Source organism: Selenomonas sputigena, from assembly GCF_026015965.1.
Taxonomy (GTDB): Bacteria; Bacillota; Negativicutes; order Selenomonadales; family Selenomonadaceae; genus Selenomonas.
Genome location: NZ_CP110383.1, coordinates 2,149,396 through 2,207,066 on the forward strand (window position 1 = coordinate 2,149,396; position 57,671 = coordinate 2,207,066).

The window sequence follows — 57,671 nt, forward strand, 5'->3', positions numbered from 1 at the left end:
TGATCCCGTCGTCATCGGGCGCGTTCTCAACGGCAAGGCCGTCGCTTACGAGCTTCGCGCCCGCCGTGCGCACGCGCTCCGCCCACGATTCCATGAAGGCGCCGCCGCCCCAGCCATACGAGCCGAAGAGTCCGACCGGCGCGCCCGAGAGCTTCGACTCCGCTTCCACGAAGAACGGCTCAACATAGTCCTCCTGCAGCTCCTCCGAACCCGTCGCCGGGCAGCCAAAGAGGAATCCGTCATAGCCCGCCAGATCGGCGACCTTGAAATCCTCGAAGCGCTTGAGCTCCGCATCCGCACCGCCCTTCTTCGCGCCCTCAAGGACGGCCTTCGCCATCTCTTCCGTATTGCCACTGCCGCTCCAATATACCACCGCAACTTTTTTCATGAAAAAACCTCCCATGTTCTCTTTGTCAAAGATTTTACAAATAATCATTCTCATATCAATATAGCATTTTTATCTGCTATCGTCAACTTCGCCCAGCCCTTTTAGATTTATATATAGGAGTTTCGATGTCGTTCATATACATATATAGTCAGAAAAAAATAGCGTATCCAACAAGACAAAAGACCCCGAAGCCATCGCGTGATAGCTTCGGGGCTTTTCCCTGCGAGCGTCTCAATCCTGCGTCTCGTCCTTTTCCACATGCTCTTTCCAGCTGCCGCGCTCGGCGCTCGGATCGGCTACAGCTTCCGCCACATAGGCGCTGACGGCGTCGAAGTTCCTGCGCACGCCCGACTTCGTGTTGCGGTAGGTCACAGCGTTCTTCTGGTTGACGCCGATGCTCGCCGCTTCCTTCTCCGCGTCGATGTTCGCGCCGAGGTAGATGAAATCCCAGCCTGCCTTCTCCTGCTTGTCGGAAATCATCTGTTTGACCTTCTCGCGCGTGAACTCCTCGCTGGCGTTCTCCAGACCATCCGTGATGATGACGAAGACGACCTTCGTATCCTCGTTCTCGACGCCCTCCGTGCGTGCGACCTTGAGGATTGTCGAGCCTACGGCGTCCAAAAGCGCTGTCGTGCCGCCGACCTCGTACTCCTTATCCGTCAGCGGCTTGATGCGCCGGATATCTTCGCGGTTATAGATCGTATCGATCTTGTCGTTGAAGAGCACCGTCGTGACATTGACCTTCGCATCGAGCTTCTTCTCCTTCTCGATCATGGAATTGAAGCCGCCGATCGTATCCGACTCCAGCCCCGACATCGAGCCGCTCTTGTCAAGCACCATCACGAGTTCCACGCGCGCGGGCTTCTCCTTGGCCGCCGCTTCGGCGGGTACGGCAGATCCCAAGAATACACAGAGTGCAAGCGCGAGAAAGGAAAGCGTCCACTTTTTCCACATGTTCAAGACCTCCTCTTTTCTTGTAGTCTTCACTGTTTTTATTATAGCGCATTTTTCTTTGCGGCGGTACTGGCAAGTATGACAGGATGATGAAAATTCGAGAAGGCAACCAACCGTACGTCGGGGTCTTCTTCCGCGATGTGTTCGAATGTGATGACGGCCGGTGTAAGGTTATGCGGCGGATTTGTCGACGCAGAGAGGGCGAAAAGATGCACCAAGATGGCGGTACTGCATGTATCAACGCCTCCTTGATTCTTGCGCACACCCAGGACACAAAAAAGGCGTGCCGTACAGAACCATAAGCCTTTGTACAACACGCCCTTTGATACCGTTTTGCAGAGCCGCCCTGCTTTCGATGCAGGGGGACACTCAGAATTTCCAATCCATACGGGCACTTCCCATCCAGCCGCTCCGATGACCCTGCCAGCCGGACAGGTTGACCTCGCAGGTGACACGCCCGCGCTTTGGCGTACTGCGCCAGCCGAGTTCCATGAGAACGCTCGCGCCGGTTGCACTGGAGGCAGGCATATCGTAGCTCTGGAAGTGTGCCGTCGCACCACCCGCCATCTCGTATTCAAGCGCGAGCCCCGCATACAGTGCAGAGGCGGAGCCAAAGCGCGTGTAGCGTGCCCCTGCACGCAGGCGATGCGAGTCCGTCGCGTGGAAGTCGTACGTCTCCCCCGTATTCAACTGCGCGGATACGCCATTCGTATGCGACCAGAAGTAGCGTGCATAGTAGTCGAGCTGCGCCGCACTGCCCACCGGCTGCGTCTTGCCGACACCGAGCTGCACCGCCCAGTACGGCGCGGTATAGCGATAGGTGGTGAGCTGTGAGGCGTGGACTTGCCCGTGATAGTTTGCCTTGGTGCTGCCGCCGTGCAGGACTGCCTCCATCCACACGCCGTTCGTGCGATCCATCCGCGCCAGGACTCCCGCGCCGAGATAGCTGAGATCCCCGCTGCCATGCGTACCGTCGCCCATGTAGCTGTCATATTTCCCCGTTGCATACTCAACGAAAGGGCTGAACAGGAGTTCTCCGCCCTTTCGTGCAAAGATGCGGGAGACACCGACCGCCATGTTGGACGCATGCAGGTCGATGTCCGAGTCGGTCTTCGTGCGCATACTGCTCTTTTGCACGTCGGCCCAGATTCCATACTGCCGCCTGCGCTCGCGGTCATCGTCCGCAGCCCCCATGCTGGCGGAGGCGAGGAGATCTGCACCGCGGTTAATCAACTCATTCGTCGCGGTGCGCGTCTCGATGAGGGAGCGAGTACGCGGGTTGACGGTGCTTGCCCGCAGCGTCGCAACCAGCTCCTCGTTGCCGCGCCGCCAGACATCGAAGGCATAGCTGAGAGAGACGCCTTGCATGGTCTCAGTCGCCCGCTCCATTCCAGTGATATTGAGTGTGCCGCCCGGCGCGACGCGCAGCAGGCTGACGGTGTCACCGGGACGCAGGACGAGCGCGTGCCCCTTCACGCCGACACCGACGGAGACACCCGAGAGGCTCTGCGTCATCGTACGGAGCTGCAAGCGCGTCGGGCTGGCGGGGCTCGCCATCGGGTCGAGGTAGAAGTCCAGATGCTGTACATAGACGAGCTTCTCCGCCTTTGCCGTTCCAACGCCATGGATCGCGAGAAGGTTATTGTTCTCACGGTTGCCGCCGGAGAGGCCGCCAAAGATCACACCGTCCACCTCCGCGCCGTTCTTGAGGTTGACGATGTTCTTCGACCCGCGTGCCCCGTAGCCGCCGTAGACGTTACCCTGCATGATGTGAACGCCGTCGAGCGTGACGACGTTCCCCTCGGCGTTGCCGAGCAGACTGCGTCCGCCGTAGACGTTGCCGCGTACCGAGCCACCCGTGATCGCGACACTGTTGTTGTTCGCGGAGCCGATGCCGGAAAAACCGCCGATTACGGTCCCACGAATGTCGCCCCCAGAGATGGCAACGCGGTTGCCATCGGTCTGCCGACCGCTGCCGCCATAGACGACGCGCAGCGTTCCGCCGGTGATCTCGACAGTATTGCGCAGTGCCTTGCCCCGCAGTGAGACACCACCGACTGCGGTGCGGACGGTACCGCCCGAGACGACGAGATGATTGTCCTCTGCATTTCCTCCGCGTCCGCCGTGCTCCTGCGGAGCAATGCCGCCGCCTGCAATGTTCGCCCAACCGCCGGAGATGTGCACGGTATTGTGCCGCACATTTCCACTCTTGCGCACGCGCCCGCCATAGATCCCCTCCTCGGCACGACCGCCGCTCATCTCCACAGTGTTCCACTCCGCGTCGCCAACGCGCAGGCCGTCCGTCCCCGTGACATTCCCGCCGTAGATCTCATCCGTCACAGTGCCGCCCCGCATGATGACCGTGTTGTGATGTGTTCGGCCGGACAGTGCCACCCCGTTCAGATGTCCGCCGGAGACACGCCCCGTCAGATGTGCGCCGGGCAGGATGACGAGGCGGTTGCCGTAGGTGTCGCCCCCGCCCTCCGTGTATCCTGCCGCGATGTAGCCTTGATTCAGTGCGTGCGGCGGGTGGTGCATACTGTCAACAGTCAGCGTGTTGCCATAGACGTTGCCGTTGTCGCTCTCAGAGCCGATGTATCCCGCTGCACGCGGATTCGTATCCGGCCCTGACCAGTCGCGTGAGGATACGATGTCATGTCCCGTAACATCCGCCGCAGCAGCGTACTGCGGAAACAACGCCGCCCCTGCTGAGACGGCGAGCCCAATCATCAGCGCCAAACCTCGTCCTTCCCTTTTCCCCATGTAAAATTCTCCTTTCTCTGTGAAAAGATCGCTGATAAAATCTATCCCCATTCCACGCGCTTTGCCATATTGTTATAGTTCTTTCATCCTATCGAAGAGGTAAGCCAGACGCACAGATATTGTGCTATATAGAGGATTTGCCGACAATGAAAGGGAAAAAACGATGTGCTAGGATGGTGGCAATGAATTCGTTGTTAAGTCTTTAATCCTATTTCTTGCAGTATAGTAGACTTTTTGTATTTTGTCAACAAACCCCCCTGCGCTAGGCCAAAAGGGGGGATTTTTAAAATAAATTGACGAAAAAAGTTTCATTTTGGAAACCGTTCGGTTAAATTTAGTTAAGATTCAAAAGCAACTGAAAGGGAAACCAATAAATTTGCAATCTTCCGTTTGCGCGTGTAGTTTATTCTATCGCAATCCCTGGGTAAAAGGCTTTTGCCATCATCTTTATGCCATCGATGGTATGGCAGAGCGGGCCGTAGGTATAGCTGAGTGGGATGCTGTAGATACGACGATTTTGCACGCATTTCGTATGCTGCAGGCCTGGATGCTCATAGATCTGCTGCAGGCAGACACCGTACTCGGCGTGGCTGCAGATGACCATCAGTACGTCGGGATCTTCCTTCGCGATGTGCTCAAATGTGATGACGGCAGGTGTCTCAATCGCTTCGGCACCGATCTGTTCCGCCATGTTGCCCGCGAGCTTGCTTTTGTCATACGAAACGAACGTGCTCATAAGCTCGATCAGCATGACGCGCGGCTGGGGATATCCTTGTGCTTTTTCGTTGATTTCATCAATACAGTCGTAGGTTTCTTGCACGATGTGCTCGGCGGCGGATTCTGCGTGGAAAATACGTCCGTAGTCTCGGATGCTTTCCATCTCCTGTGCCACAGTTTCCTTGATGTAGTGTCGCCTCGGCTGTGAACTGCTCAGATTGACAAGCGTTTTTACACCGTGTGCGTTCCAGTAGTCTGTGCTGCCCAAACTGTTCCGCGTAAAGCAGTATTGATTCCCGATGATGAGATCGGGGCGTGCCTGCATGACATATTCCATATGAAGCTGTTGATTCATGGCGCGTGGCAGGGTTTCTAAAATGCGGGCATTCTCCTCCTTCATGGGAAAAGGACCGTCGTTGTTTGCTGCAGCCAGAAGGATCGAGGAAGCCGCGCCAAGCTCGATCAACGTCTCCGTCTCATTGTCGCCAACGACGAGGACGCGCTTGGGCACTTCGGTGAATATCTGCACATTCTTTCCTTGTACGAAGTAATTGTCGATGCGCAAGTTCTCCACGCGCACAGGAACGCCCTCCGTTGGAGCGCTTTCTTCCCCTGCAAAGGAGCAGCCGAGGAAGAAAGCGCAGACTGCGTTCAGGATGACAGCATACCATGATGTTTTCTTCATGAGTCAGACGCGCTTTCTCTTCAATAGAAGATGCAGAAAAATCGGGCTGCCGAGCAGGCTGACGATGATGCCGATCGGCATATCGCCGTTCTCCAACGCCAAACGGCTGAAAACATCTGCCCACGCGAGGAAGCCTGCGCCCAAGGCGACGCATACCGGCAAAAGCCGCTCGTAGCTGCTGCCCACGAGCAATCGCGCGATGTGAGGCACTGCCAGGCCGACGAAGCCGATGATTCCGGCGTTGTAGACGACCATGGCCACCGCCATGGCGCATAGGAAGATATACCGGCTGCGGCTCTTCTCCAAGCGATAGCCAAGCGTGCTCGCTTCGATATCGCCGAGGAGCATCAGATTCAGTATGCGTGTGCGTAACAGGAAAAAGACGATGATCGGCAAGGCAATGCTGGCGAGATAGAGGTTCTTATCCCAGCCGCTGCGCTCCAGACTGCCGAGCAGCCAGTAGGAGATGTTCGCCACCGTGCGCGAATTGGGTGCAAGAGAGATGATGAGGCTGATGGCGGCACTGCAAACGGCATGGATGCCCAGTCCTGCAATCAAGGTCATGAAGGACTTGCCCTCTCCATAGCGGTGTGTGAGCCACAGCACGAGGAAAGTCGAGAGCCCCGCGCCGATAAAGGCGCCCAGCGGTACGGCGGAGAATCCTGCAAGCACTGTGATGTTCGCGCTCATCATCAGGACAGCGCCCAGTGCTGCGCCAGAAGAGATGCCCAAGAAATACGGATCTGCCAGCGGATTGCGAAAGAGCGCTTGCATGACGGCGCCTGTGACGGCGAGCGTACCGCCTGCCAAAAGCGCCAGGACGAAGCGCGGTGCACGCATGTACGCCAAGACATCTGCATGAATGGGGGCGATCTGTGGATTCGTCGGATCGACGAGAAACAGCACAACCTCATGGAAGTCCACATTGACGATGCCGCGCGTCATGGCCGCCAATGGCAGGAGCAGAAGCAGGACGGCGATCGTCGCATACAATATGATGTTTTTGTTTTGTTCTTTCATAGAGGAGGCCATCCTATACGGCAGTCGGTCATAGTCCCCACGCAGTTCAGATTCACTCGTCTTACATGAAGACGTTATATCTCTGCCGGAATACGAGATAGATGAAGAGCGGTGCGCCGACGAGCGCAAACATCACGCCCAAGGGGATTTCCACGCCGGGAATCGGAATGAGCGAGCGTGAAAGGAGATCCAGAAGGACGGCGGTCATGCCGCCGAGCATGACCGCTGCGGGCAGCAGTACGCGATGGTCGGCGCCCAAAAGGCTGCGTACGATATGCGGAAGTACGAGGCCGATGAAGCCGATCATGCCTGCGTTGTAGACGATGAGGCCGACCAAAAGGCCGTTGCAGAGCAAGTACTTCGTCAAGTGATCCTTGGCATTGACGCCCAAGGTGATCGCCGTGTCGCGTCCCAAGAGGAGGATATTCAGTACGCGGCTCTGCGTCATGAAATAAAGGAATATCGCGACGACGACGACGCATAGGATGAGCGATTGAGTCAAGGAGGCGTTTGCCACACTGCCCATGAGCCAGAAGGTTATGGACTCCATGCCCTCCGTGTCGCTGGCCTTGTAGACGAGAAAGCCTGCGAGCGATGAGAAGACGAGTCCCATCGCCAAGCCTCCCAGGAGAAGATTGGACAAATCGCCATTCTCTCGACGGGCAAAACCGATGACGAGGACGGAGACAAAAAGCGCACCGGCAAATGAGCACGCACCGATGCCGATCGCACCGAACAGAGAGCCCAGTCCGAGGAAGAGGCCCGCCGCCGTGCCGAAATATGCGCCTGACGATACGCCCAAGACATAAGGATCGGCCAATGGATTCTGCACGATCGCCTGCATGATGAGCCCGGACAAGGTCAGTCCCATGCCCACGCAAAGTGCGAGGAGCACGCGCGGCAGACGAAGCTCATAGAGGATGCTCGCAGTGAGCGCATCGTCGCCATTTCCTGTGAGCATCTCGAAAATGGCGGACATGGAAATATCCGTAAGTCCGGACGAGACCCCCCACCATACGACGAGCAATTGCAGCGGCAGGCACAGCAGAAGAAGCTGCATCGTCCCCATCGTCTTGAGCTTTTCCAGCATCATGGTCTCATCCCTCCATCAGCCTTCAAAACTGCACAACGAAGACAGGCAAACGCAGAAGTCCGTTTGCCTGTCCTACTATCAGATTTCGAAATTCGCTGCGAACGACACCGAGCGCGGCGCACTCAATTGCAAGCTATCCGCTCCCGCGACGGGAATCCAGTAGTCCTTGCCGGTCACGTTGTAGCACATCAAAGTCAGTGTGACGGGGGTCGTTCCCATCTTCGTTTCATAAGAAGCGCCGAGATCGACCTTCCAGGAAGCGGGCACGCTGAGAGTCTCGTTCTTGATGTCGGCTCTTCCGAGATACGAAACTCGGCCGATCAAAGACCATGCCGGATCGACATGATAGACGGCGCCGATCGTACCGGAGAATTTCGACGTACCGCCGACGGCTTTGCCGTCGTTCGCGCCGTCCTTCGTTTTTGACTGCTTGGCGTCGAGATACATCATGCCGCCGACCAGATCGAGGCGCTTGCTGATCTTCCCTGTGAACACCCATTCAAATCCTGTGTTTTCCTGCTCGCCATCGTTGAGACGATACTTTCCGTCGGGACGCATGACGTCGATCGTATTCGCTTTGCGAATCTTGAAGAGGCTCAGCGTGTTGACGAAATCTCCCTTCTTGATCTTCACGCCGATCTCATCCTGTTTCGTCTTTGCAGGCGGCAAGACTTCGCCCTTATTCTTGTAAGAAGCACCAGAGACGAGCGTCCCGGCGTTGAATGACTCACTGTGGCTGACGTAACCCATGATTTCCGGTGTGAATTTGTAGCTCAAGGCGAAGGTCGGGCACGTCGCGTCGGAATCCTGGCGCTTCTGACCGACTCTCGTATAGCTCGATTTATGCCCGTGCAGACCCAGCGTAAGCTGCAGGCGATCATCCATGAACTTCATCGTATCTACGAGATGATAGCCTGTCATCTGCTGCTTGAACTGCAGCGGCGGCTGATAATCGGGCAGTGGCACGCTTGCCCACGAGTTGTTGCGGTAGAGATTGCCTGTGCCGCTCCAAAGATCGCCGCCGCCCGAGAAACGGTTGACCCAATTCTTGTCGAAGCCGATGATGTATTCGTGCTTGACATCTCCTGTCTGAAAATCGCCGCGCAGGCCTGTGCCGAAATAGATACGCGTATGACCGAGCGGCCAATATTCAGCATTGATCGTGAAATCACCATCGTTCGAGGTCAGTTTAGGCGTGCCTTCATAGTACTTGTCATAATCGAACTTATGGTGTCCGAAATTGATATATGCCGTTACATGATCGTTGAGCTTTTGCTCGTGGTTGAGGATGATCCATGTGTCCTTGTATGTATGATAGAGCCAAGACGGCGTGTAGCTCTTCCTTGCATCGGGCGCCTTGGGCAGTACTGTCAGATTGCCCACACTGAAGCCGTCACCGCCGCCCTCGTACTTGATGCGGCTGTATCCGAGCATCAAATTCGTCGTTGAGCGTTTTCCCTGATGATCGAAGTTCACGAAGATGTTGTTCTGTTTGAGATTCTTGTCCTCCTGCACCGTTTCGCCGCCGATGTGGTTGGCCGCGACGCGCAGTCCGAACGCCTTGTCCGCACCGAAGCGCCGGCCGATATCGACGCCCTGCTCGAACGATTTGCCGCCGTTGTAGGAGAGGTGTACATCCGTATTGTCCTTGGTTTGCGCCCTCTTCGACTGGAAGTTGATCGAGCCGCCGATCGTATCGGAGATGTTCGTCCCGTTGACGCCGAGATTGGGTCCCGCGACTACGGTAGCGTTTTCAATCCAGTAGTAAGGCAGGTTGCCTGAACTCATCGCACCAGGAATGCCATTGATGTACATGGAATAGCCGTTTTGCTGGAAGCCGCGAATCGTCACGGAATGAACGCTCTTGCTCGAAGACGCACGCACGGAAGGGACGAGCGAGAGTGTGTCCATCACGCCGCTCTGCGGTGTGGAAAATGTCTCAATCGCTTTCTGGCTGACGGTTGTGACACTGAAGGGCAGTTCCAAGGAATCCTTCTCTCCTAGAATGCCCGTCGTACTCTTCCTCTCGATCATGCCGCCGCGGAAAGTCTTGCGATCTCCTAGAACTGTGAGATCGGGCAGATGATATTCGCTGTCGGCGTTTTCTTGCGCTGTACGCTGTGAATCTTCCGCCTCGACTGGCGTTTTTGCTGCTTCCTCTGCGAAGGCGTCATGCGCTGCGCCGAAGGAACATCCCATCATCAAGGCTGTCAATAAGAGTCGTTTGCTTGCTTTTTTCACGGTGATCCATGCTCCTCTCCCCATCGCTCGTGGGTCCATCGATGAGCGTCAAACAGGCAGTTCTCCTGGCTCGGCGTCATAACTCCTCTGCCTGCCTTCCCAAAGCTTGCGCCCCAGTGGCAATCGCGGCAAAGTTGCTCGTCCTTACAGTGGCGGGACCGCGTCGGCTTCTACCGACTTCCCTATTAAGCCTCGAGGGCACCTGTTCCACTTATCGTACTACTAGAACTTTTAGTTATACCGCAAATATCGTAATATGTTTCTTATCTTTTGTCAACAGAAAAATCCCCCGCCGCAGGCATTCTGCCTGCAGCGGGGGATTTTTGCTGCCGATGAATCACGTCAGTCGAAGTCGGTGTCTCTCTTTAAGATCGTGCCGTCGGCGGCGCGCAGGTCGTATTCGTACTCTTTGGTGCCGCGTTTCAGCTCGATGGAGTAGACAAGCTCGCCCCGCTTCGTGTGCAGTTCCAGCTCGTAGCGGTCGAGGTCGTCCATGGAAAGATCGGCGTCTTCCAGCGCGATTCCCATCGCCTCTACGTCTTCAATCACATCATAGTCGCTGATGACGAGTTTCGTGCGCGTGTGCATCCACGATTTTTCCCGCACATCGATGATCTCGCCCGTCTTGGCGTCGAAGTCGATGTCCACGCCGCCCGCGTTCGTCTCAAGCTCCACGCGGTAGGTCGGCATGTAGCCGCGCCCGTCGAATTTGATCTCGTAGTTCGTGAGATCGCCCTCATCGAGTCCCGATTCGGCAATCGCCTGAACCTTAATCGTGTCGTAGCCCACGAAGTCGGCTGTCGCCGCCTCAGCGACGGAAAGGAACGGCGAATCGCTTCCCTTCGCGGCGGGAGCTGCGACTGCGGCAGTCCGCAGTGCAGGTGCGTGAAGCGTCGTCTGTCCTTGGAAGATTCCCACGCCGAGCGCGGCGAGCGCGCCGAAGCTCAGAGCGCCCGCCACGGGAGCTGCCATCTGCCATTTCTTCATTTTATCTTCTCCTCTCATTGCATTTGCTTGCTTTCCTGCTTCAACACGTTCAGTATACCATGCTGCGCTAAAAGGACGATAACAAACAGATAAACAAAAGATAAACTATTTTCGTACGAGCCGCTTCATAAGCATCGTGCATTTTCCCTGCAGGAAAATATCCGGCTGCAGGCTCAATGGTTCGCCGCCGTGTAGATTTTCAAGGCGAGCGCACGGTCGACGGGATGGAATGTGCCGACTGCCTTCGTGCCATTGGCCGTCACGTTGTCGGCGAGCGCTTCCAAGGCGCCGTGCGTCAAGATGCCCGTCGGAAGTTCTCCGAGCGAGGTCGGCAGCTTCAGCGAGCGGAAGAAATTCTCCGTCTTGCGGATGCCCGCACGCGCCCGCTCTTCGGCAGAGCCAGCATCTACGCCCCAGACCTTCTCGGCAAAGCGCGCGAAGCGCTCGGGGCGATCTTCGTAGACGGCACGCGCCCACGCGCCCCAGAGCGCCGTCAGGGACTCGCCGTGATTCGTGTCGTAGCGTGCCGACAGCGCATGACCGAGCTTGTGCACGGAGAAGTCCTTGTCCCTGCCGAGTCCCGTGAGTCCGCAGTGCGAGATCGTGCCGCACCACATGATCTCGCTCATCGCCTCGTAGTTTTTGTGATGTGCGAGGACGATGGGCGCATACTTCGCGACATTCTGCAGGAGCGCTTCGGCGAGGAGATCGGTGAATTCGTTGCCTTCCGTATGCGTCATGTAGCGCTCAAGCGTGTGCATGACGATGTCGGCGATGCCCGCTGCAAGCTGCGGCGAGGACAGGGAAAAGGCGAGCTCGGGGTTCAAAATGGCGAAGGCGGGGCGGTTGAACGGCGACGGCAGTCCCGCTTTCTCGCCCGTTTCCTCATTCGTCAGCACGGAGGAATCGCTCGTCTCGCTGCCCGCCGCAGGAAGCGTCAAGATGACGCCGACAGGCAGGCTCTTTTTGAGTTCTTTCTTGCCCGACCAGAAATCCCATAGATCGGTTTCGGGATTCGCCGTGCCATGCGCGATGGCCTTCGCCGTGTCGATGACGCTGCCGCCGCCGACGGCTAGAAGGAAGTCCGCCTCGAAGTCAAGCGCTTCGCGCACGGCCTCACGCGCAAACGAAAGGCGCGGATTCGGCCGCACGCCTCCCCGGACGGAGAACGCAAGGCCCGCCGCCGTGATGACGCGCTCGACGCGCGCGAGCAGCCCGCTCTTGATGACACTGCCGCCGCCGTAAACGATAAAGACGCGATGTGCGCCGTACTTTCGAAGAAGCTCCGCCGTGCGCTCCTCGACGCCGCGGCCAAATACGATCTCTGTCGGACAATGAAAAGAAAACTCCTGCATGTTCGTACCTCCCCATCTTCAATGCTGCAAAATTCCTGCACGGTGCAGGCGGTCAGAGATAAAAGCTGCACACCTCTGACCTCGAATCAGATCCAGCTCGGCTCTCGGCGCGAGGGAGCGATGGGCGGCGTGAGGAATTCCGGGCGGTCGCTGTCTTCATCGCCCCAATCATCCCAGCCATCCCAGTCGCTCCAATCATCCCAGTCGCCCCAGTCGTCCCAGTCGTCCCAAGGCGTTCGGTCATCGGGCGAGCCGAGAGCGCCTGAATCACCCGGGCTGCCCCCGCCCATGCCGATGCCGTCCGCAGCCTTCTTTTTCGCCCGCCAGGTCTTGTCCTGCCAGCCGCCCTTCAAGCGGAGCAGGAAAGGCTCTGCCTCGCTCTTGCTGTTTGAGATGATATACTCCGAGATGCCGTTCGCGTCGTAGATGTCCCGCTTGCTGCGCAGATACAGCATGCAGACGAGCTGTGTCTTCTTGAGATCCGTCTCACCCGGCGGCAGATAGCAAAAAGCGATGTCGCGTCCGACGCTATGCTCGCCGAAACGCGCCACATCGTAGATCTGCGCGATTTCGAGGAAGAGCTCCGCTGCATCCGCGAGCTGCTTTTCATCTGTCAGGAAAACGGTATCGACACCACCGTGGTAGCCGAGATGCGCCGCCTTCTCCTCGGGCGTGATGAAACGCAGACCGCGCTTTTTCGCGCACTCCTGCACCTTGTCGTTGAGCCGGTCGAGGCAGCGCGCGGGATAGTCGGTATAGTAGGAGCGTCCGCCCGGCAGGATGATGAAGGGAATCGACGCATTGATGGGCGCAACCTTCGCATGCGCGGTGAACGTGAAGTCGCGCTCCTTGTCACGGAAGGCATAGTCGACCCTTTTCCACGGCTTCTCCTGCGTGACCGTCTCGCCCAGATATTCAAGCTCGACGGGAAAATCGTACTCCGCCTCGATTTTTTCGCGCACCTCATAGGCGGAATAAGGCTCGCTGTTTTCATCGCAGCCGCCCGTGAAGAAATAATATATGCCGTAGACTCCCAAGCCCACAAAGAGGAAAAACGCCGCAAAGCCGATCGCGATCGCCAGCTGTGCGTCCTTTGGCACCTTCATTGGATTCCTCCTCTCCATCGTTTGCTGAATTGTTTTCTCCATTATACGTTTTCTTATGGTGCAGCGTCAATATACGGCTTGTCCGCTGAGGGCACTCGTGCTGTGTGCAGGGCGGCAAACGGCGACTTTTATATAAGCAGCAGGTATATCCGTTGGCGGCAAAGACGATGAACGGCAAACTGATATGCAAAAAGCCCCCGACTTTGCATGTGGGGGCTTTTTCGCTTTGCTGTCTCAGAATATCATGTTTACACCGCCGCGCCAGATTCTGCCGTCGTAGGCGAGGACGTCGCTCTCTGTGCCGAGGATGTTGTCAATGCCGAAGTAAGCACTGAAATGATCGTTGATCTTTTTATTGACGACGAGATTCAGAATGCTTATGGCAGCGTTTTTATAGATGGTTCTCCTTCCAACAGCCTCCGCATAACAATAGCCTGCAATCCAATCATTCCATAGCGTCGCATCCCAGCCGTTCTTCTGATCTTCGTAGCTGAGCTGCAGGCTTGCCTTGTGATACGGGCGGCCGGTGAGCCTTATATCTTTGCCGTCACGCGCATCGAGATAGGTGTAGAGGCCGCGCATGTTGAAGCCGCTCCCGAGATCTCGTTTGACCTCAAACTCAAGACCTTGGAGCGTCGCCTCCGTTTCATTGACATAGAAGATGTGATTGATTGACCTCATTGGTGGTGGCATATACTGAAATTGGAAATGCCCGTTGATCAAATCACGGACTTTGTTGTGAAAGTAGGTGATCTTGCCAAAAGTTTTATCCTTCTCCATCTCAAGACCGACATCGAAGTTCAGCGAGGTCTCCGGCTTGAGGTTGGGGTTTCCATGAAACCATAGCTTCACCTTTTCGCCGCCTGGCATACCATCCCAGTCGAAATAAAGCTCGCTTGCCGTTGGTGCGCGATATGCTGTTCCGATATTTGCTTTGAACCGCAGATCCTTGTTGATTTTGTATGTCGTGCCAAGTTTTCCTGTCACTTTGCTGCCGAAGGAAGTACTGTGATCCAAGCGCATGGACGGAATCAGCAGCCAATCAGGATTGAGGAGCCACTCATCCTGCACATAGAATGCCGCGTAGTTCACCGAGCTCTTGCCAAACGGACTCACGACCCCCTCATGCGAGATAGAGCCGCTGCCCTTCAGTCGGGTGCTTTCATAGTCTTCCTTACGATATTCGCCGCCAAAGGTCAGAAGGTGGTCTTTCGACAGCTGCATGGAGCGCCTTCCATCGAAGATCAAAGAGTTAAACGTCATATCATCGAACCCGAGAAGTTTATGGTTCGCTCTGTTTCTCTGATACTGATCTTTATGAAAGCGCGTGTAATAGACCTGCATTTCATAGTTGCCGCGTTTGTCGCGACCTGCATATTTAACGCCCGTCGACAGGCGCGTATGATCGTAGTCTCTTCCATGATAGATCGGCGGCTTATTCTGGTTAGTTATCATCCCCTTCATATACTGATCTTCAATCAAATAGTCTGCAAAGACATCGAGCCACTTGTCTTTCGCTACATCCATACGGCCTTCGATATTGAAGAAATACTTCTTGCCGTACATATTGCTCTTAGCATCCGTACCGCGCTCGCGGTAGTCGGACGCCTTGAAGCTCGCCGCGATATTCCAATTCCCGTGTTTTCCTGCATCGAAACGAATGCCGGCGTCCTTGCGTCGAGTCGTCCAATCCAGCGTGACGGATGTCTTCTGCTCGTCCGGTCTTCTCCGGATGATGTTGATGACGCCGCCGAGGGCTTCCGAGCCGTAGAGCGAGCTTGCCGCACCGCGCACGATCTCAATGCGCTCGACATCGTCTATATTAATGCGCTCAAACTCATAAAAGTTCATCGTCGAGTCTGTATCCTCTGTGCGCACGCGCCGCCCGTCGATGAGGATCAACGTCTGGTTCGTATTCATGCCGCGAATCGAAACTTTATTGCCAACCATGGCGTTTTCCTGCGTATCGATACCAAGTGCCAACTGCAGTGCCTGTGCTACGGATTCCGCGCCCATCTTGTCGATGTCCTCGCGCGTAATGACTTCGACCGAGCTTGGCGATTCCTTGACCTCCTGCTTCGTCCTCGATGCCGTGACGACGACTTCATTCGTCTTGATGTGCGCCGCCTCCTCCTGCTTCTTCTCCGCCGCCTGCACGGGGACGCTCATGGCGGCGAGGACGGCTGCCGTCAGCAGCAGGCTCTTCTTCTTTGTGATCTTTTTCAGCATTACTCCATCTCCTTATCCTTGTATTCCTATGAGATATATGGATACAAAGGCCGCAAGGAGCGAAAAGACATCGCTTCCTTGTCAAGCCTGGAAAACCTTGTTTTGCCTGCGATGGCGATACGCAGAGTTGGTCTATCGGGTATTTGCGCGTGCCTTACTTCTTCTCCGGATACATGATGTCGGCGAGCACCTCAAGTGCATCCGCCGCACGCACGCCGGGATTGATGGCGAAGAGTTCGTAGGGCAGGACATAGACGCGTCCGTTCTTCACGGCGTCGACATCCGCCCACGCCTCACTCTCCTGCAGGTCGCGGCGCATCTTCGGCTCAAGCGTTTCCGTCGGGCCGTGCACGATGGCGAAGATGATCGAGGGGTTTTCGCGTGCGACGAACTCCATGGAAAGCGGCAGATAGCCGCCGTCGCCCTCGGCGTGGTCGGCGATGTTGCCGCCGCCGAGCAGTTCGATCAGTCCACCCGTGAAGCATTTCTTCGTGCCCATGTTGAAGCTCTCGGGCGAGCCGAAGACGAGCAGACTCTTGGGCGGTGTGCGCCCTGCGGCACGTTTTTCAACCGCCGCGAGCTTGTCCTTGATCGTCTGCACCTCTTTTGCAGCCGCCTTCTCATCGCCCGTGAGCTTGCCGTAGAAGGTCAGCGCATCAAAGAGCGAGGGCACATCGTCGAGTGCCTGAATGTAAATGGGAATGCCCGCATTGCCGAGCGTTTCTTCGAGATCAGTGTGAAAGGGCACGTTCGTGCCGATGACGAGATCGGGCTGCAGGGAGAGGATCTTCTCGATGTCGGGCTGGTGGATGATGCCGACTTCCTCGGCCTGCGCCGTCTTTTCCTTGACCGTCTCCGACAACGCCTGCGAGGTCGGCTTGCCGACGACGAAGTCTGCGCCGCCCGCCGCGACGAAGAGATCGAGGTTCGAAGCGTTTAATATGACGACGCGCTTCGGGTGGGCGGGCATGGTGACTTCGCGCCCCATGCTGTCCTTCGCCGTCAGCTCCTTCGCCTGCGGCGCTTCCTGCGCACGCGGCAGGAAGATGAAGACGACAGCCGCTACGAGGCACAGGAGTGCGATGATGATACCAAACTTTCGCATAAAAACCTCCTTGAAGTAGATTTGTAGAAACCAAACGGAAAAAGTGCGAATAAAGCCAGCGTTTCCCAAGGAACCACTGATAAATTCAGCCACCCATCTTCACGCATCTGCGCTGTCCTCTCGTCGTCGACAAATCCTCGACGTAGCACCGCTACGCCTCCAGTTTATCTCCTCGATAGATACAGCGCATCTGCGCAAATCTGGGCGACTTCATTTTATCAGCGTCTCCTAAAACTCCTGATACCGTTTCATGCGCCGGACGCCCCAGCCGAAGGCGAGCGCTGTCAAAAGCGCGAGCACGACGAACGACGAGAGCGCACCGCCGTCCCAGCCATCTGCCTGCAGCAGTGCGTTCGTATGGGCGAGCGGCAGCAGGGAGACGAGACGCTGTACAATCTCGGGCAGGTTGGCGATGGGAAAGAAGGAGCCACAGAAGAATGTCATCGGCGTGATGAAGAAATTGATGATGACGGAAAACTGCTCCTGCCCGCGAATAGAAAGGCCTACGGCGACGCCGAACGCCGCGAAGCAGAACGCCGTGAGCACGAGTCCCACGAAGCCCGGCACGGCGAGCAGCCGAATGTCGAAGAAGAGCCAGGCGGCAAGGAAGACCGCCGCCCCCGCGAGGATCGCTCGCACGGCGCCCGCAAGTGCGATACCGAAGACGATCGAGGCGTCGCTCACGGGACTCATGCGCAGCACGGAGAACGTGCGGAAGTAGAAGCGTGCGGCGCTGACCGAGATCGCCGTTTGCTGGAAGCCGTTCATCATGACGGTGATGGCGAGCATCCCTTTGGCGAGGTAGGCGATGTAGCCGCCCGTGACTTCGACGGCGCTGCCGAGTCCCCAGCCGAAGGCGAGCAGGTAGATCATCGGAAAGAGCAGCCCCGAGAACAGGTAGCCCAAGCCGCCGATGCGATGGACGAGCATCGCCATCTCGCGCCGAAAGACCGGCCAGAAGCCAAGCGCAGTCACGAACACTCCTCCTCATGCGAAAGGCGCAGGAACGCCTGCTCAAGATCTTTTGCATCGCCTGCCGCCGCGCGTATGCCCTCTGCCGTATCGAGGGCGCGCAGTCTGCCCGCGCGCAGGAAGGCGATGCGCCCGCAGAGTCTCTCCGCCTCTTCCATGTAGTGTGTCGTGAGGAGCAGCGTCTTTCCTGCATCGCGCAGCTTGCGTATGAGCGCCCAAACCTCCTGCCTGAGATCGGGATCGAGTCCCGCGCTCGGCTCATCGAGGAGCAGCACGGCAGGATCGGTCATCGCCGCACGCGCGATGACGGCGCGTCGCTTCATGCCGCCCGAGATTTCTTCGGGACGCTTATCAAGAAAGTCCGAGAGGTGATACCGTTCTGCTGTCTGATGAACCATCTTTTCGGCATTCTTGATACCATAGAGCCGTGCGTAGGCGAGCAAGCTCTCTCCGACAGTCAGCTCGCTCTCCAGCGTATTCTCCTGCGGCACGAGGCCGATGAGACGGCGAAAGCGCACGCTGCGCTTCGCCGCATCCTCGCCGCATACATGGATCGTACCCGCATCGGGCCTTGCCAGTCCCGCGACGAGACGGATGAGCGTCGTCTTGCCCGCACCGTTCGGCCCCAGAAGCCCCATGACCGTGCCGCTTTCCACGTCGAGCGTCACGTCTTCGAGGATTTTCTTGCCCTTGCGGCTGCATGAGACGCCGGCGATGGCGATTGCCGTGTCCTTTGTGCTCATACGGCTTTCGCTCCATCGGCGACGCGCTCGGGCAGACAGAGCTTCGTGCGCCTTCCCGCAATCGTCACGTCGCGGACGACGCTCTCGACGCCGTAGAGTTCGCGCACGAGGGCTTCGGTGAAGACCGCCTCGGGCGCACCGTCGGCGAGCACCTGCCCGTCGTGGATGGCGATGATGTGATGGCTGTAGCGCACGGCTTGATTGAGATCGTGCAGCACCATGACGACGGTCAGCCCCAAGGACGCATGGAGTTTTTCCACAAGCTCCATGAGCGCCAGTTGGTGACGAATGTCGAGATACGTCGTCGGCTCGTCGAGGAGCAGCACTTCGGGCTGCTGCGCGAGCGCCATGGCGAGCCGCGCACGCTGGCGCTCGCCGCCCGAGAGGGCTAGGATCGGCCGCTGAGCGAACTTCTCCATTCCCGTTCGCGCCAGGGCTTCGCGACACGCCTCGCCGTCCTCCTTGGAAAAGGAATCCCAGAACTTCCGATGCGGCAGGCGTCCCATGCGCACAAGCTCCATGACGGTGATGTCGCCGGGCGGCTCGGCGCTCTGCGGCAGAAATGCGACCTTCTGTGCGACCTCGCGCTCCGTCTTCTGCCACAGATCCTCGCCCATGAACTCGACGCGCCCCGCACGCGGCTCCAAGAGGCGCGCGAGCGCCTTCAGAAGCGTCGACTTGCCCGAGCCGTTCGGCCCGATGATCGCGGCGATTTCCGCGCGATTTATGGAAGCCGTGACTTCATGGACGATCTCCGCCTTGCCGTAGCCGAGCGAAAGGCCGCATGCCTTCAAGATTTCTGCCATCGTCTCACTCCCTTCGAAGGCCCTTCTTGAGCAGATAGAGGAAGAACGGCGCACCCAAGAACGACATGAACACGCCGACGGGAATCTCGACAGGGGCGAATGCCATGCGTGCCGCCGCATCGGCGCCCGCCACAAGAACAGCGCCCCAGATGGCGGCGGCGGGCAGCAGATAGTCGAAATCTGATCCTGTAAGAAGGCGCACCATGTGCGGCACGACGAGTCCGACGAAGCCGAGCATGCCCGCCGCGCTCACGGCAGAGGCGGCGAGCAGGGCGGCGAGCACGAGCAGCACGAGCCGCGCACGCGCCACATGGACGCCAAGGCTTCGCGCCGTCTCCTCGCCGAGCTGCAGGGCGTTGAGCCAGCGGCTGCCGAGGAGCGTGCCCGCGATGCCGACGAGCGTGTAGGGCAGAACCATTTCCACATGGCTCCAGCTGCGCCCCGCGAAGCCGCCTGCCATCCAGTTCACCGTGCCCTGCACGCGGTCGGAGTAGAAGACCATCAGAGCCGTCATCGCCCCGCCGAAGAACGCCGCGATGGCGACGCCCGCGAGCACCATGCGCATCGGATGCACGCCGTTGTCCCACGACAGCGCAAAGACGAGCGCGACGGCGATCATCGCGCCGACGAAAGCGCCGAGCGGCACGAACTTGACCTCTGCGGGGAAGAGGATCATGATGCACATGGCGGTCAGTCCCGCGCCCGCCGACACGCCGATGATGCCGGGATCGGCGAGCGGATTCTTCAATATGCCCTGCAGGATGCAGCCGGCGAGCGCGAGGTTCACGCCCGTCAAAGCGCCCGTGATGATGCGCGGCAGACGGATGTGGTAAAGGATGCGATAGTCCTCGGGCGTGCCGTTTCCCATGAGTGTCGGCACGATGGCCTCGGGCGCGATGTGCACTGCACCCGCCGAAGCGCTGACGATGAGCGCAAGGGCGAGCGCGACAAGACCGAGGACGAGGGCGATGCGCCTCTTTCGCGCACGCGGATGCACTTCTGCCGGAAGGATTTTTTCCGATGCTTCCATTGGCTCACTCCATTCATAGATATTATTATTCTCACTGTTAGAAGAAAAGAAAAGGAAGTCGTAACACGAACTTCCTATAGTTATTTTCATATTTAATAACATTTGTCAATTGCCTCTGGTATCTTATCATGAAAATATCAGGAGGTCAAGCGAAATTGCAGTCTGCTCAGAAACTAGCTGCGCCCCCTTCTCTGCATCGAATTCCCTATCTGCGAGACTATGGTGTGACGCAGGGAAGTATGCTATACTTGATGCGTTGCCGCCCCTAGACATGGCAATGGAAAGGGGGTGTACTGGTGACTCTAACCGCGTTTCTTCTCTCCATCATGGCTGGCGTGATCGCCAATCGCATCAGCAAATGGCTCGATGAGAGAGCGCATGACGGCGACGAGCCTAGGGATTAAGAGTGGTCAACGTCAACCGCGCATCTGCACCCTTCGGGTTTGATTTGCGGGACGTTTTCACATACGAGTCGTTTCCCAATCGCCTGCGCCCCTTGGGCTTGTCTCTTGGACGACTCAGCACCACCTGCAATAAGGGAATAGAAAAGCCCCCAAGACCGCAACTTGGGGGCTTTTCGTGTACTGGTTGTGACTCTAATCACGTTTGCCGACCTTAGTATAGCATATTCAACTGTTCATGTGCAAGGTAAACTTCCAGGACATATGTTCAGCCCTTCTTTGCATCAGAAAATATCGTTCGCGCAGATGATTGTCTGATCGCGGTTCGGGCCGACGGAGACGATGCCGATGGCGACACCTGTGACGGCGGAGAGGCGTTCGAGGTATTTCCTTGCCTTTTCGGGCAGCTTCTCGTAGTCACGGCAACCCGAGATGTCTTCCTTCCAGCCTTCGAATGTCTCGTAGACAGGCTCGACCCGCGCGAGGACGTTAAGGCTCGCGGGGATCTCGTTCAGCGGCTTGCCGTCGAGCTTGTAGCCCGTGCACATCTTGATCTCGTCAAAGCCGTCGAGGATGTCAAGGCGCGTGATCGCCATGTAGTCGAGACCCGAGAGCTGACCCGCATAGCGCACGACGCAGGCATCGAGCCAGCCCGTGCGGCGCGGCCTGCCCGTGACGGTGCCGAACTCATGGCCGGCTTCACGGATCTTGTTGCCGATGTCGTTGATCTGCTCGGTCGGGAAGGGGCCTTCGCCGACGCGCGTGCAGTATGCCTTGACGACGCCGACAACCTTGTCGATGCGCCTGGGCGCGACGCCCGCGCCGACGCCTACGCCGCCTGATACTGGGTGCGAGGCCGTGACGTAAGGGTATGTGCCGTAGTCGATGTCGAGCATCGTCGCCTGCGCACCCTCGAAGAGCACCTTCTTGCCCGCATCAAGCTCTTCATTCAAAAGAGCGATAGTGTCGCAGACATAGGGTTTCAGGAGATCTGCATAAGCTTCGTATTCTTCGAGGATATGCTCGTAGGAGAGCGGCGCATGACCGTAGATCTTTTCCAGTTCCTCGTTCTTGACCGCGAGGTTTTCCTTCAGGCGCTTCTTAAACTCCTCCGGCTCGATGAGATCGCAGACGCGGATGCCGATGCGGTTCATCTTGTCCATGGTGCACGGGCCGATGCCGCGCTTCGTCGTGCCGATCTTCCCCTCGCCACGTGCTTCTTCGGCGAGTCCGTCCATAATGCGGTGATACGGCAGAACGACGTGCGCACGATTTGAGATGCGGATGCCCGACGTGTCGACGCCGCGCTTTTGCATCTCGTTCATCTCTTCGAGCGCGACTTCGGGATCGAAGATGACACCGTTGCCGACGACGTTCGTCTTACCGTGGTAAAGGATGCCCGAGGGCAGGAGACGCAGCTTGAACTCCTCGCCCTTAACGCTGACGGTGTGTCCGGCATTGCTGCCGCCCTGATAGCGCACGACCGTATCGGCCTTCTCGGCGAGGTAGTCGACGATCTTTCCCTTGCCCTCATCGCCCCATTGCGTGCCTGTAACTACTACTGCTGACATAGCGATTCTCCTTCTCTATACGAGGTTTCAGCTTCCGATGTGTGCGCTGAAGCCGTAAAAACGCCTTCGGCTCAGAGCCCGAAGCGCTCGAAGATCTTGTCGATGTGGCGCAGGAAGTATTGATAATCGAAGCAGTTGTCGATTTCTTCCTTCGTCAGATACTTCAAGATGTCCTCGTCCTTCTCGACATTCGTGCGGAAGTCTTCGCCTTCCATCCAGCGCTTCATGGCGTTGCGCTGCACCCACTTGTAGGCATCTTCACGGAGAACGCCCTTGTCGACGATGGCGAGCATGAGGCGCTGGCTGTAGATGAGACCGCCCGTCTTTTCCATATCGGCGAGCATGGCCTCGGGATAGACGAGCAGCCTGTCGATGATGTTCGTGAACTTCTTCGTGCAGTAGTCGACGTTGATCGTGCTGTCGGGCAGGATGACGCGCTCGACGGACGAATGCGAGATGTCGCGCTCATGCCAGAGCGTGATGTCTTCGAGTGCTGCAATCGCATTGCCGCGCACGAGACGCGCCATGCCCGAGATGCGCTCGCAGGTGATGGGATTGCGCTTGTGCGGCATGGCGGACGAACCCTTCTGGCCGGGAGCGAAGTATTCCTCCGCCTCGCGGATGTCCGTGCGCTGCAGGTTGCGGACTTCCGTCGCGAACTTTTCGAGCGAGCTTGCAACGATGGCGAGTGTCGTCATGTACTCGGCATGACGGTCGCGCTGAATGACCTGCGTCGCGAGGCGCACGGGCGTGATGCCGAGCTTCTTGCACGTGATCTCCTCGATGCGCGGGTCGATGTTTGAATAGGTGCCGACGGCGCCCGAGAGCTTGCCAACGGCGACGATCTTCTTCGCGTGCTCGACGCGTTCGATGTCGCGCTCGACCTCGGCGCTCCACAGGAGCAGCTTCAAGCCGAAGGTCATCGGCTCTGCGTGGATGCCGTGCGTTCTGCCGATGCACGGCGTGTGCTTGAACTCGACGGCGCGGCGGCGCAATACTTCGAGGAGCTTCTTAAGATCATCGATGATGATGTCGGCAGATTTCTTCATCATGATGCCAAGTGCTGTGTCCTTGACGTCGCTCGACGTCAGTCCCTTGTGGATGTATTTCGAGTCCTCGCCGACATACTCAGCGACGTTCGTGAGGAAAGCGATGATGTCGTGGTTCGTGACCTTTTCGATCTCCTTGACGCGCGGCAGGTCGAACTTCGCCTTGGCGCGGATGTTCGCCGCAGCTTCCTGCGGGATCTCCCCGAGTTCCGCCATGGCTTCGCAGGCCGCGATCTCGACTTCGAGCATGGTCTCAAACTCATGCTGCAGCGTCCAGATATTGCCCATTTCAGGATTCGTATAGCGTTCTATCATGGATGCGATTCCTCCTGTCATAGAAAGCGTGCCAAGCCTTCGCCGCACGCTGATTTTCCTCGTCTATCATAGCATTTTAATCGCTTCGCTGTCAATTCAACATCTTGCAAAAGAAAAATGCTGTGAGACTGCGTTTTAGCATACATAGCGCCATTTGCTCAGTTATGCTATACTGTATGCGTTGCCGCCCCTACATATGGCAATAGAAGGGGGTGTGCTTGATGAGTATTCTGACGTTTATTCTCTCCATCTTGGCTGGTGTGGTTGCCAACCACATCTGCAAATGGCTCGATGAGAGAGACGACGGCAACGAGCCTAGGCGCTGATCCCTGCCTGCGACATGGGAATAGAAGCACCCCCCAAGGAGCTAGCTTGGGGGGTGCTTCGTGTGCTTTGAGTATTCTCACGTTTGCCACTCATAGTATAGCATGATTCCATGCCACTGCGCAAGTCGAATATCTTCATTTCCACTGTCGCGCTACGAGGATTGACACATCCTCAATTCCGCCAGCGCGAGAAAGGCAGGCGCATGAGGCTTGCGTTTAGGTAGCGGCTGTCGTCGGAGACCTCTTCGCCGAGCCAGGTCGGATGCTCGAACATCTCGTCCGCCGCAGAAAGCTCGATCTCGGCTACGACGAGACCTTCGTTCTCGCCCATAAAGCAGTCGATTTCCCATGTATGCGCACCGCATTGCTCGCAGTAGCGGCGCTTTTCAATCCATGGACGCTCGCAGAGGGCGAGCATGGCGCGTGCATCATCCGTTGGGACCTCGTACTCGAATTCGAGCCGTTCGACACCCTTCGTCGGCCCCTTGACGGTCAGATAGGCGCGGTCTCCCGCCAGGCGCACGCGCACGGCGCGCTTCTTATCCGCTGCGAGGTAGCCCTGCGCGATCTCGATTCCTTCGCCCTTCGGCTGCCAAAGCTCCCTATGGACGAGGAACTTGCGCTCGATTTCTTTTGCCATATTGCCTCCCAACTCAAAGGAAAGAGCCGCTGCAGGAAGTCTCTCGGACTCGTGCAGCGGCTCTTTTTTGCATTACATCAGGCTGAACTTATGTCCAACCACAGGCTTGCTGCAAGCGGCAAAGTCCCGCCTTCAGCGCGCACCAACGATGAACTCGACGAGGTAGAGCACGATCGGGATCGTCACGCAGAAGATGCCGATGAAGTCGATGTAGACGCCCGTCTTGATCATCTTCGTGATGGGCACATAGCCCGACGCGTAGACGATGGCGTTCGGCGGCGTCGATACCGGCAGCATGAAGCCGAGCGACGAGGAGAGCGCGATGCCGACCGCGACGGGAATCGGGCTGAAGCCCGCTGCCATGGCGGCCGTAACGCCCAAGGGGCCGATCATGTTTGTCGCCGCCGTGTGCGACGAAAGCTCCGACAGGAGAAGCGCCATGACGGAGAAGATCGCGACCATCATGAAGAGCGACGGCTCGCCGCCCATCCAGCCGACGATGCAATCGCCGACCCACGTCGAAAGACCCGTCTTGTACATCATGCCACCCATCGCGAGACCGCCGCCGAAGAGGATCAGCGTGCCCCACTCGATGCCGGCGGCTGCGTCCTTCCAGTTCAGCGTGAACTCGCGCTCCTTCCAGTTGACGGGCAGGAAGAAGAGCAGGAGAGCACCCGCCATCGCGGCAATCGCCTCGGGGAAGAGCTTACCGTACATCTTGAGGATCGGCGAATCCGGGCCGAGGGCGATGTTCAGGATGCCAGGCGTGACCCAGAGGATGACGGCGACGCAGAAGCCGACGAGCGTGTTCTTCTGAGCACGCGTCCAGCCGCCGAGAGCGCGGCGCTTCTCAGCGATGAATGCCTCTGCGCCATCGATGCGCTTGACGTCAGCGGGGAACATGTTGACGAGGATGAAGTAGGCAATGATGAAGTAGACGACCATGGCGACGAAACCCCAGATCATCCATTCAAAGAAGGAGATGTGAATGCCTGCCATCTGATCGAGGAAACCGAGCATGATGATGTTCGGGGGCGTACCAATCGGGGTCAAAACGCCGCCGATGGAGCACGCATAAGCCGTCATGAGCATGAGACCCGTGGCGTACTTGTACTCGTGCAGATCGATCGTCTTGCCATTCGCAGCGAACATTTCCTTGATCGCTTCCAGAAGGCCGAGCGCGATCGGGAACATCATGGCCGCCGTCGCCGTGTTACTGACCCAGCCCGAGCACAGTGCGCAGGCGAGACCGACGGCGAGGAAGATGCGCCTGGGGTTTGAGCCGACCCAGGACATCGACAAGAGCGCGAAGGCGAATTTTCGGTCGAGCCCGTGCATCATCATGCCCTTGGCGATGATGAAGCCACCCATGAAGAGGAAGATCATGGGGTTCGCGAACGCCGCATAGGCGTCCTTCGCCCCCACGACACCGCAGATGACGGCGAGCGTCGGCCCGAGGAGCGACGTCACCGGGATGGGGATCGGCTCTGTGATCCACCAAAGAGCGATCAGCGTCATGATCGCCAGGAGCTTGTGCGCCGGAAGCGGCAAGTCGGGAATCGGCGTAATCATGACGAGAATGGCGCAGATCGGCCCGCAGATCATGCCGAAGGTACGCCTTTTCCGGTCAAACGCCAGCTCGGCCTCATGGATCTTGTCGCTTTGGCTTTTTGTTTCCGTACTCATTTACTAACACCTCCATTGCTGTTTGGGAAGCGCTGATAAGATGTACTGGATTTATCGGTGCTTCCTTTCGAAGAACGGCATGGAGCACCCGTTCCATAACCAGAGACTATCGACGCATAGCACTCCGGAATCGTCACGCTTTTATGATAATATAAATTAGATGATTTTACAATAGGAAAGAGCAGCTTCGAGAGGAAATAATAACCAAAAAAATCCCTTACTTAACGTCCACATGCTCATGCGCAGGATTTGCCCCTTCTTTTTCGTGAAATCCTCCTAATTCCGCCCAAAATGGAAAAATATCATTTGCGTAAAGAAACAAGACCTTTTATAATAGGAGAAACACCTTGCGGGCGAGGAATCACCCCATGCGTGCCGTGTTCCTTTCGCTTGGGCCTATACGGACGTCCGCTTTGTAAAAAGCGGACGCCGCCTTGCTGGAACTTGATATGAAAAATGCTGAAAAGAAGGTATGATCTTGCAGAAAAATTCTCCGCCTCCTGCCGTGCCGAAAAAGAAGCGGCGCATCTGGCCTTATGTCGCCGTCGTATTCCTCTTTTTTGCCGCCGCTGCGGCGGGTGCGCTCTTCGCTTCGACGAGCCTCCTGGACAAGGAGAAGCCAAAAGCGGACGAGGAGCATCTCCTGACCGCAAAGGACAAGTCGACCATCATGATCATGGGCGTCGACCAGAGAGAAGACGACGTCGGCCGCTCCGACACCTTGATGGTCACGATGATCGATCCGAAGAAGAACAAGGCAGCGCTCCTTTCCGTGCCGCGCGACACGCGCGTGAAGATCAAGGGGCATGGCTACGACAAGATCAACGCCGCTTACGCCTACGGCGGACATAAGCTCAGCGAGAGCACAGTCGAAGACCTCTTGGGCGTGCGCATCGACCACTACATCATCATCAACACGCACTCCTTCCAACGCATCATCGACGCCTTGGGCGGCATCGACATCAACGTGGAGAAGCGCATGTACTACGAAGATCCGTGGGACGACGACGGCGGCCTCCTCATCGACCTCAAGCCCGGCATGCAGCACATGGACGGCAAGACGGCTGTGACCTATGTGCGCTACCGCGACGAGGAGGGCGACATCGGGCGCATCGAGCGCCAGCAGAAGTTCATGAAGGCGGTCATGGAAAAGCTCACGTCGCCCGCCATCATCACGCGCCTGCCCTCCGTCATCAAGGAGGTCATGGATTCCATCGAAACCGACCTCTCCTTCCGCCAAATGCTTGAGTTCGCGGGCACTCTGAAGGAGGCGCAGAAGAATGGCCTCAAGACCGACATGGTGCCAGGGCGTCCGCTCTACATCTCGGGGATCAGCTATTGGATTCCCGACATCATGAAGCTTCGCCAGACGGTCGCCAACACACTCGACATCGATGTCAACGCCTCGATGCGCGCCGCCATGGAACGTGAGAGCCACGAGTACGAAAGCTCGATCCCCGCGGGCGCAACCGAAGTGCCTGCAAGCGACACCTCCATCGGCCGTCCCAAGCGCGAAAGTTCGGGCAGAAGCGAAAGCTCCTCGAAGAGTTCGACAAGCCGCGAGGACGCGGACGAGAAGGAGTCGAAGAAGGGCGGCAGGGATCGCTCGTCGTCCGCTTCGTCAACAGAGAAGAAAGGCGCGGCACAGGACGCAGACGATTCGCGCACGCGTACGGAGACGAAGGCTTCGGGCGCATCGTCCGCAGCGACGCCCTCTGCTGCACCCACCCCCGGCGCCGAGACGCAGAAAACGCAATGACACTCCCCATACGAAAGGGGCTGTCGCACAAATCATGTGCAACAGCCCCTTTTTCGTGCGCAAAAGCGCCTTCTTCATCAACCTTGTCTGTCACTGATGCACATGGGAAGAATTTCTGGCGAAGCTTCCCGAATCATGGTATGATAGTAAAGAGAAAAAAAGGAGGCCGCCTGCCATGACGTCATCGAACATCACGCCGGAGGATCTGCTGCTCGGCTATGCGAACCCTGCCTACGATCAGCATGCCAAGCGTTTGCTCGCGCAAAAAGATGTCGTGGCGCGAATCCTCAAGGGCGTCGTTCCTGAATTTCGTCAAATCGATCTCGCAACCATCGTTGGTCGATGCATCGAGGGCGAGCCGGAAATCGGCGTCATCCCCGTCGATATGGACAAGACGAACGCTGCAAGGCGGATTCCGAAGGAGATTCGCGGAGACAATACGGAGAGCGCCAGTCCCACGGAAGGATGGATTCGTTTCGACATTTTGTTCCGTGCGAAAGTGCCTCAGACAGGTGCGCGTATCACCTTGATCGTCAACATTGAAGCTCAGAAGACGCAGTCGCACAGCCGTCTCGGTTACGCGCTGCTGCGGCGAGCCATATACTATGCCTGCCGCTTGATTTCCTCCCAGAAGGAAACGGAGTTTGCAAAATCAAACTATAATGACATCAAGAAGGTTTATTCCGTCTGGATCTGCATGGATGCGCCTGATGACAAGAGCGCCATCAACTTCTACGATATGCAGGAGCGTCACTTTCTGCATCGCACGAAAGCAGAAAAAAGCGATTATGATCTGCTGAACATCATCATGATTTACCTCGGTGCGGATGACTCGGGCAATGATCTCGTCCGCTTTCTGAAGCTCTTATTTCGCGATACAGCAAAATCTGCGGCAGAAAAGAAGAAGATTCTCGAATCTGAATTCGATCTTGATGTTTCAAGCGATATGGAAAGGGAGATGAACACCATGTGCAATTTGAGCGAAGGCATCTTCGAGCGCGGCATCGTGCAGGGCATTGAGCAGGGCATTGAGCAGGGAGAATCTGGCATGATCCTTTCCATGCTGAAGAAAGGATACGATCTCACAAGCATCGCCGATATATCTCAATGGTCAATCAAGAAGATCGAGCAGTTGGCAAAGGCGCATCATCTGCTGTAAATACGCGCACAAACGTCCGCTGTTTGGAAAAAGATGCTTACACATTACCCCAAAGAGGGGCTGTCGCACAAATCATGTGCAACAGCCCCTTTTTCGTGTGCAAAAACGCCTTTATTGAACTACACGATACCCTTCACCGTACAATATGCTTGCCGCCGTAATAATGCGCATTCCAGTAGTCGCTCGAAAGTTCGTCGATGCGCACGCCTTTGCTCGTCGAGGCGTGGATGAACTTGCCGCCGCCGAGGTAGATGCCGCAGTGCGACGCGCCCTTTTCATACGTCTCGAAGAAGACGAGGTCGCCCTCTTCAAGCTCCGCCGTCTTCGCACTCTTCCCGAGCTTGAACTGCTCGTCCGCCGTGCGCGGCAGCGTCATGCCGTTCTCTTGGAAGACGTACTGCAGGTAGCCCGAGCAGTCGAACGCCTTCGGCGTTGTGCCGCCGAATTTGTACGGCGTGCCGATGTACTTCTTCGCCGTCGCTATGACGGCCGCCACCTTGGCTCGCTGCAGGAACGGAGCGCTCTCGGGCGCTTTTTTTATGCGCGGTTCGAGTGCGGGTACGTTCTCTTTGCCCGGCGCTTCCGCCGCTGTATCATCGACTGGCTTCACAGCGGGAAAGGCGATCGAGCCGCCCTGCGCAGGCTTTGCGGCGGGCGGGAGAGGAGCGGGAGAAGCGTCTCGTGCAGGCTGCTCCTGCAGGCGGCTCCATGTCTCGCGATCAACGACGCCCGTTTCCTTGAGGCTCTGGGCGCGTTGGAACGCAAGAACCGCGCTCTTCGTGCGGCTGCCGAAGATGCCGTCCGGCTCGTCGCTGAGGTAGCCTGTGCGCTTCAGTTCCTTTTGCAGCTTGAGGACGTCGTGCCCATGGGAGTTTTCCGAGAGGATCGGCGCGGCCAAGGCCGTGCCCGCCGACAAGAATACGGCAAGTCCGAAAGCAAGAAAGACCTTGCGCAAACGACAGAGGCGCATACCATCCCATCCTTTCCACGTAGCGGCAATCGCCTTAAATATATCTGTGCTTTTATATCGTTGCTTTCAAGTATACTGTAAAACTCCGAGAAGTCAAGCCTGAAGGGTATCGGCTCTATGTGAGCCCTTTGTCCTTAAAGGAAAGAATCCTATAAGATTTACAGAACATGTGGATAAAGACTTGCCATAAAATAATGAGTCATATATACTAGTAAAGCAAGTAATTCTAGGCGGATAAATACAGAATTTGCCACATTCACCGTCTTGTCGATAGACAGAAAGTCCTTTGCTAAACGATACACTGCCTGTTGCGTCGGATGGTGAATAAAGGTCAAGCGAATGGAGCCTGAGACAAGAATATGAGTACATGGACGAAAAAAGTGATGTTTGCGGGGCTGCCGCGCTTCTTGGAGCAGCTGCTTGCCGCGTGTTTTCGCAAGGAGGCGTGGGACGTCTCGCGCCTTTCTGCGAGCGCGGAGGAGCGCCCGCCCGCAGGCATGAAGACGTATGACTGCGCCTTGGAGAGCGCTGAGGCGGGCATGGTCTTTGCCGTGGAGAATCTCGATCTCCTCATCTATCGTTTGGAGTGCGATCCCGTGCTGGGAGTGCGACGCCTCGATGCCATGCTGCGCTTTGCCCGCGCCTCGAAGGTACGGCGCGTGTTCCTGCTCTCGGGTGACGAGGTGTTTGCGCCTGGGACAGAGCCGCTGGAAGACGCAGCGCTCCAGCCGCAGAGCGAAACGGGGGCGCTGCTCGCGCGTTTGGAAGCTATGGGGCTCTCCTGGCGTGCGCAGGGACTTTCCGTGTCCATCGTGCGCCTTTCTGAGCTTTATGCGCCGGGACAGACTTCAGACGACGGCTTCATCGGGCGCCTCTTCGGCGCGGCTCTGATGAATCGTCCGCTGCCGCGCTACACTGAGCCGGCCGCCATCTCCTGCGGCTTTCTCGATGCGCGTGACGCAGTCTATGCGATCTATCAGGCGGCGGCACGCGACTTCAATGGCGCACATCTGCACATCGGCGCACCTGCGGCAACGACGATGGAGGAGCTTTATGCGATCTGCCGCGAGTTCTTCCCGCGCACGAAGGAGGCGGCACTTCCGCGCGAAACGCAGGGACGCGCTATCTTGAAAAGCGCAATCGCAGAAAAGGAACTCGGCTGGCGTCCCGTGCGTCCTCTCGCGCAGGGGCTCAAGGAGACGTGGGAGACGATGTGCGCGATGCACGATACGCGCGTCGCGGACGTCCGCGCGATGTCGCGGCGCGCGCGTCTCGCACGCCTCCAGCAGCGCTTCATCCCCTACGCGGAGAACCTCGCGGGCACGGCTTTGACGGCGGGCGCAGGCGCTTTGCAGGGCGGCACGACGGTGAACGCCATGACGGCGTTCGACTTCGCCTTCCTCTACATTGGCTGCATGGGACTTCTCTACGGCAAGCAGCAGGCGCTGATCGCGGCGGTGCTCTCGCTTGCGCTGCTCGTGCACAGCCTTTTGGGGGCAGGCGGCGACCTCGTGGCGATGCTCTACAATCCGCGCGAGTTCCTGCACTTCGTTTCGTACTTCTTCGTCGCAGTGCTGACGGGCTACTTCGCCGATCGCGCGAGCTATCAGCAGCTCGCCGACACGCGCATCAAGCGCCGTCTGAAGAATCGCTATTCCTTTTTGGAAAGCCTTTTCAAGGAAAACCTCGCCGTGAAAGATCGTCTTTATCGACAGATCGTGAACTCGGACGACAGCATCGGCCGCCTTTACCGCATCATCTCGCGCCTCGATTCCGTCGAGACGGAGAACCTCTTCACGCAGGCGACCTCGGTCACGGCAGACATCCTCGACGTCGAGGATGTCGTCGTCTACGTCGTCGGCGAGGGCGGCTACTACCTGCGACAGAAGGTGCGCCTCGGAAGCCGGACGGGTGAGATGCCGCGCTCTTTGCGCGTTGACGATTATCCGTATCTGCAGGAAATGCTCCGGGAGAAGAAGATCTTCGTCAACCGCGATCTCATCAAGGGGCTGCCCGATCTCGCCGCGCCGATTTCCTACGAAGGGCAAGTGATCGCCGTCCTGCAGATCTATCATCTGGACTTCGAGCAGTGGAGTCTCTATGAGCAGAACCTCCTCTCCATTACCGCGCGCCTTGTTTCGAGCTCGCTCGGACGCGCCTACGCGTGGGAGCAGGAGACGGCAGGGCGCAAATACATCGACGAGACGCGCATCCTGCGCATCGAGGAGTTCCAAAAGGTCATCGAGGAGTTTCGCGAGCGCCGCCGCATGCAGGCAGACTATCCTGTCGCGCTGCTGCCCGTCAACGTCAAGGACGAGAACTACCGAGAGATCGATCACAAGATTGCGAACAGCATTCGCGCCGAAGACTTCATCGGCGCGACGACAGACGGCGTTGCCCTCCTTCTGCCCGACGTCGCGGGCAAGACGCTCGACATGGTGCGTAACCGCTTGGAAAAGGCGGGAATTGAAACGGGGGAGAGCCTTTCGCTATGATCAGCGATTTGTTTGCAGGAACAGGACTCCTGCTTCTCGTATATTTCATATTGGTCGCCGTCTATATGGCGGTCGAAGGAAAGCGCCGAGGTCGGATCTCAGCGGCAGCCAAGGGCGTCTTTGCCGCCGCTCTGCCCGGTCTCGGGCTTCTTCTGCTGCTCCTTTACGAGCTTTTCGGTCATGCGCTCGGGCTCATGAAGCGCACGGGGTCGGAGGAAGAGGAGGAGGACTTCAGCATGTCCTTCGGCGATCATGCGTACAGTGCAGACATCGTGCCGCTGCGCGACACTTTCTTGATGGACGATCCGAAACTCAAGCGCAAGTTCTTCACCGACGCCATCAAGCAGAACGTCGTGGAGCAGCAGGGAATCCTCAACGAGGCCGTGCATGACAGCGACCGCGAGATCGCCTACTATGCCGTGTCGATGATGACGGCGCACATGGAGCAGCTCGGCGAGGAGATCTATGCGCTCGAAGAGGCGATCAAGCGCGGCGTGGATGACGATGCGCTTCTCGACAAGTATGTGGAAAAGGTGCGTGAGTTTCTGCTGCGCCGCTACGGCGACTCCGTGACGCGCGAGCAGCAGCGCATGCGCTACATGGAGATGCTGCGCCTCCTCTCGGAGCGCCATCCCGGCCATCCAGCCTACCACGCCGAGCGCATCCGTGCATTGATCCGCGCAAAGCGCCTGGAGGAGGCGGCAGAAGCCTGCGCCGCATTTCGCGCAAGCCTCCCCGAGGCGGAGCTGCCGCTTCTCCTGACGCTTCAAATACAGCAGGCGGCGCATGAGCGCGAGGCGATGGAGGAAACGATCGAGTCGCTCAAGCGACTGCCAACGCGCCTGACGAACGAAGCGATGCAGGCGATCCGCTACTGGGAAGGAGGTGCGGCGCGTGAATAAGCGAAGTCTTTGCCTCCTGCTCTTCATCGCGTTCCTTCTGGGCTGCTTCTTCCAATACAGCCGCTTCGACGGCTTTCTTCATCTCGATGCTCGGGGAAACCGCACGCTTGCGGATCGCGTCCTGCGGCCGATGCCGCCCGAAGGGGCGGAGATCGCGCGCGAGAAGTTCCTCATCGTCTACGATCCCGCCGATGTTCTCAGCATGTATGCGCGGCACAATATGGAAAAGATCCTCAAGGAAAAGCGCAAGGACTACGAGAGCCGCACCGTCTACGATACGCGCCCCTTTGACGGCGCATATCAGGGCGTCGCTCTGGCGACGGGGCGCTTGGACGCGGTGAAGATGCTGCCCGCGCTCTTGGACTATGTGCGCTCGGGCGGCACGCTGCTCGCTCTGCAAAAGATCGAGCAGACGCCCGAAAATCCTTTGCCGGCTGCCGTCCTGCAAGATTTCGGCATCGCATCCGTAGGCGAGACTGCCGATGTTCACGGCATCCATATACGGACGAACTTCCTCGTCGGCGGCAAGGATTTCCGCTTTGGCGAAAATTCGGCGTTTACGACGCAAGTCAATACGGTCGATCTGACCAAGGACGCTGCCGTGCAGATCGAAAGCGCCAACGGGGTGCCGCTTCTCTGGGAAAAATCACTGGGGACGGGGCACATTTATGCCTACAACGGCGTTGAGCGTGACGACAAGACGAACCTCGGCATCTTCACGGCGATGGCGGCGCACTGTGGCGAGGATGCGATCTATCCCGTCGTCGGCGTGAAGATCTTCGTCCTCGACGATTTTCCCGCCCCCGTGCCCGAAGGGGATTTCTCGCGCATCTACGACGAACTCGGCGTAGATACGGAGACCTTCTACCGCCAGATCTGGTGGCCGTTCATCCGCCGTCTGGCACAGGAGGAGGACATCCGCTATACGGGCGCCATCATCGAGACGTACGGCGCACAGGTCAAAGGGCCGTTCCGGCCGCTTGGCGGACGCGCGGCGCGTGACGGACTGATCATCTACGGGCGCGAACTTTTGAACATGGGCGGCGAGCTCGGCCTGCACGGCTACAACCATCAGCCGCTCGCCCCTGCGGGCTATGGACAGCCGCGGCTCAACTATGTGCCGTGGGAAAGTCAGGCGGATATGGAGGAAGCGCTGCGCGAGCTGAGGAACTACGTCAAGTCCGTCTATCCCGACTACGACTTCCGCTTCTATGTGCCGCCGTCGAACATCATGAGTCCCGAGGGGAAAGCCGCGATCCGCAAGGTGTTCCCCGAGGTCATCGCCTTCGGCTCTCTGTTCGACGGGCCGGCGAATGAGCGCGCCTACTATCAGGATTTTGAGCGCAAGGACGGCGTCTTTGAACTGCCGCGCATCAGCTCGGGTCATGAGGATGACGGGCTCATGCTCTGGCAGGAAATCAGTGCGCTGAACTATATCGGCGTTTTCTCGCATTTCATCCATCCGGACGAATTGTTCTACGAGGAGAGCGCGAACATGACGTGGCAGGGCATGTCGGAGGGGCTGAAGAGCTTCATGCACAAGATCCGCGTGCGCTATCCGTGGCTGACGGCGGAAACGATTTCGGACAGCCTGCCGCTCTTTTCGGATTACTTCGATATGGATTACCGCGTGCGCCGGACAGATGATCGTCTGGAGCTTTATTCGTGGGGCACGGGCGGCGAGCTGCGCTTCCTGCTGCGCACGGCGAAGGAGATCGAGCGCACGGAAGGCTGCACGGCGGAATTTGCCGATGACGGCGTTTACCTCGTCCGCACGAGTGAGGCGCGAGCCTGCATCTATTGGAAAGGAGAGAAGTGATGCGCATCTGTCTGTTGGCGGAAGGTTCTTATCCCTATGTCGTAGGCGGCGTGTCCTCGTGGATTCAGATGCTCATGGAGGGTCTGCCCGAGCATGAGTTCGTCGTCTACACCATCGGCGCGGAGATGAAGGATCGCGGCAAGTTCAAGTTCAAGCTGCCCGCGAACTGCGTCGGCATCGAGGAGGTGTTTCTCGACGAGATCCTCTCCCTGCGCGCTTCCGATATGCTTGAGGGCATCTTGACGTACGACGATTGCCAGACGCTCTACGAGCTTGTGCGCGGTGAGCGCGACATCCCGCTCAAGCGGCTGTTGGAAGTCTTCGCCTACGGGCGCTGGAAGTCGCCGCTCGCTGTCTTCATGTCGAGCGACTTCTTCGATGTGATCGTGCGCGTCTATCGCGAGCAGTACGAAAATCTGCCGTTCACGGATTTTTTCTGGACGATGCGCTCGATGCTCCTGCCGCTCTTCTACTTGCTGCAGCAGAAGCTGCCTGAGGCGGACGTCTACCACAGCGTCGCTACGGGCTACTCGGGCGTCATTGGCGGCATGGCGGCGACGCGATACAAGAAGCCGTACATGATCACGGAGCACGGCGTCTACTCACGCGAGCGCGAGGCGGAAATCTTGAAGAGCGACTGGGCGAAGGCGGACTTCAAGGGCGTGTGGATTCGCTACTTCTACTACCTCGCACGCCTTTCGTACCACAGCGCCGATCGCCTCTACACACTCTTCGAGCACAACGGCAAGATCGCTGCTGACCTCGGCTGCGATCCGGAAAAAATCGAGATCGTGCCGAACGGTGTGCGCATGGAGCGCTTCTCTTCCGTTCCCGAGCTTCTCAATCACAAGGGGCCGATCACGATCGGCGCAGTCGTGCGCGTCGTGCCCATCAAGGACATCTTGACGCTCCTTCGCGCCTTTGCCATCGTCAAGCGCGAACTGCCCGACGCGCGCCTCGTCGTCATGGGCGGACTCGAAGAAGATCCCGACTACGTTGCAGTCTGCCATCGCACGGTGCGCATGCTCGGACTTGAAGATGTGACCTTCGCCGGCTCCGTCCCCGTGGCAGAATATCTGCCGAAGATGGACATCCTCGTCCTGTCGAGCATCAGCGAGGGGCAGCCGCTCGCCGTCTTGGAAGGATTCTCGGCGCACCGCCCCTACGTGACGACGGACGTCGGCTGCTGCCGCGAGCTGATCTACGGCGACAGCGGCGACGATCTCGGCACGGCGGGCGCGGTCGTCGCGCCGCTCGACTACGAGGCGATGGCGCACGAGATCGTGCGGCTCGCGAAGGACTACGAGCTACGCCGCTCGATGGCGGCCATCGGCTTTGCCCGCACGAAGTCGCGCTACACGCACGAACAATTCATTGAGTCGTATCGCAAGGCTTATCAGGACATAGGAAAGGAGGGGGCACATGGCAGGCGTCGGATTTGAACTCAAGCGTCTCTTTCGGGCGCGCACGGCGACGGGGCATCTCAAGGCGTACTCGTATTCCGCCATCGTCACGACGGGGCCGTTCGCCCTTTTGACGAGCATGGTGCTGCTGATCCAGACGCTCTTCCAGCTCCACGGCACGCCGGAGGCGGAATCGGCGGTCTATCTTGGCGCCGTCGTCTATTCCTTCGTGTTTTCCCAGCTGCTCTCATGCGGCTTCATGATCGTCCTGACGCGCTACCTCGCGGACTGCATCACCGTGCAGCACTACCGCGATGTGACGCCGTCGCTCTTCGGCATGAGCGCGATCCTGCTCGTGCTCGGCGCTGTCGCCTCCGCGCTCTTCTTCTGGGACAAGCCGCTCGCCTTCGAGCTGAAACTCCTGTCGTACCTCTTCTTTTCGGAACTGCTGCTCGTCTGGACGGCGAGCGTCTATCTGACGGCGGTCAAGCGCTTCAAGTACCTGATCCTCGGCTACCTTGCGGGCGTCCTTTTAAGCGTTGCGCTCGCGGCGCTCCTCTTGGAGCTGGCGTGGCTTTCGCCTGCGGCGGCGGCGCTCTTTGCCATGGACGTCGGCATGGGCGCACTCGTCCTCTTCTTCTTCCTCTATGTGACGAGCCGTTTCGGCTTGCCGAAAGACGGCATGATCTTCGCCTTCCTGCCCTATCTCGGGCGACACGGGCGGCTCTTCATCGGCGCGTTCGGCTACACGCTCGGGCTTTTCCTGCCGAACATCCTCATCTGGCAGGGGCCTTGGGGCGTGCTCATCGAGGACACGTTCCTCTACGCGCCGCGCTACGACGTCGTCGTCTTCTACGCGCTCCTTTCCATCCTGCCACTCACGACGATGTTCGTCGTCAAGGTGGAGACGCATTTCTACGAGCGCTACGCGCAGTATTTCACCTCCATCACGCACGGCGGCAACCTTCAGATGATCGAGGACGCGCGAAAGGATCTGCTCTACGTCATGTGGTTCGAGCTGCGTCAGGCGTTCGAGTTCCAGTTCGTCTTTACGCTCGTCTTTCTGGCCTTTGGCAACTATGTGCTGTCGTTTGCCGGACTCGATTACAACTCGGTCAACATGTTCAACGTCATGCTCTTCGCAGCCTTCTTCGCGGGCGCTCTGCAGGTTCTCATGATCATGCTTGAGTACTTCGACTTCCAGAGCGGCGTCTGGCGCATCGGCGCGATTGCGGCGCTCGGGAATCTCGCGCTGGGTCTTTTCTCTCTCTATCTCGGGGAAAAGAGCTACGGCTTCGGCTTCTTCCTCGCGACGACGCTTGCGCTCGCCTACGGCATCTGGGCATTGATGCGCTTCGCCAAGGGCATCAACTACTATGTGTTCTGCGCACAGCCCGTCTTCTATCGGGCGGACGCGGGGATTTTCCAAAAGATCGCATATTGGCTCTACGGAGAGGAGCTTCCCGATCTCGAAAGGATGGAAAAAGCATGAGCATACTACAGAAGATGAAACGTCGCAGGGCGCTCGCACTCCTCAAGAGAGCCTGCACCCTGACGCTCGCTCTCGGCATGACGTCGGGCGCGGCGTCGGCGGCGAGCCACGACGCCCTGCACGATGTCTACGGCTACTTCTCCTACATGATGAACGTCCGAGACGAGATACGATCCCACCGCGCGGCTCTCGCGGCGCTCGCCGAAGCACGGGCGGACGTGGAAAGCGCGCGCGCCAACCTCGTCGAGGCGCAGGAAGCGACGCGGGATGCCGCCGCCAACCTCGCGCTTGCCATCCAAAACCTGCGCGCGGCAGAAGAGCATCTCGCCGCCGTTCGCAAGGCGCTCGCGTCGGCTGAAGAAGCGAGCGCCTTGCGAACGGAAGAAGCGATCGCGGCACAGAACGCTGAGGCAGACTACGCACCCGAGGTCGAGGCGCAGCGCACGGCACTGGAATCGCTCTACCGCGAGGCGGACAGTCTCTCGCGTGCGTCAGATACGACGGGCGGGGAGAATCCCGATCGCGAGAAAGTGGTCACACGCATCCTCGCAGAAGTCGGCTACGAGCAGAACCGCATCGTCGACGCGCAGCGCATGGTCGAAGAAGCCCTTGCCGCCGAGCGCGGCACGACGCCGGACGCGGCCGGCGCAAAGCTCGCGGCCGTCTCCGCCGAGGTCGATGCGGCGCAGGCGACGCTCGACGCGATGGAGGCGCAGCTCGATGCGCTGACGGCTCTGCGCGAGCAGGCGGAGGACGCGGAGCGCGACGCGCGCGAACTCGTCGCCGACTACACGCAGGAAGCCCAAGCGAGCGAAGCCGACCTCGCCGAGAGCCGCAAGCACAAGGCGGAAGCGGAAACGTACGACGCGGAGGCGAAAGCCTGGGCGCTGCAGGCGGCGGACGAGCAGAAGGCTGCCGAGCATCGGCTCCTCCAGAGCGAGCATGATCTCGCCTATTTCGGCGAAGGCGCGGGCGCGGAGACGGGTGTCGAGTACTACACATGGCGCGGCGAGAGAGCGGGGCATCAGCTCTATCTGCCGCTTTCGTACTTTTCGCGCACGCACGCGGGCAAGACGAAGCTCGACTACGGCATCTCTGCGGGCTACGTCAAATCCCATACGGGATTTGACAGCGGCGTCTCGGGCTTGACGGATACGCAGCTCAGTGTTACGATTCACAATGAAAAGCCTCGGACGAGCGTCCATTATGGCCTCTCGGTCAACCTGCCGACGGGCGAGAGCAAGATATACCAGCGTGCTGCCGTACCCGAAGGACTCGCACGCTTCACCGACTTCGGTGCGGGCTGGCAGTTCATCCCGAGCGTCGAAGTCACGCACCGCATCAGCGAGCGCGACCGTCTGACGGGGAGGTTCAGCTATGCCATGCGCGGCGGCTACGACTATTCGAAGGAAGTGCCGAATGCGCATGTATCGCCGGGCAACATCTTCGCGCAGGAAATCGAGTACCTCCATGCGGGAGATAGGAAATCATATATGGTGCAGTTCTACCACAACGCAACGTCGAGCGCCGTACAAGACGCGGTGGACACAGACAGCCGCACGATCACGGGCAGCACGCGCTACCGCGACGGCGACGATTGGGAGCTTCGCTTCTTCTATAACGGGATGATTGCCCCAAAAGATGAACTGCGCTTCTATTCCATCTATGCGCTGACTGAGGCGGCCAAGGGCATCGCCTCGCAGGAAGTCGGGCGGCAGTACTACGGCCTCGGCCTGCGCCACCGCGTGTCCGACAAATTGACGTGGCAGATCATGGCGCACTATCAGAACGTGAGCACGACCTACGATCCTTTGCGCACAGCGCTCAACACGGGCAGCGGCTTCAAGCGCCGCTCGCTGATCGCAGGTCTTGCGTGGAAGGCGAGCGAGCGCAAAAATCTCACGTTCCAAGTCGAACGCTATGTGAGAAGCGACGTGGGCGGCGCGGGCTACAACGGCTGGGGCACTGCGCTCTGGTATCAGCAGTCGTTCTGATTTTGTCATCGCGAAGGAGTGTGTATGGGGAAAATAAAAAAAAGCGTTGCCGCGCTTCTCTTAGGAGCGGCGGGACTCTTCGGGCTGCAGCAGATGCCCTTTATCGCAGATGCGCCAAAGGATGCCGCGGCACGCACCGCCGTCGTGCCGGAAACGGCGATGGTCGATCTTACGCAAGCGCTCGGCCGCTATGCACGCGTCCGTAAGGAAGACTTCCTGCTCGTCGGCAACGGCCCCGTGGGGCTTCTGGAAGTGACGGAGGACAATCCCGAGGAAAACGTCGCACGGCTCATCGGAACGCTCGACGGCATCCTCATGGAGTCAGTCTTCTATGACGGCTATGAGGAAGAAGGAGAGATGCCCGAGCGGCGCGATGCAGAGACGGAAGAATACCTCGCCGCCATGCTGCGAAAGCCGCTGCTCGCAGGACGCTCCGTCTTCACGCTCGACTATGTGAAGGGCGAGAAAATCGCCGAGGTGGAAGCGCTCGGACATGCGGCCGGCTACATCTCAGAAGCCGGCGACCGCCTCTTGGATGTGATTCCTGCGCATGCGCCGCAGGAAGAAAATGCGGCGGACGTCACGCGCCTCAAGCAGGTGAAAAACTTCCTCGCGCTGTTGAACCCCGAGCATTTTCCCACGCGCGAAGCCTACCTCGACGCGCTCGCCGCGACGAACTACGACCTCCTGATCATCGACCTCTACTATGGCGACCGCCCGCTCACACCTGCAGAAACCGCCCGCCTCAAGCACAAGGCGAATGGCGGCCGCCGCCTCGTCCTCTCTTACATGAGCGTCGGCGAAGCGGCGGATTACCGCCCCTATTGGAAAAAGGAATGGGACAGCGAGCGTCCGCACTGGCTCGCCGAGCCGAATCCCGAATGGCCGGGCAGCTACAAGGCGCGCTATTGGTCAAGAGAATGGCACGACATCCTCTACGGCAGGGAGGACGCCTACCTCGACCGCATCATCGCCGCCGGCTTCGACGGCGCCTTCCTCGACGTCATGGACGCGTGGCAGTATTTCAAGGAATCGAGGACGAAATAGCTCTGTCTGATCGGCGCTGTAAATTTCCATAAAAAAGCCGGAGAAGAATTTTCTTTGAAAAAATCTTTCTTTTGTTCTATAATGAAAGAAAGGCTGTTTCACAGCGGTAGGGATTTATACTCGTCTCGAACTGCAGCGGCCGGATAGGAGTTTTACCGATGAAAAGCACCGACATGAGAAGGAAGCGCTCGCTGAAAGTCAGCGGGGCGCACCCTATGGAAACCTTGGACATTCCTCAACCCATGCCGCAAGAAGCGAAGAAAGAGACAAAGGGGCGGGAGGAGGCGTGCAGAGAGGCGATATTACGCGTCTTCTTGGAAAAGACAAATGTGATCGCTTACCGCTACGAAGTGGCGAAAGACGAAACGACGCTCTGGCAGGCTGCTCCTGGCGAAGAAATGAAAGAAGCACATAGGGCAAACTTCTACGACTATTTTACCAATGAAGTGCTCGCGGATGCCGACCAGCGCGAGGAAGTGCTCGCACGCTTGACAGACGCCTGCCGGAGGATTCGCGACGATGTCGTCGAGTATCGGGTCAAGACGAAAGACGGCAGTCCGCTTTGGCGGCGCACGTCGTATCGCAGCTTGGCGGCAGAGGACGGACAGATCTATGCGGTCGTCGGACTCATGGAGGATCTGCACGATACTACGCACATGATGGAGCGGCAGGAGGCACAGCTGAAACGCGATCCGCAGACGAGGCTCTTTGACCGCGAGGGGCTGGAACTTCTCGTCAACCATCAGCTCTTGAACCTCTTGCGCGGCGAGAAGGGTGTGCTCTTCATCGTTGGCATCGACGACTACGAAGAGCTTTGTGAAGCGTTGGGCGAGTCAGCATGCAATGGCTACATCGGCACGCTCTCAGACTCCGTTCGTGCGGACTTCCGAGGCGTCGATGTCTTCGGGCGCGTCAAAAGAGATGAGGTTGCCGTCTTCATCTCGGGACGCATCTCCATCGATATCATCGAAAAGCGTGCGCAGCGCATTCTTGATCTCTTCCTGCGCGTGCAACCGCAGGACCATGCGCCGGTATCATTCAGCATGGGTATATCGGTCACGGGATCGCCTGCAGAGACGTTTGATCACATGGTCGATGAGGCGGAGGAAGCCATGCTGTCAGCGCGTAGGTTCGGGCCGAACCGCTGCCGCATGTACGACGAGATCAAGGGATGAGGTTTATTCTTGATATGAAAAAAGAGGGGCTTCCCAGCGGAAGCCCCTCTTTTTCTGTCAGATCTGCTGGCGTTCGTTTGTGATCGGCATGCCCGAGATATGAGCGTGCAGGATCTTCCAGCCTTCCTGCGAGGTGCGGCGGTACATCTGGCTCGTGCGTCCCTTATGCTCGATCTCCGTGCCATCGGAGCGCAGCTTGCCGTGAAAGTCCCATGTGTACATGGCAATCGCCGTATCGCGGTAGACTTCGATCTCGAGGTCGCGGAACTCGAAGTGACGCTCCGTGTAGAGCTTCTGCAGGCGATCAATGTAGAAGTGCTGCCGGATGTTCTCCCAGCCGATGTCCTCCCCGCGCGGGTGCACCATGGACGTCTTCGGTCCTGATTGCCAGATGCTGTCTGCAAGCGCCGTGTTTGCATCATTCAGCGTCTTTTTGTAGAGATCGACGAACTCCTCTACGATGGCGGCGTCTCCTTCACGAACTGTCATGGACGATTCCTCCTTTGGATGGGGAGAGTGACCGTATGGAGCAAGAACCCCGTTCGGGGCAAAGGGTCACACTGCCCGATGTTGAAATTTCCACAATCATCTGTTTTTATTTTACCATGAAAATCCAAGAGGTCAAGTCCGAAGGGCGCAGACTGATTGGCTAAGCTTCGGTAAGATATGTTATACTAGCATTGACGTATCTAGCCCTCTATAGACTTTAGCGCAGAGGAGCCGCTGCCCGAATGCGCCACATGAAGGAAAGGGAAAATCGCATACAATGAAAACACCGCTTCACTATCAAATTTCCGAATACGACTGCGGACCGACATCCATGCTCAATGCCATGAGCTTCCTCTTCTCGCGTGAGGAACTGCCGCCCGAAATCCTGCGCAATACGATGCTCTACTGCCTCGACTGTTACGGAAAGGAGGGACACCCTGGCAAGAGCGGCACCTCGTGCATGGCGATGATGTTCCTGTCGAACTGGCTCGACGGCTTCGGCAGGGCAGGTCTGCTCCCTGTATCGAGCCGCTATCTTCGCGGCGAGGAAGTATTCATCGGGAAAGGCAGCCGACTCAACGACGCGCTGTGTCGCAAAGGCGTCGCCGTCGTGCGCCTGTGGTTCGAGGTCGAGCACTATGTGCTCATGACGGGCATCGAGGATGAGGAAATCCTGCTCTTCGATCCCTATTATCAGGAAGAGCCGTTCAAGGGTGCAGAGTCTTCTGTGCGCATAGATCTGAAGCATCCCTTATGGTACAACCGCCGCGTCCCTTTCTCCTTCTTCAACTGTGAGACGCAGGAGCTGTACGCACTCGGAGAGAAAGATACGCGCGAAGCCGTACTGCTCTTCAACGATACGACGAAGCTCACGGCAGAGAAATCCATCGAATACTTCATCTGAACGATGGATTGACCGCGCAGATCGCATCAAAAAAGCCGCTGCATGTCCGAAAGGTTCATGCAGCGGCTTTCTTTACGGCAAACTAGACGCACAAACGTCCACTTCGCGGACAAAAGTGCGCCGCCCTTAATGAAAGTTCCGAGAAGCTATGTCATACGGGCGCAGACTTTCATTTTTTCTCTGCCTTCGTCGATGATTTCAGCTGCGCCGCCATCTTCGACGATGATTTCGCCGAAGTGTCTGCGGAAGACGCTTGTTCCTGCAACGGTCTTGCCGCAGGCTGCGGGCGCACTTTCAGTTCAATGCCGGCGCGCGGGTTCATTTCGCTGCGCCCCTTGAAGATACCGCCGTCCTCGATCTGGAAAGCGTTGACCTTGACATCGCCGATGAGCTGCCCTTCGCTGTGGATCGTCAGTCCCTCTTCCGTCTGCGCGTTGCCGTGTACCGTGCCCGATACGTCAAGCGAGCGCGCAGAGACGTTACCCGTGACCATGCCTGTCTCTCCGACGATTACGGAGCCGGAGAGTTTTAGCTCACCCTCGATCTCCCCGTCGATGCGCAGATTTCCCGTGCCGCTGACCTCGCCATGAATCTTCGTATTCTTGCCGATGATCGTTTCTATATCGCCTGAGGCGGAACTGTCATCGCGCCTTTTCATCACACCAAACATAGACTCCCCACTTCCTATAGATAGCTTGCCGGATTCACCGTCTCGCCATTGACATGGATCTCATAGTGGACATGCGGCCCCGTCGAAAAACCCGTGCTGCCCATATAGGCGATCACATCACCGCGCTTCACATGCTGTCCCTCGTGCACCAAGACTTCGGACGCATGACCGTAGCGCGTGAGGATGCCGTTGCCATGGTCAATATCGACCATGTTGCCGTAGCCGCCTCCATTCCAGCCAGCCGCCGTCACGACGCCGTCCGCCGTCGCCACGATGGGCGTCCCCATATCGTTGGCGATGTCGATGCCTGGATGGAAGTCCGTGCCGTTCCAACGCCAGCCGAAGGGTGACGATATGTCGCCCGATGTCGGCCAGCCCGAAGGGACATTTCCCGGCACGCTCGTCCGCGCCATCTTATCCTTTTCGGCCGCACGCGCCGCCGCTTCTTCTCGCTGCTTCTCATATCTCGCTTCAAGCTTCGCGAGGCTTTCGCGCCGCTCAGGCAAACCGCGCGACACCGCATCGAGTGCACGTCGCACCTGCGAGACTTCCGCCGGCACAGCCGGCCCACCTTGCCCCGTATGCTTAGCAGACTCGTCCGCCGCCCCCTCATCGAGCAGACGGCGCAGCGTCTTCTCGCGTTCTGTGAGCTTTTCCATCTCGCTCTGCAGATTTTGCGCCTCCTTGGCAAGCTCCTTCAGCTCCGCCTGGCGGCCCGTCTCAGCGGGCGTCTCCGCCTTCGCGTCCGCCGCTTCGCTCCAAAGGCTGTACGATACATAGCCGAATCCCGCCAGTAAAACCACACCAAGAGCTGCCAGAGCGCACGCCAGAAGCTTCAGCCTCCGAACCGAGAAGCTGTAGCTTCGCACTGTCTCGCCCTGGTGCGGGATGACCTTCAGCGTATACTCACGCTTGTCCGGCTTCTTTCCTTTCGTATTCAAGCCATGATCCCCCAACGATTTTGAAGAATGATACTACTTTTTCTCATACAGTTATCATTATAGCATAGAAGAAAAGAGAAGATCAAACGTTTTAGGGAAACGCTGATAAAATGAAGTTGCCCAGATTTACACAGATGCGCTGTATCTATAGCGGTCAACGTCAGCCAATCATGCGGCGCACTTCGCGCTTGCATTCTTGGGACGTTTTCGCATACGAGCCGTTGCCCAATCGCCTGCGTCCTTCGGACTTGGCTCTTGGACGGCTCAGCAAGGAGACAAACCACAGGCGTAGCGGTGCTACGTCGAGGATTTATCGACGACGAGAGGACAGCGCAGATGTGTGAAGATGGGTGGCTGAATTTATCAGTGATTCCTTAGTTGTATCTGCTGTAAATCTGTCATACCGCACCGATTTCCATCACAAAGAAAAGTAGAGAGAACTGCCGAAACAATTCTCTCTACTTCCGAGCAGCGGCGAGTTTCCCTACCCTCGCCGACGGTCAACTCCGCTGTATCTTTATTGTCCCCAAACGGAAGGGATGGCCATAGCCGCTCGTAACAGCCATATATTCTCTTAACCTAAAGATACATGATGGCGTCTTCTCTGTCAAGGATTTTCTTGGGAGAGACTTATTCTGAGTGAGGCTTCACTATCGTCAAACGCTATGGTAATATCGGTAACTCAAACTTCGCACATCAAAAACGTTGCACTTGACTTGACAATTCGCGCTCAAAATCGCCATTTTCTCGACCGCGCTCGTTCTCGGAAATAGGTCGATGTGCTTGTTCCTACTATATAATGCAGGTGCACAGATTTTCCAATCGCCTCAAGACTTCGCTCTGAGGGAATAAGTCAAAATACCCGCGATTCCCCATCCACTCAACTCTATTGCTGCCGGAAGTGATACTTGCCTTTTCCGTGTCCGGTCACCGGTTCAATGACTCCATGTTCTACCATTTCCTTCAGAAGATCAGAGGCTCTGGATGCTTTAATATCAATCGCCTTCATTACATCTGACCGCCCAAAGATCGTCTGTCCCGGAAATGCCTCACGCAGCTTCAAAATATGGCTTGCAGTTTTCGGTTGAAAAACAGCTTCAATGTCCGGTTTTAGATCGTTAATGTCCGGTTTTGCAATTTCAATGTCCGGTTTTTCTGCTTCCTTAAAGATGCCGCTAATGTGCAATGTCCGGTTATGCAACGGATGATTCTCGTTCAGCAGGAGATTGCGGAGGAATACTTCAAGGAATTCCGTCGTTTCGTGAATGCCGTTCTTCAGGTCATTGTAATTTGCCCTGACCAGCGAATTACGAAAATACCAAGCATTCTCAGCAAAAATATCGTTTGTCACATCAAAGCCCAATGTACGCAGATACTTGATAAAGAATACCGCTGTCGTTCTGGTGTTGCCCTCACCGAAAACATGGATCTGCCACAGTCTTGAAATAAAAAACGCAAGATGGTGGATGATCTCATCCATCGAGAGGTTCTTATAAGAGAAATTCTTCTCCTCCGAAAAATCATAGTCCAATGTCGCCCGCAGCTCCGTGGCGCTGCCGTAGAGTACAGTCGCGCCATTTAAGACCCATTCCTTCTTCGTGATGTTGTAATCCCGAATGCGACCGGCGTGGGAATAGATACCGGTAAACAGCTTTCTGTGAATAGAGATGTATTCATTCGGCGTGAAACTAAAGGCACGCTCGGAAAGCAGCGCAGCAATCCGTGCGGATACCTTGTCGGCCTCCTCAGTACGATCTGACGCATCACGAGTGGGATTTTCCTCGTAGTAGGTCTGCAAAAGCGCATTTGCCTCTTCAAAGGAAATCTCGCCCTCGATATTCCGGACGGCAGTATGAACCAGATATTCTGATGTCTTCAGCCCGTCAACTGCCTGAAGACCTATGGCCGTATGCCATGCATAGCCCTTGTCCCGCTTTGCAGGCTCGGATTCTTTGATATATTCCTTAAATGGATCTTTGTTCACTCCATATCACCTCGCTTTTTTGCCCATGCCATAAATCCACCGCTTCCGCAGGTCTCGTCATCCCTTCATGGCATGAGCCTCCATTGGATATTTTTTGTTTGACACTTAAAATTATACCAAATGGATGTCGCTCATGCTATTTTATTTGCCAAGACGATAGATACTTCAAGGGTTACAGCAGATTATTCATCTGCGACGTTTGAGTTTGTTACTCTTCGTTATTCTAGCAGTTCTCTTAACAAGAAAGTAACCGCCCCTCGTCCCTGACGTGTGGCGGTTAATTCCTAAAACATATAGGGGCACTGACCGTCTGTCGGCAGTCCCTTTTCTATACTTATTGTAGAGCGTTTCCGTCCCTGCGTCAACACCCTGCTGCGCCTTTCATCGATGCAGGCTGCGCCCCTGCGTCAGCGTATCTTTTGCAGGAAGAGGCGCATACCGTCGGTGACGTAACGGTAAATCCACTCACTGCCGGCATGATATTCTCCACTGCTGTCCGGCGTATAAACATCTGTATGCACGCCGCCCCCAACGCTCTTGACCTCCAGTCTGCCGCCTCCGATGAACCGGCGGTACGCATACGGCTTATCCGCCCCGTTCTCGGAATCCGAATACATGGTAAATATCCCCGTCGCCGTATCGTAGCTGAACGCGACCCATTCCGAGCTGTCGTTCGCATCGATGACCATGTAGCGCGCGGGAACGGCGGGGCTTGCCTGCGGCGCGCTTGCCTGCTTTTTCGTCTTGCGCACGACGAATGAGATATACTCGCCATTGGCATCACCGCCGAGTACGTACGTTTCTCCTTCGTCGAGGAGGTCCTTCATGCTATTGAACATCCTTATTACATTCAAGATATACTCAGGCAGGGTCCTTTCCCCGATACCCGGGATATAGGCAACATGGGCGCTGCGGTCTTCCTGCCACTCATAGATCGCGTCATAGGCGCTGTTCTCGGGGATGAGCTGCTCTACCCGCACATCGCCCGGCTCCCACCCCTTCCATGATAAAATTGTCCACCGCTCGATGGGGCCCCCATCGTCGTAGAGGGTGAGCACGCCTGTTTTCTCGTCGTAGTCAAACGACCGGTTCCATCGGCCTGCCTCCTGCGTCGGGTCGACGATTTCATAGGTGCCCTGTTCGGGCTCGGGCGTCACGAGCACAGTCCCGTCGCTGCTGCCGCCGTTCGGTTTCGCATAGCGCTTGAGGATATAGGTGCTCTGATTATCCCATCGGTCTAGGCTCGTAAAGCGCGTCTCCCCGATATCCCCGTTGTAGAGCGCGGCGGAGGCAGGCTCCACCTGAGCCAGCAGGAATAGGGCGGCAAACAGCAGCGCCGCCGTGCAGGTCTTCATCATCGCGATTGGATGTCTCATTTCCGTTCAGCTCCTTATCACTTTGCTTTCTGAATGGTAAAGGTATGCGATTTCCCATCCGGCATATCGGCGGTGACGCTGATATCCTCCATGCTGTAGTTGCCGAGCCCGTTGATAGGGCCGTGAAACTGGATCAACGCCTGTATGATATATGCAGGCAATGTTTTCGGGCCTTTTCCTTCATAAAGGACTGGTATTTCATAGACCCCGCTGTAGGATTTGTTCTCCGGACGCAGCTCCTCCACGGTCACGCGGTTGTTCCAATAGTCGCTGAAATCCAGCCGCCGCACTGCGCCCTTATCGTCATACAGCGTAATTATCTGCGTGGACGTGTCGTAATCAAATGACCGATTCCATTCGGACGGCGACACCTCGTCCACGATGTTGTAGGCGCCGTGTTTCGGCGCGGCGGAGGCGACGCCTCCCTGCGCGAGCAGCAGCGTGCCGACGAGCAGGAATGCCGCCATGTAGACCTTAAAAATGTTCCTTGTTTGATTCCTCATTTCATTCAGCTCCTTATCCGTCGTGTCAGCTTATCCAAGATACACCGCCATCCATCTGCCCATATGAGATAGTCCAGCAGTGCTATCACTATTCCTATGGAAAAAGACACAAGGTGTTCGTCTATTTCTTGTTCTTCTATATTAAGTACGAACTTAGCGACAACTCTAACTATGAGTAGCGCCATGATACCTGTTATCAACAGGCTCGGCCGTGTCTTTCCATCTATACAAGCAAACCGTACGCAAAACATTGTCGCAAGTGGCGGCATAGCATGTATAGCAAACCATAAACCGAGCTCCGTTTGCCAAATCAACATAGCAACACAAAAAACACCGATAAGTGTCCAAATCACTGAAAGCTTTATGCGTTCTGCTTTAGGGCGTTTTGGCAGGCGCCATATCCATATAAAAACACCTACATAAATCAGTATCTCTATAGACCACCACATAAACAGCTCTCACATCCTTCCTTGAGCAACATCCCTACCTCACCGCAGCGTCCCCTCGTCTACCATCGGAGGAACTTTATTCCCCTTGTCAAGCGCATAGAGCACGTTCAGCACGTAGGCGGCGCTCCCGACATAGGCGATGCTGTTGTACTTGCGCACGCCGAACTTCTTGACGAGGGTGCGCGCCGTTTCATTCGGTCCCGTCTTGAAACAAACGCCCGTCTTGCTCGCCTGTTCCACGGGAACGAGGTGCGCATCGTCAAAGTCAAAATCATAGACGCCCTTCTCGTTCTTCTCGATAAACATACCGCGCCATGCGCCCGTGACATTACTGTGCGCGAATCCGTAGACGCCCTGCATCACCGAACTCTTGCCGCCGCGCGGGTAGATCTCCAGCTCGGCAGGCACATAATAAGAGGTGACGAGTCCCTCGCGAATAACCTGTCTCTCCTCCTGGTGAATGATGACGTTGTAGTGGATGTCGACATCGCCGCCCTCCCCCGCAACCGTATACTGTGCGACCACGACGGGGAACCCCTTCGCCGACGCGAGGCCCGCATTCGCCCCGAGCGCGACGCACAAGACGGCGCAGAGTGCAATCGCAAAACTCCATACATGCTTTCTCATAGAAATCCTCCTTGAACAAAACCCAATATACTTTAGATATGGATATTATTCCCCCCCCCGCGGATTTTCCTGCTAATTCTAAAAATATTTTTCAAAATGATATAAAACTCCGCACAAAAAAGCCGCACACGTAAAACGCATGCGGCGGCTCTATCCTAAGGAAATGGAAAACTGCATAGGCAGACATGACGTATAGGTTGCATCCTATGGTATAATAGAGGAAAAATCATTGAACTGCGACAAAGGAGGCGCCATGAAAATTCTGATTGCCTTGCGAACAAACGAGCATCATAAGGAACAGCTGCAAAGAAATGCGACGGGGGCAGAGCTTCTTTTCGTGCCCGCCGATCAGGTGCGTGAAGAAGACCTCGCCGATGTTGATGCCATCATCGGTAACGTGCCGACGGAGCTTCTGCCCGCAGCGAAGAAATTGCGCTGGTTGCAGCTCAATACGGCAGGGGCAGACACCTACTGCAAAGAAGGCGTGCTCAAGGACGATGTCCTCCTGACGAATGCGACGGGAGCCTATGGCCTTGCCCTTTCCGAGCATCTGCTCGCACAGCTCCTCGCGATGATGAAGAAGCTCTATCCCTACTATGACAACCAGAAGAAGGGAATCTGGCACGATGAAGGGAGCGTCACCTCGATCGAGGACGCGACCGTCTTGATTCTCGGCGCAGGCGACATCGGTCGTGCCTTCGCGCGTCGCGTCAAGGCGCTCGGCGCTTACGTCATCGGCGTGCGCCGCCGTGAGGGAACGAAGCCCTTCGGCATCGACGAGATGGGCACGATGGAAGAACTCGATTCTCTGCTCGCACGTGCTGATGTCGTCGTATCGGTTCTGCCAGGGACACCGGCGACGAGGGGTATCTTCGACAAAAAGCGCTTTACTGCGATGAAAAAAGGCTCCTACTTCCTGAACATCGGGCGCGGCAACGCCGTCGTCACGGAAGATCTCATCGAAGTGATGAAGGAAGGGCATCTCGCAGGCGCGGCGCTCGACGTCACAGATCCCGAGCCCCTTCCCGCCGATCACTCGCTCTGGCATACACCGAATATTTATATAACGCCGCATATCTCGGGCGACGATCACCTGAGCGCAACGCAGGATAAGATCGTTCAGATCGCTGCGAGAAATCTTGCGGCATTCATGCAGGGCGTACCGCTCGAAAACCTCGTCAATCGCACGACGGGATACAAGGACTGAGGAGGGATACGATGCGTCAATGCATGGACATGGAGAACCTGCACCGCAGGCTCAGAAAGATTCGCGGACAGGTCGAGGCTCTCGACCGCATGGTCGAGGAGGAAATTCCATGTGAGGACCTTCTCTCGCAAATCAATGCCGCAAAGGCTGCGCTGCACAAATGCGGTCAAATCGTGCTCGAAGGCCACATCCAACACTGCGTGAAAGACGGCATCGCCCACGGCGATGCGGAAAAGACGGTCGAGAGCTTCACCAAGGCGGTCGAGCGCTTCGCCAATATGGGATGAGACTTTGTGAACGTCAGCTGCACCCTGTGGGCTTGATTTGCGGAACGTTTTCATATACGACTTTGGCATACGGATTAAAACGAATACCGAAAGCGCCCGGCTAATTCTACTTCTTCTCGCCAAATTGCGCGAGAGCTTCGGAGAAGTCCTCAACGAGTTCGACCGCGCCCGTGTATTCGCCGTTCTCGTCGTAGATGGCGAGATAGCGCACGCCGACAGGCTTGCCCTTGATATAGCGATAGATCTCCATGCGATCGCGCTTCTTCGCCTTGAAATCGGCGACGAGCTGCTCGATGATCGGCACGATGTTGGCGGGATGGCAGTTGTAGACCTTGCTGCCCAAAGCGATGCGCGGGCGCGCGAAGACCTGCCCGGGATTCGAGAAGAAGCGCAGCATCTCGTCCTTGTCGATGTAGGTGATGTCGACGGGCAGGAGGTTCAAGATGGCTTCTAGCTCCTTGCAGCCGATTTCGCCCGTCGATAGCCGCACCTTGCCCGAGGCGATCATCTTGCGCTCTTTCGCTTCTGCCTCCGCAACATAGGCATCGCCCGCCGCCCATTTCGGTGCATCCTTGATGAATGCGATGCCGAATTCCGGCATGTCGCGGTAAATCATGAGCCAATCTTCTTCAGAGAAGAAGCGCAGCGTCAGCGGGAAGAGGATCTTCTCTTCCTTGTAGATCATGTCACGGATGCGCTGGAAAAAGGCCGAATAACGCTCCTCTTCGCCCGAGATCCCATCGCCGAACGACTTCATGAGTGCGCGAAGCTCCGCCTTGATCTCATCATCGACACCCCACATGACGCCCGAAGGACCCGTCACGCCGTAGCGGTAGAGAAGTGTCATGAGCAGCGATTCCTTCTTGCCGTAGTGCGAGTAGATCGCGTGCAGTTCGCCGAGACCGCGGCTCAAGCCGGGGACATCGTTCGCCTCCAAGGCGGTTTTCAGGCGATCAAGGAGTTCGGACAGCCCCTTGTTTTCGAGATTTAACACCGTAAGCGGATGCCCGTCGGGCAGATCCTGCACCTCGGGTGCGGCGTCCGCAGCGGGCGCTGCGCCGCCAATATGCCCGTGGAAGAGCGCCGAGTGTACATCGCAGAGCTTCTGCACCTCGTGAATCGGCGTGCCGCCTTCGATGAGCTGCTGCTCGGCAGCGGAGATCTCCTCGGCCGAAACGCTCGCGAAGTCTTTGATGAAATCTTTGCGTACCGTCTCCAGAGACTCGCCCGCCGAAAGGCGCTGCAGGAAACCCTTGAGCACAGCCGCGCGTTCCGTCGCCTCTCCGTCCGCCGCGCCTGCCGTCGCAGCTGCATGGGTGCAGCCGCAGCCGCCTTCGCCGTGCACATGGGGCTGCGCCTCGTGCGTACCGCAAGAGCTGCACGCATGCGCCGCAGCAGCTTCATCCTGCTTGATCGTGAAACCGCGTGCCTCCAGCTCGCGCACGACGTCTTCCAACTTCATCCCCTTGATCGCCACACCCTTGGGCACGGTCATGACGCGCCCCATGACGTTCAAGACCATCGGATTCGTAATCTCCTTGAAGCCGATCTCTGCCATTGCCTGCTGAAACTCCGGAAACTCCTCGACAAGTTCCGCCACCGTTTTATTTAAGTCCAATTCCTTTTTCATATCGATCTCTCCTGTTCCAAATCTGAATGCGTTTCTCATTGCTGTCATTATAACAAATACAGATTGCGCTTGTCGTCATATTTGTTACGGGTTTTGGAGCAGCATTTGTTTAGTTCGGTATTGACAATGCCTGTGATGCATGATATTCTTTGGCGGAAGGATTGTTATGAAGAAATAAAATTTCTATATTTGGGTCAGGTGTCGCAAGACTTAATAGGGAAGTCGGTTGAAGCCGGCGCGGTCACGCCACTGTAACAGGGAGCACGCTGCAAAATGCCACTGAGGAAACTTGGGAAGGTGCAGCCGTGCGATGAACTGGAGCCAGGAGAACTGCCTGATCAACAATCACCGTTTGAACCTGCGAGCGATGGGGAGGAGATTTTGGCGGCAGCAAGCCCATGCCTTTTGCTAGGCCGAGGCACAGCGTACAGCCATTGACGGAAGTTTTCGCGCAGCCCCTCCTTTTTCGCGCACGAAAGGAGGGGTTGTGTTTTATTTTTGGAGATTGTGCGTGTAGTTTACTAGATGAGGAAAGGGAGTTCTGCAAAATGAATCCATGGAAAAAGAAATGCCTGACGCTTGCCGTCATCTGTTCCGTTGCGGGAACAACCCAAGTGTATGCGGCGGAAAAAAGTGCTGAGACGACGAACACAGCAGTTGATTCGACGACGGTGTCCACGGAAACTTCGTCCGCGGGGGGGGGACATGACCTCGGAGAGACGACCGTCACGGCGACGAGAGTCGCGGAACCTGTCAACAAAGTTCCCGCCAACGTCACCGTCATCACGGCGAAAGAACTTGAAAAGAGGCATGTCTTCAGTTTGCGCGAAGCGCTTGCGAGGGAGGCAGGCATCTATGTTGCGCCGACGGCAGAAGTGAAGGATGGCTTGGAGCTGCGTGGATTTAGCAGTCCGAACATCCTTGTCATGTACAATGGACAGCAGCTCAACACGGCCTTTGACGGCGGCGTCAATTGGGATTCCATCCCGCTCAGTGACATCGAGCGCATCGAGATCGTGCGCGGAGCCAGTTCCTCGCTCTACGGCGGTCATGCTGTCGCCGGTGTCATCAACATCATTACGAAGAAACCGAAAAAGCCGGAGAATCCAGAGCAGCAGCTCCTTCATGGCAAAATTGAAGTCTCTCACGGCAGCAACAACACATGGCAGCGCGGCATGCAGGTCACGGGCGGCGACGGTAAGCTCGACTTCCGTCTCGGTTACGAAAAACGTACATCGGATGGCTGGGTCGGGCACTATGCCACGACGGAAGAGTGGTATAATGCAGGTGTTACTCCGGATGCGACGGGCGTATTTCCGAAGCTTTCTGATGGCGAATATATCGTAGGCAGCCGTGGTGCAAGAAAAAGATCAAGTGAAAATGTCTTCTTTGATATGAATTACGACTTTGATGCCAGCCGTTCGCTCAGCTACACCTATATGCACAATTCTTATAAGTATTCTTACCATGACCCCATCACTTATTTGCGTGATGCGAGCGGAAATCCTACATTTTCCGGGACGGTACTCTTGCCGAACGGTAATTATATCAGCGCCTCGCCAGGGGATTTTCTCGGCTATATGGGAAAGCGCGAGCAAGACGTCCACAAATTGCGCTATGAGGATAAGAAAAACTCTTTCACGGCGAACATCGGCTATAGCGACACCACGAAGGATGGTTATTCCGGTGCCTCGTGGCGCGCTACAAGCATCGATTGGACGGGATTGGGAAACCGAGCGGAATATCCTACGAAGAACTACAATATAGAAGCGCAAAAGAAATGGACGATTAAGAATCATACGCTGCTTGCAGGCTTTGCATGGATGAAAGACAAGATGCGCTATCGTGCCGTTGATCTTCATCGTTGGAAGGATTGGAGTTCAGAATATGGCGATCCATACGCACAGAGCGGTGGATCCATCATCTCCACAGCTCTTTTCGTGCAGGATGAGTTAGAGCTTGATCCGCGTTGGCGGCTGCAGGTCGGTCTGCGTTATGACCGCTTCGATAAGAAGGATGGCTATTCCTACATCGATGATGTACGCAAAGATTATGAAGACACGGCCTTCAATGCCTGGAGTCCAAAATTCGCTGTGACCTATGAGCCGCAAAAGGACACGATGATTTATGCCAGCTTTGGCAAATCATTCAATCCGCCGTCGATTTATCGTCTTTATCGCCGTGCGGGAGACGACCCGCGTTCCATCAAGGCCAATCCTGATCTGACGCCGGAAAAATCTACGACGTACGAACTGGGAATGAAACAGAAGATAAACAAGAACACCTCATATGGTTTGACGTTCTTCCGCGTGGATACGAAGGATAAGATTGCCATCGCTACGCGCAACGGTATCAGAGCCTATTACAACATGAATGAAGCGATGATCAAGGGGATAGAGTTCGACGTCAAGCATCGTCTGAGCCGCGATTGGCGGGTATATCTGAACTACACCTTTGAATCAGGCGAATATACGAGCGGCGGCGATACGTACCGAGATTGGGATTTGCCGAAGCACATGGCAGGCTTCGGTATCGACTATACGCGCGGGAAGTTCGGCGGTGTCCTTGATGCAAGGTATGTGGCCGCAAGGCAGGATGTTGATACAACTACTGGTGAATACGGCTCAGAGGACAGTTTCTTCACTACGAATCTCTACTTGACGTATAAGTTCGACGACAGCTTCAGAATGCAGTTCGGCATCGATAACCTCTTCAATCGGCACTTCTACGCGAATGAAGCAGCGAGCGATAGAACCTACTCTCTCGGTGCGACGTATTCCTTCTAGGGAAGCGCGGATAAACCCGGCAGGGCTTATCATATCTGCACCACGAAAGGACACTTCATGAGACTCATCTATCGTCTGCATCGCTGGATCAGTGCCGTATGTGCGTTCTTCTTCCTGCTGCTCGTCTTGACGGGACTGCCGCTGCTCTTCAACGGCGATATCGCGCGCTGGAATGCGCTTGAAAAACGGCCTGCCTTCGGCGAGACATCCTCTCGTATGCTTTGGGCAGAAGCGGTAAGGGGCTTGGAGCGGATCGAGCGCGAGAATCCCGGGCGCAGGGTGCAGTCGATTTCCGCCTATCCCGAGCGCGGGCTTCTCGTCTATCGGTTTTCGCACACCGGCGGCGGATATGGCGTGTCTGCGCTCGCCTACGCGCCGCAGCAGGACACGCTTGTGCCTTGGCGGAGCGGCGGCGTCAAATCGCCCGCGCTCGCTGCCTTCATGGGCTGGATGCATCACCTGCATCTGCGTCTCGCCATGGGGCAGGGCGGCATGATCTTCCTCGGCATCATGTGCTTCTTGAGCTTCCTCTCGCTCTTGGGCGGGGTGCTTCTCTATCCGTCCTTCATGAAGCGGCGGCTTTTCGGCGGTATGCGAGGTGGCACGTCAGCGGGCAGTTTTTTCGACTGGCACATCTTCCTCGGCATCATCACGGCAGTCTGGGCGGCGCTCTTGACCTTGAGCGGAATCGCCATCGTCTTCGGCATGCTCGGCTACAGCAGCTATGCCGAGGATGTGATAGCAAGTGTGCCGCAGAGGGAAAGTGCGCCGCCCGCCATAACCTTCGCTGAGATGATTGCTTATGCAAAGGAGCATTTTCCCGCCCAGGAGATTCTCTACCTCGACGCTGCCGAAGGATCAACCCCCGCCGCATTGACGCTGGCGGATGCCGAGAGACCGCAGATGTTTCGCGGGCAGGACGTCTACCTGCTGCGCACGGCGGGCGGCGAGATCGAGAACTTCACGAAGCCCTTGCCGCGCTGGCTCGTCTTTTGTGATGCCGTGCGCGATCTGCACCTGCACAATCATTCGACGATGTTCCTGAAGATCATCTGGGCGGTTCTCGATCTGCTTTGCGCCGCCGTCATCGTCACGGGCTTTTGCGGCTGGCTGCAGAGAAGCCGCCGCAAAAAGGAGAGACCGCCCGTGCTCGCGCCCCATCCGGCGGCGAAGGCTGTGCCGTGGAAGGCGCCTGCGCTCTTCGTCGCGCTCTCCCTCGTCGCCATGGCCGCGCCGCTTGGCGATACGCTTGCGGGCAATATCGTGGGATCTGCCGCGTGGCTCGCGTTCTTCGTCAGCGCTTTCGTGCTATGGCGGCGCGGCAAGCGGTAAAAAGAAAATGGCAGCTTCGTCCATGCGGTGAGGTTGCTATTTTTTATTCGGAACAACAGCTGTGTGCCTATGCCAATCTTTTTCTAAAA

The 57,671-nt window shown here is 57.1% G+C and carries 46 protein-coding genes and 2 riboswitches (1 of these 48 running past the window's edge); of the genes, 17 read left to right on the top strand and 29 right to left on the bottom strand.

The features are described 5' to 3' along the window. The 16 genes from OL236_RS10360 to OL236_RS10435 all read right to left on the bottom strand — a co-directional run. Nucleotides 1–388, bottom strand: the 5' portion of a protein-coding gene (locus OL236_RS10360; RefSeq protein ID WP_265070550.1) for a flavodoxin. It extends 44 nt beyond the left edge of the window; the window shows 388 of its 432 coding nt (coding positions 1–388); it begins with the start codon at nt 386–388; its stop codon lies off the left edge, out of view. Nucleotides 389–619: 231 nt separating this feature from the next. Then, nucleotides 620–1,342 carry a vWA domain-containing protein gene (locus OL236_RS10365; protein WP_037369873.1) on the bottom strand — a complete coding sequence of 241 codons (723 nt, stop codon included), beginning with the start codon at nt 1,340–1,342 and terminating at the stop codon, nt 620–622. Nucleotides 1,343–1,711: 369 nt separating this feature from the next. Beyond that, nucleotides 1,712–4,105: a hypothetical protein gene (locus tag OL236_RS10370; RefSeq protein WP_265070551.1), complete on the bottom strand. Its 2,394-nt coding sequence runs from the start codon at nt 4,103–4,105 to the stop codon at nt 1,712–1,714. Nucleotides 4,106–4,508: 403 nt separating this feature from the next. After that, nucleotides 4,509–5,507, bottom strand: coding sequence for an ABC transporter substrate-binding protein (locus tag OL236_RS10375; protein ID WP_265070552.1), 999 nt, complete (start codon nt 5,505–5,507; stop codon nt 4,509–4,511). A gap of 3 nt (nt 5,508–5,510) precedes the next feature. After that, nucleotides 5,511–6,527 (bottom strand): FecCD family ABC transporter permease, encoded by a 1,017-nt coding sequence (locus tag OL236_RS10380; RefSeq protein ID WP_009645763.1) that lies wholly within the window; start codon nt 6,525–6,527, stop codon nt 5,511–5,513. A 61-nt stretch (nt 6,528–6,588) separates the two neighbouring features. After that, nucleotides 6,589–7,620, bottom strand: a complete 1,032-nt coding sequence (locus OL236_RS10385) for a FecCD family ABC transporter permease (RefSeq protein WP_265070553.1) — start codon at nt 7,618–7,620, stop codon at nt 6,589–6,591. A 78-nt stretch (nt 7,621–7,698) separates the two neighbouring features. Continuing rightward, entirely contained in the window at nt 7,699–9,822 is a 2,124-nt protein-coding gene (locus OL236_RS10390; protein ID WP_265070554.1) for a TonB-dependent receptor, read from the bottom strand. Nucleotides 9,823–9,898: 76 nt separating this feature from the next. Beyond that, nucleotides 9,899–10,082, bottom strand: a riboswitch (cobalamin riboswitch). Between the two features lie 121 nt (nt 10,083–10,203). Further along, nucleotides 10,204–10,848, bottom strand: coding sequence for a PepSY domain-containing protein (locus tag OL236_RS10395; RefSeq protein ID WP_265070555.1), 645 nt, complete (start codon nt 10,846–10,848; stop codon nt 10,204–10,206). Between the two features lie 173 nt (nt 10,849–11,021). After that, nucleotides 11,022–12,203: an iron-containing alcohol dehydrogenase gene (locus tag OL236_RS10400; protein ID WP_265070556.1), complete on the bottom strand. Its 1,182-nt coding sequence runs from the start codon at nt 12,201–12,203 to the stop codon at nt 11,022–11,024. An 86-nt stretch (nt 12,204–12,289) separates the two neighbouring features. Continuing rightward, complete coding sequence (locus tag OL236_RS10405) at nt 12,290–13,309, bottom strand: hypothetical protein (protein WP_265070557.1); 1,020 nt, start codon at nt 13,307–13,309, stop codon at nt 12,290–12,292. 234 nt (nt 13,310–13,543) lie between these two features. Next, entirely contained in the window at nt 13,544–15,538 is a 1,995-nt protein-coding gene (locus OL236_RS10410; RefSeq protein WP_265070558.1) for a TonB-dependent receptor plug domain-containing protein, read from the bottom strand. 154 nt (nt 15,539–15,692) lie between these two features. Continuing rightward, entirely contained in the window at nt 15,693–16,643 is a 951-nt protein-coding gene (locus OL236_RS10415) for an ABC transporter substrate-binding protein (RefSeq protein ID WP_265070559.1), read from the bottom strand. Nucleotides 16,644–16,871: 228 nt separating this feature from the next. Then, nucleotides 16,872–17,618, bottom strand: a complete 747-nt coding sequence (locus OL236_RS10420) for an ABC transporter permease (protein ID WP_013741077.1) — start codon at nt 17,616–17,618, stop codon at nt 16,872–16,874. Beyond that, complete coding sequence (locus OL236_RS10425) at nt 17,615–18,358, bottom strand: ABC transporter ATP-binding protein (protein WP_265070560.1); 744 nt, start codon at nt 18,356–18,358, stop codon at nt 17,615–17,617. The genes OL236_RS10420 and OL236_RS10425 overlap by 4 nt, the downstream gene beginning before the upstream one ends. Continuing rightward, nucleotides 18,355–19,164 (bottom strand): ABC transporter ATP-binding protein, encoded by an 810-nt coding sequence (locus OL236_RS10430; protein ID WP_006192569.1) that lies wholly within the window; start codon nt 19,162–19,164, stop codon nt 18,355–18,357. Before OL236_RS10430 ends, OL236_RS10425 begins: the two co-directional genes overlap by 4 nt. Before the next feature lie 4 nt (nt 19,165–19,168). Beyond that, nucleotides 19,169–20,194: a FecCD family ABC transporter permease gene (locus OL236_RS10435; RefSeq protein WP_013741076.1), complete on the bottom strand. Its 1,026-nt coding sequence runs from the start codon at nt 20,192–20,194 to the stop codon at nt 19,169–19,171. Nucleotides 20,195–20,490: 296 nt separating this feature from the next. On the opposite strand from OL236_RS10435, the gene OL236_RS10440 reads away from it, so the two are divergent. After that, nucleotides 20,491–20,598, top strand: coding sequence for a nitrate reductase (locus OL236_RS10440; RefSeq protein ID WP_265070561.1), 108 nt, complete (start codon nt 20,491–20,493; stop codon nt 20,596–20,598). Between the two features lie 281 nt (nt 20,599–20,879). On the opposite strand, the gene OL236_RS10445 is transcribed toward OL236_RS10440, so the two are convergent. Further along, complete coding sequence (locus OL236_RS10445) at nt 20,880–22,166, bottom strand: adenylosuccinate synthase (protein ID WP_265070562.1); 1,287 nt, start codon at nt 22,164–22,166, stop codon at nt 20,880–20,882. A gap of 71 nt (nt 22,167–22,237) precedes the next feature. Beyond that, a complete protein-coding gene (purB, locus tag OL236_RS10450) occupies nt 22,238–23,530 on the bottom strand; it encodes an adenylosuccinate lyase (RefSeq protein ID WP_265070563.1) in 1,293 nt (430 codons plus the stop codon). A gap of 221 nt (nt 23,531–23,751) precedes the next feature. Between purB and OL236_RS10455 the strand changes: the two genes are divergently transcribed. Further along, on the top strand, nt 23,752–23,856 hold the full coding sequence (locus OL236_RS10455) for a nitrate reductase (protein WP_265070564.1): 105 nt from the start codon (nt 23,752–23,754) through the stop codon (nt 23,854–23,856). A 172-nt stretch (nt 23,857–24,028) separates the two neighbouring features. On the opposite strand, the gene OL236_RS10460 is transcribed toward OL236_RS10455, so the two are convergent. After that, nucleotides 24,029–24,496: a CYTH domain-containing protein gene (locus OL236_RS10460; RefSeq protein WP_265070565.1), complete on the bottom strand. Its 468-nt coding sequence runs from the start codon at nt 24,494–24,496 to the stop codon at nt 24,029–24,031. Nucleotides 24,497–24,628: 132 nt separating this feature from the next. Beyond that, nucleotides 24,629–26,182 (bottom strand): SLC13 family permease, encoded by a 1,554-nt coding sequence (locus OL236_RS10465; protein WP_265070566.1) that lies wholly within the window; start codon nt 26,180–26,182, stop codon nt 24,629–24,631. A 472-nt stretch (nt 26,183–26,654) separates the two neighbouring features. On the opposite strand from OL236_RS10465, the gene OL236_RS10470 reads away from it, so the two are divergent. Then, a complete protein-coding gene (locus tag OL236_RS10470; protein WP_265070567.1) occupies nt 26,655–27,941 on the top strand; it encodes an LCP family protein in 1,287 nt (428 codons plus the stop codon). 175 nt (nt 27,942–28,116) lie between these two features. Next, nucleotides 28,117–29,100, top strand: a complete 984-nt coding sequence (locus tag OL236_RS10475; protein ID WP_265070568.1) for a nuclease — start codon at nt 28,117–28,119, stop codon at nt 29,098–29,100. A 133-nt stretch (nt 29,101–29,233) separates the two neighbouring features. Here the strand turns inward: OL236_RS10475 and OL236_RS10480 are convergent, their stop codons facing one another. Further along, nucleotides 29,234–30,070, bottom strand: a complete 837-nt coding sequence (locus tag OL236_RS10480; RefSeq protein ID WP_009645803.1) for a C40 family peptidase — start codon at nt 30,068–30,070, stop codon at nt 29,234–29,236. A 359-nt stretch (nt 30,071–30,429) separates the two neighbouring features. Between OL236_RS10480 and OL236_RS10485 the strand changes: the two genes are divergently transcribed. From OL236_RS10485 to OL236_RS10520, 8 genes are all read left to right on the top strand, one after another. Next, nucleotides 30,430–32,565, top strand: coding sequence for an NAD-dependent epimerase/dehydratase family protein (locus OL236_RS10485; RefSeq protein ID WP_265070569.1), 2,136 nt, complete (start codon nt 30,430–30,432; stop codon nt 32,563–32,565). After that, nucleotides 32,562–33,467, top strand: coding sequence for a hypothetical protein (locus OL236_RS10490; protein ID WP_265070570.1), 906 nt, complete (start codon nt 32,562–32,564; stop codon nt 33,465–33,467). The genes OL236_RS10485 and OL236_RS10490 overlap by 4 nt, the downstream gene beginning before the upstream one ends. After that, on the top strand, nt 33,460–35,286 hold the full coding sequence (locus OL236_RS10495) for a DUF2194 domain-containing protein (RefSeq protein WP_265070571.1): 1,827 nt from the start codon (nt 33,460–33,462) through the stop codon (nt 35,284–35,286). The genes OL236_RS10490 and OL236_RS10495 overlap by 8 nt, the downstream gene beginning before the upstream one ends. Continuing rightward, complete coding sequence (gene pelF, locus OL236_RS10500; RefSeq protein ID WP_265070572.1) at nt 35,286–36,728, top strand: GT4 family glycosyltransferase PelF; 1,443 nt, start codon at nt 35,286–35,288, stop codon at nt 36,726–36,728. Before OL236_RS10495 ends, pelF begins: the two co-directional genes overlap by 1 nt. Continuing rightward, nucleotides 36,709–38,181 carry an exopolysaccharide Pel transporter PelG gene (pelG, locus tag OL236_RS10505; RefSeq protein WP_265070573.1) on the top strand — a complete coding sequence of 491 codons (1,473 nt, stop codon included), beginning with the start codon at nt 36,709–36,711 and terminating at the stop codon, nt 38,179–38,181. Before pelF ends, pelG begins: the two co-directional genes overlap by 20 nt. Continuing rightward, nucleotides 38,178–40,175 (top strand): peroxidase, encoded by a 1,998-nt coding sequence (locus tag OL236_RS10510; RefSeq protein ID WP_265070574.1) that lies wholly within the window; start codon nt 38,178–38,180, stop codon nt 40,173–40,175. Before pelG ends, OL236_RS10510 begins: the two co-directional genes overlap by 4 nt. 24 nt (nt 40,176–40,199) lie before the next feature. Then, nucleotides 40,200–41,222, top strand: coding sequence for an endo alpha-1,4 polygalactosaminidase (locus tag OL236_RS10515; RefSeq protein WP_265070575.1), 1,023 nt, complete (start codon nt 40,200–40,202; stop codon nt 41,220–41,222). Between the two features lie 158 nt (nt 41,223–41,380). Then, nucleotides 41,381–42,397: a GGDEF domain-containing protein gene (locus OL236_RS10520; RefSeq protein WP_265070576.1), complete on the top strand. Its 1,017-nt coding sequence runs from the start codon at nt 41,381–41,383 to the stop codon at nt 42,395–42,397. A 57-nt stretch (nt 42,398–42,454) separates the two neighbouring features. Here OL236_RS10520 and OL236_RS10525 read toward each other — a convergent pair whose 3' ends face one another. Further along, nucleotides 42,455–42,886: a YybH family protein gene (locus OL236_RS10525; RefSeq protein WP_009645829.1), complete on the bottom strand. Its 432-nt coding sequence runs from the start codon at nt 42,884–42,886 to the stop codon at nt 42,455–42,457. A 277-nt stretch (nt 42,887–43,163) separates the two neighbouring features. Between OL236_RS10525 and OL236_RS10530 the strand changes: the two genes are divergently transcribed. Further along, on the top strand, nt 43,164–43,790 hold the full coding sequence (locus tag OL236_RS10530; protein WP_265070577.1) for a peptidase C39: 627 nt from the start codon (nt 43,164–43,166) through the stop codon (nt 43,788–43,790). Nucleotides 43,791–43,959: 169 nt separating this feature from the next. Here OL236_RS10530 and OL236_RS10535 read toward each other — a convergent pair whose 3' ends face one another. The 6 genes from OL236_RS10535 to OL236_RS10560 all read right to left on the bottom strand — a co-directional run bounded on the left by OL236_RS10535 (nt 43,960) and on the right by OL236_RS10560 (nt 50,340). Then, entirely contained in the window at nt 43,960–44,460 is a 501-nt protein-coding gene (locus OL236_RS10535) for a bactofilin family protein (RefSeq protein WP_265070578.1), read from the bottom strand. A 14-nt stretch (nt 44,461–44,474) separates the two neighbouring features. Further along, nucleotides 44,475–45,401, bottom strand: coding sequence for a M23 family metallopeptidase (locus tag OL236_RS10540; protein WP_265070579.1), 927 nt, complete (start codon nt 45,399–45,401; stop codon nt 44,475–44,477). Nucleotides 45,402–46,287: 886 nt separating this feature from the next. Further along, nucleotides 46,288–47,385, bottom strand: coding sequence for a Fic family protein (locus tag OL236_RS10545; RefSeq protein ID WP_265070580.1), 1,098 nt, complete (start codon nt 47,383–47,385; stop codon nt 46,288–46,290). A 407-nt stretch (nt 47,386–47,792) separates the two neighbouring features. Beyond that, nucleotides 47,793–48,761, bottom strand: coding sequence for a hypothetical protein (locus OL236_RS10550; protein ID WP_265070581.1), 969 nt, complete (start codon nt 48,759–48,761; stop codon nt 47,793–47,795). A gap of 17 nt (nt 48,762–48,778) precedes the next feature. Beyond that, complete coding sequence (locus tag OL236_RS10555; RefSeq protein ID WP_265070582.1) at nt 48,779–49,228, bottom strand: hypothetical protein; 450 nt, start codon at nt 49,226–49,228, stop codon at nt 48,779–48,781. Nucleotides 49,229–49,752: 524 nt separating this feature from the next. Further along, on the bottom strand, nt 49,753–50,340 hold the full coding sequence (locus OL236_RS10560) for a hypothetical protein (RefSeq protein ID WP_265070583.1): 588 nt from the start codon (nt 50,338–50,340) through the stop codon (nt 49,753–49,755). A 253-nt stretch (nt 50,341–50,593) separates the two neighbouring features. Between OL236_RS10560 and OL236_RS10565 the strand changes: the two genes are divergently transcribed. Beyond that, nucleotides 50,594–51,547, top strand: coding sequence for a D-2-hydroxyacid dehydrogenase (locus tag OL236_RS10565; protein ID WP_265070584.1), 954 nt, complete (start codon nt 50,594–50,596; stop codon nt 51,545–51,547). An 11-nt stretch (nt 51,548–51,558) separates the two neighbouring features. Beyond that, nucleotides 51,559–51,834 carry a metal-sensing transcriptional repressor gene (locus OL236_RS10570; protein ID WP_009645791.1) on the top strand — a complete coding sequence of 92 codons (276 nt, stop codon included), beginning with the start codon at nt 51,559–51,561 and terminating at the stop codon, nt 51,832–51,834. A gap of 106 nt (nt 51,835–51,940) precedes the next feature. Here the strand turns inward: OL236_RS10570 and OL236_RS10575 are convergent, their stop codons facing one another. After that, complete coding sequence (locus OL236_RS10575) at nt 51,941–53,464, bottom strand: DUF438 domain-containing protein (RefSeq protein ID WP_265070585.1); 1,524 nt, start codon at nt 53,462–53,464, stop codon at nt 51,941–51,943. 179 nt (nt 53,465–53,643) lie between these two features. Then, a riboswitch (cobalamin riboswitch) is annotated at nt 53,644–53,817 on the top strand. Nucleotides 53,818–54,012: 195 nt separating this feature from the next. On the opposite strand from OL236_RS10575, the gene OL236_RS10580 reads away from it, so the two are divergent. Both OL236_RS10580 and OL236_RS10585 read left to right on the top strand, forming a co-directional pair. Further along, entirely contained in the window at nt 54,013–56,250 is a 2,238-nt protein-coding gene (locus tag OL236_RS10580) for a TonB-dependent receptor (protein ID WP_265070586.1), read from the top strand. A 57-nt stretch (nt 56,251–56,307) separates the two neighbouring features. Further along, the gene (locus tag OL236_RS10585; RefSeq protein WP_037369861.1) at nt 56,308–57,582 is read left to right on the top strand and encodes a PepSY-associated TM helix domain-containing protein; all 1,275 of its coding nucleotides are present in this window, start codon (nt 56,308–56,310) and stop codon (nt 57,580–57,582) included. The last annotated feature ends 89 nt before the right edge of the window (nt 57,583–57,671 follow it).

What these genes read in the sequence shown, in the direction of transcription:
- OL236_RS10415 (WP_265070559.1), bottom strand. Translation starts at nt 16,643, where the DNA reads ATGCGAAAGTTTGGTATCATCATCGCACTCCTGTGCCTCGTAGCGGCT.
- OL236_RS10400 (WP_265070556.1), bottom strand. Translation starts at nt 12,203, where the DNA reads ATGCAGGAGTTTTCTTTTCATTGTCCGACAGAGATCGTATTTGGCCGC.
- OL236_RS10480 (WP_009645803.1), bottom strand. Translation starts at nt 30,070, where the DNA reads ATGCGCCTCTGTCGTTTGCGCAAGGTCTTTCTTGCTTTCGGACTTGCC.
- OL236_RS10490 (WP_265070570.1), top strand. Translation starts at nt 32,562, where the DNA reads ATGATCAGCGATTTGTTTGCAGGAACAGGACTCCTGCTTCTCGTATAT.
- OL236_RS10380 (WP_009645763.1), bottom strand. Translation starts at nt 6,527, where the DNA reads ATGAAAGAACAAAACAAAAACATCATATTGTATGCGACGATCGCCGTC.
- pelG (WP_265070573.1), top strand. Translation starts at nt 36,709, where the DNA reads ATGGCAGGCGTCGGATTTGAACTCAAGCGTCTCTTTCGGGCGCGCACG.
- OL236_RS10525 (WP_009645829.1), bottom strand. Translation starts at nt 42,886, where the DNA reads ATGACAGTTCGTGAAGGAGACGCCGCCATCGTAGAGGAGTTCGTCGAT.
- OL236_RS10565 (WP_265070584.1), top strand. Translation starts at nt 50,594, where the DNA reads ATGAAAATTCTGATTGCCTTGCGAACAAACGAGCATCATAAGGAACAG.
- OL236_RS10550 (WP_265070581.1), bottom strand. Translation starts at nt 48,761, where the DNA reads ATGAGACATCCAATCGCGATGATGAAGACCTGCACGGCGGCGCTGCTG.
- OL236_RS10375 (WP_265070552.1), bottom strand. Translation starts at nt 5,507, where the DNA reads ATGAAGAAAACATCATGGTATGCTGTCATCCTGAACGCAGTCTGCGCT.
- OL236_RS10510 (WP_265070574.1), top strand. Translation starts at nt 38,178, where the DNA reads ATGAGCATACTACAGAAGATGAAACGTCGCAGGGCGCTCGCACTCCTC.
- pelF (WP_265070572.1), top strand. Translation starts at nt 35,286, where the DNA reads ATGCGCATCTGTCTGTTGGCGGAAGGTTCTTATCCCTATGTCGTAGGC.
- OL236_RS10570 (WP_009645791.1), top strand. Translation starts at nt 51,559, where the DNA reads ATGCGTCAATGCATGGACATGGAGAACCTGCACCGCAGGCTCAGAAAG.
- OL236_RS10580 (WP_265070586.1), top strand. Translation starts at nt 54,013, where the DNA reads ATGAATCCATGGAAAAAGAAATGCCTGACGCTTGCCGTCATCTGTTCC.
- OL236_RS10475 (WP_265070568.1), top strand. Translation starts at nt 28,117, where the DNA reads ATGACGTCATCGAACATCACGCCGGAGGATCTGCTGCTCGGCTATGCG.
- OL236_RS10405 (WP_265070557.1), bottom strand. Translation starts at nt 13,309, where the DNA reads ATGAAGGTGCCAAAGGACGCACAGCTGGCGATCGCGATCGGCTTTGCG.
- purB (WP_265070563.1), bottom strand. Translation starts at nt 23,530, where the DNA reads ATGATAGAACGCTATACGAATCCTGAAATGGGCAATATCTGGACGCTG.
- OL236_RS10530 (WP_265070577.1), top strand. Translation starts at nt 43,164, where the DNA reads ATGAAAACACCGCTTCACTATCAAATTTCCGAATACGACTGCGGACCG.
- OL236_RS10385 (WP_265070553.1), bottom strand. Translation starts at nt 7,620, where the DNA reads ATGATGCTGGAAAAGCTCAAGACGATGGGGACGATGCAGCTTCTTCTG.
- OL236_RS10465 (WP_265070566.1), bottom strand. Translation starts at nt 26,182, where the DNA reads ATGAGTACGGAAACAAAAAGCCAAAGCGACAAGATCCATGAGGCCGAG.
- OL236_RS10435 (WP_013741076.1), bottom strand. Translation starts at nt 20,194, where the DNA reads ATGGAAGCATCGGAAAAAATCCTTCCGGCAGAAGTGCATCCGCGTGCG.
- OL236_RS10395 (WP_265070555.1), bottom strand. Translation starts at nt 10,848, where the DNA reads ATGAAGAAATGGCAGATGGCAGCTCCCGTGGCGGGCGCTCTGAGCTTC.
- OL236_RS10575 (WP_265070585.1), bottom strand. Translation starts at nt 53,464, where the DNA reads ATGAAAAAGGAATTGGACTTAAATAAAACGGTGGCGGAACTTGTCGAG.
- OL236_RS10520 (WP_265070576.1), top strand. Translation starts at nt 41,381, where the DNA reads ATGAAAAGCACCGACATGAGAAGGAAGCGCTCGCTGAAAGTCAGCGGG.
- OL236_RS10515 (WP_265070575.1), top strand. Translation starts at nt 40,200, where the DNA reads ATGGGGAAAATAAAAAAAAGCGTTGCCGCGCTTCTCTTAGGAGCGGCG.
- OL236_RS10445 (WP_265070562.1), bottom strand. Translation starts at nt 22,166, where the DNA reads ATGTCAGCAGTAGTAGTTACAGGCACGCAATGGGGCGATGAGGGCAAG.
- OL236_RS10390 (WP_265070554.1), bottom strand. Translation starts at nt 9,822, where the DNA reads ATGATGGGATGTTCCTTCGGCGCAGCGCATGACGCCTTCGCAGAGGAA.
- OL236_RS10410 (WP_265070558.1), bottom strand. Translation starts at nt 15,538, where the DNA reads ATGCTGAAAAAGATCACAAAGAAGAAGAGCCTGCTGCTGACGGCAGCC.
- OL236_RS10535 (WP_265070578.1), bottom strand. Translation starts at nt 44,460, where the DNA reads ATGTTTGGTGTGATGAAAAGGCGCGATGACAGTTCCGCCTCAGGCGAT.
- OL236_RS10430 (WP_006192569.1), bottom strand. Translation starts at nt 19,164, where the DNA reads ATGGCAGAAATCTTGAAGGCATGCGGCCTTTCGCTCGGCTACGGCAAG.
- OL236_RS10560 (WP_265070583.1), bottom strand. Translation starts at nt 50,340, where the DNA reads ATGAGAAAGCATGTATGGAGTTTTGCGATTGCACTCTGCGCCGTCTTG.
- OL236_RS10585 (WP_037369861.1), top strand. Translation starts at nt 56,308, where the DNA reads ATGAGACTCATCTATCGTCTGCATCGCTGGATCAGTGCCGTATGTGCG.
- OL236_RS10425 (WP_265070560.1), bottom strand. Translation starts at nt 18,358, where the DNA reads ATGAGCACAAAGGACACGGCAATCGCCATCGCCGGCGTCTCATGCAGC.
- OL236_RS10470 (WP_265070567.1), top strand. Translation starts at nt 26,655, where the DNA reads ATGATCTTGCAGAAAAATTCTCCGCCTCCTGCCGTGCCGAAAAAGAAG.
- OL236_RS10370 (WP_265070551.1), bottom strand. Translation starts at nt 4,105, where the DNA reads ATGGGGAAAAGGGAAGGACGAGGTTTGGCGCTGATGATTGGGCTCGCC.
- OL236_RS10455 (WP_265070564.1), top strand. Translation starts at nt 23,752, where the DNA reads ATGAGTATTCTGACGTTTATTCTCTCCATCTTGGCTGGTGTGGTTGCC.
- OL236_RS10460 (WP_265070565.1), bottom strand. Translation starts at nt 24,496, where the DNA reads ATGGCAAAAGAAATCGAGCGCAAGTTCCTCGTCCATAGGGAGCTTTGG.
- OL236_RS10485 (WP_265070569.1), top strand. Translation starts at nt 30,430, where the DNA reads ATGAGTACATGGACGAAAAAAGTGATGTTTGCGGGGCTGCCGCGCTTC.
- OL236_RS10555 (WP_265070582.1), bottom strand. Translation starts at nt 49,228, where the DNA reads ATGGCGGCATTCCTGCTCGTCGGCACGCTGCTGCTCGCGCAGGGAGGC.
- OL236_RS10365 (WP_037369873.1), bottom strand. Translation starts at nt 1,342, where the DNA reads ATGTGGAAAAAGTGGACGCTTTCCTTTCTCGCGCTTGCACTCTGTGTA.